Genomic DNA, 41285 nt, shown 5'->3' on the forward strand with positions numbered 1-41285 from the left:
GATTGCTGTGGGTATCATCACCCTCACGTAAACAAACCGGTGGTGCAGCACGCGCAAGCTGCGAAGAAGAAAAAAACCTCTCAGTTGACTGAACCGACCGCGGCATCAAGACCTGTTCAACTCACTGGCTCGGAGCCTGGTATAAAACGCTTTATTACCTGATGTCCTCAAAGGAAATAGCAGTAACGCCGACGCCATTGGCTAAATCAGCCATCACGCCAGTTGCCGCTGCCGCGGTTCCCGTGGCTACGATGTCTGCCGGAAACACGGTAGCAACCCGAGCCGCCGTCACCACGATGACGCAGGTTTGGGGGCAAGTGACATTGACTGAAGGCACACTGGCAGCATCAACTACGGTGCCTTTACTCGGTGTGCTGTTTTCCGCGTTGTACAGCCCTGCCGTTGGCGAAGGTAGCGACAAGGTACCGGGACGTGATGAGCACTGGCTGGAAGACACACTACGGCAGAAAGGCTGGGCAGGAGAAACCGCTACGACCCGCGTGCGTTTTTTCTGGCGTCCCGACATTCACGGTAATATGCAGGTCTACGGCGTGCATACCGGCGAAGGCACGCCGTACGAAGGTGTGCGCGTCGCGAATATGGTGTGGAAACCCGAGCAAAGCCGCTATGAATTTACGCCCGCACCGGGCGTCGACGGCCCCAAAATCACCTGGACGCCCGCCAATCCGGAGGGCTCTGAGCCAATATCGCAGACAGAGACGCCGGTCGCCCCTATCGATCAACCAACCATCCTGGTACACCCGATCCCGGACAGCGCAGAGGAAACAACAACTCCGCCGTTCCCGATGCCGGATGAGCAAGACTTCAATGACTGGATACTGGTATTCCCGGCGGACGCTGGCATAAAACCGATTTATGTTTACCTGAAATCGACAGCAAGAGATGAACCCGGCGTCGTGACTGGACAAGGAGAAGTCCTGGCCGGCGAAGGGAAATGGCTGGACACCGCCAGTTCAGGACTGGGCGCACCAATACCGGCACAAGTTGCCGATAAACTACGTGGAAGAGAATTCAAAACATTTGACGCATTCAGAGAAGCATTTTGGTTTGCAGTTGCCAATGTTCCTGAGTTATTTATCCAGTTTAAACGGGGTAACTTAGGTAATATTAAAAGCGGCAAAGCACCATCGCCAAAAGAAGTTGAACAAGTCGGCGGTAGAATTAAGTATGAGCTTCATCATGTTAAACTTATAAGTGAAGAGGGTGAAGTTTATAATATTGACAACATCAGAGTTGTAACCCCTAAACGACATATTGAAATTCATAGAGGTAAATGACATGAAATCTATCAACGACTATACAGAAAAAGAATTCTTAGAGTTTGTTCATAAAATATTTAATGTCGACGGGACTACAGAGAAAGAGGATGTCGCAAATGTCCTTGAGTTCAAAAGATTGACTGAACATCCAGATGGATCTGACTTAATTTATTATCCACCAGATGACCGTGAGGATAGTCCTGAGGGTGTAGTCCAGGCTGTTAAAGAGTGGCGAAAATCGAAAGGCCTCCCGTTATTTAAAGACTCAAAATGATTATGTAGGGCTGACAAATCACTGTCAGCCCCCATACACCCTAAGACTTTATATGTTGGTCGTCATCCCAGACAAGATATCACAGCAGCAAAAAGTGTATTCACAGGGAGAAGTAATCATGTGTATAAAAAATAACTTAAGTGACTATACCGAACATGAATTTGAGTTATTTATAAACGGTATTTTCCGTGAAAATATCGCAGAAAATGATGAAAAACTTGATGAATTACTTGAACATTTTGAAAAAATAACATCTCACCCTGACGCTTCGGATCTTTTCTTTTACACACTTGAAGATGACCAATGCACCCCTGATGGTGTTACTAAATACATAAAAGAATGGCGAAAATCGCAAGGATTACCACTTTTCAAAGATTCGAAGTAACCATTGGAGAGGATGGTTAATCCTCTCTAAGAAATAAAAACGCCTATTTTTTCTTCATTCAGCAACGGCGATAAATGGCTCAACCTTGCTTTAAGCACGAATGACGATTCAAGCCCCAACAGGGTTAATTTCAGTTTGAAGTCTGCTTAATCTTAGCAAAAGTTGCGATTTGTAAAAAACGGTATTAACTGCAATTACTGGACTGAGATATAATCATGCTTGGCGGAGTTTAAATAACAATAAAATAACTAAGGAATGACAATGTTTGACTATAAATCAGCATCAAAAGAACAACTGAAAGCAGAAATGAAACGACTATGCTCTGTAGTATCAGATGTGCCGTTCGCTACCAAGAAAGAGTTTTTTCATCTCCCTGAAATACTTAGTGAAGGTGAAACACCTTTAGCGGTAGCAAGTGGAGCAATGGATGGCAACACATGGTTGATTACACTGACAAATAAGCGTGTCATCTTTTTAGATAAGGGTATGTTCTATGGGATTAAGCAGATTGATGTCAATCTAGGCAATATCGTTAGTGTGGGTGGAAAGACAGGAATACTTCTAGGTGAAATTCTCATTTCTACTAGCGGCCAGAACTACACTATAAAAAATATAATGAAAGAGTCTGTTATTCCTTTTACAAACTTAGTAAACGAAACCCGAAATAACCAAAAAGAATCATCGAAACAGCCGAATGAACCTTCGATTTCTTTTGATGAAAAAATTGAACAAATTAAGAAATTAGCTGCAATGAAAGAAGACGGAATTCTGACTGAGGAAGAATTTCAAACACAAAAACAGCGTATTTTGAACGATTAAATATGCCTGTTCTTAAACAAGCCGATGGGCAATGGATAGCTGATTTATCTACTGTTGACCGAAGTAACGGCAATGAAGGCAAGCGCTCCCCTAAAAGATTCTTATCAAAAGGCGAAGCGCTTGCCTTTGAAACCTACACCCTGCATAAAATTGAAGATGCTGCCTGGCTTGAGGATGAGAAAGACAAGTGGCGTTTGTCCGATCTTGTGCATCTCTGGTTTGCCCCCCACGGTATAACTCTACGTGACGGTGAAAAACGGAAAAGCGCAGTGCTTTGGGCTGCTGAGTGTATGGGAACGCCGCTGGTTATCGGTAGAACGCTCAGTTGTTTGCTGCATATCGAGCCAAAAGGCTTGAGGGATAATTTTCTCGAACCAAACACGTTAACTACGTATCGCCCCGAACCATGAATCTCGAACACGCCTATTTTTTAGCTGTGTCTAATGAGTTGTGAAGGCTGGGAGAATATGTAGTCCCTCCGGCTTATGGTGCCACCGTCGATGAGGATCTCCGGCCAGTTTCTGCCTCGTATAGATAACAGGTGGCATATCACCCAGTGAGCTATGCGGACATTCTTCGTTATATTCTATGAGCCAGTTTTCTGTCAGCTCGTGGACTTCTGGCTGTGTTCTGAACAGAGACATATCGTGTATTTCTGTTCGTAGCGTTTTGTTTAATCACTCAATAAATCCGTCTGCATCGGCCTGCCTGGCTGAATAAAATCGAGCATCGCGCCGTGCAATTCTGCCCGTTTGGCTAAAACAGCGGCTGTGAGTCCTGACCCATTATCGCTGCGTATAAATGCCGAATTGACTTTACTATGTATTGGGACAATACGTCCCCCCCCATTTTTATTTACTTAGGGTGTCTTTTGACACCTTTCCATCATTAAATAACTGATATTCCGTAATCATCTATGGATTTAATAACGGGAAGACAGGGAGGTTTATCTTATAGTCATCTAGACTTGTGAACTTCATATTATTTAAGCAGAACAATTGATGCCCGAACCTAACTATTTTTATCTCAATACTATAACGAATAGTATTTATTTTATGCGTAGCGGAAAGGCCGCTAGACTGCGTTTTAAAAGAAAAAACCCAAGGGAGTTACAACACTAATCCCACACTAAAATTTAGTCTTTTGAACCAAAAAAGATCAAAAAACCAGCACATAAAATCGATAACACCGCCTTAAACGATACATTAAATTTAATTAACTTCTAAATTTGGCTTAGTACTTAAAGCCCCTATAATTTGAATTAATATATCTCATTAAGATAGGAGAAGCAGGCAAGTTCATTCGACTAATAATGAATTCAGGGTTATTAATACCCTAGCATTTAATTGATTAATGTCTATCGTCGCTTGCCATTTATAATATCAAGCGCTGTATATTTCAATTACCCTACCTATATATGTTTCTTTATTATAAGGATACATATAAAGGAGTGGTCACCTATGACTGAGGAATAATATGAAAACAGTACGTCCTCTCGCTCTTTCACTGCTGAGCACTGCGCTGACGTTATCTTTTGTTGGTGCGGCTCATGCGGCTACGGGGTCATTGACCGGAGAGATCGGCGTTCAACTGACCATCGGTGAAGGCTGTACGGTTTCCAACAATAGTTCGTCCAGCGGCACGAACGAATGGGGAACCTTGAACTTTGGTGAATACGCCGACTTGACCAACGCCGTCAACGGTACCGTTATCGGTAAAGATGGCAGCAGCACCGTGTCCATCACCTGCAGTAATGGTCTGTCCCCTTCTTTGGCTTTAGATGGCGGCCTATACGGTACTTCCTCGGTTCGTAATCTGTCATCCAACGGCGGCAGCACCGTCATTCCTTACCACCTGTACTCCGACAGCGGGCGTAGCTCAGAAATCGCAATTAACGGCTCTTTGTCTCTAAATGCCGACGGCAGCGCGCAGAACATCCCGATTTATGGCCGTATTTCTCCGGCGGATCAGTCTACTACCGCGCCGGCGTCCGGTACTTATACAGATACTGTGACAGCCACACTGTCCTGGTAATACATGCAGCCAAAGAGAGACGCATTGAGATTCATTATTAAAGCAAGTTTGGGGAAGCGTTTATGGCAGTGGATGCCGCTCTTCACCAGCCTGTTTGTATCTCCCTGTACCCCGGCCAGTAGCGTCAGCAAACAGTTTACAGTAGCGGCAGTCATTGACAGCGGTTGTGTCTTTGGCAACAGCGCCAAAAGCTCGGCCACCAGTTTAGGCACTTTGAACTTCGGCGAAAGGGCCTCTTTAGATAGCAATATTGACGTGACCAGCACGACCGGCGGCGGCTCCATTGTCGTGACTTGCACGCCAGGGCTCGCCATCAGTATCGCGATGGACTTCGGGGTAAACGGCGGAAACAGTTCATCACGCTACATGGTAGGGAGCAACAGCAGCGATACCATTGCCTATCAACTCTATCAAGATGCCGGACGCAGCGTCGTCTGGGGAACCGGTGCCCAGGCCTATGGCGTCTCTTCCTTTCCCAGCGGTACACAAAGTTATCCGGTCTATGGCCGCCTGTTTTCATCCACCACCCAACCTTCGGCAGGCACCTATACGGACACGGTTACAGTGACTCTCACTTATTGAAAATAAATAAAATGGAAAAAATACTCACAAAATGGCATTTGGCGCTCTTTGCAGTTTTGCTCGGTTTATTCACTTCTTCCGTACTGGCGGCAAGCTCCGTGCTGGTCTGGCCTATTTATCAGGTCATCGAGTCGGATGAAAAGGGATCCGCCCTCTGGCTGGAGAACCGCGGTTCATCGCCGGTAACGCTTCAGATCCGCGTGCTAGCCTGGCAACAGCAGGACAGCAAGGATCGCTACGCGAATCAGACCGATGCTATCGCCAGCCCACCTTTCGCCACCGTCCAGCCTAATCAGCGCCAGATGATCCGACTCATGAAAACGATCTCCGTGGCGCCGCAAACTGAACGCACCTATCGCATCGTGATCGATGAAATTCCGACGCTCAACACCGCCGATAAAACACAGTCGGGACTAAAGCTGCAGATGCGTTATCTGCTGCCGTTGTTTATGACCGGCGACGGCATCAAGCTCAAGCCGCCCAAAAATAAACATGCGGACGACTCGATGCTAACCCGGCCATTACTCAGTTGGCGCCTCATTCACAAAGGCGATCAGACTGAGCTTGCCATCAAAAATAGCGGCATCGTCCACGCGCGCCTGAGTAATACCTTTTTCGGCGATAAGCCCCGCGCCACTAAGTCATCAATTTCGCTGGCTCAAGGCTTTTTCGCTTATGTCCTTCCGGGCCAGGAGGTCCGATGGCCGCTGCCTGCGAATAAACGCCCCGCAATGCAGAGCCACCTCTATGCCCAACTAGCCGATAACCGCCAGCCAACGCTCATCAGCCCCGCGCCTTAATGAGGGAACAGAATGCTTATTTCATGCCATGGATATTGGCTGCGGCGCCATATCGAGGTCATCCCCCTCCTCGTTTTAGCGTATGGCGCGCCGCCGGCCGCGGCGCAAGAGTATGGCGATTTGCCCAAACCGCCGCAAACTGCGCCCGCCGTCGAGAACACCACGTATTACCTGACGTTGATTGTGAACGGCGTTTCGGATCGTCAGGTGGTTCCGGTGCAGTACAACCGCGGACACTTCTCGGTGGAGTCCGGCGTTTTAGCCAAAAACTACATCCATACCGGAACGCAACACTCTGGATGGGTCGACGTCAACGCGCTCCCCGAGGTGAAGGCTTACTATGATGCCGGCAATCAGTCGTTAAAACTCACCGTTCCACTTGAGTGGCTACCAGAGCAGTCGGCCAACAGCGGAATGATGGTTGAGGCGACGAAAGCGCAGAGCACGCCCGGCCTGGCGTTTAACTACGATGCATATTACTTCAAAGGCTACCAGTCCTCGCAAAGCGTAACCGCCTGGCTGGAACAGCGGCTGTTTAACAATTACGCCCTCATCTCCAACACGGGAACCTATTCACACTACTTCGGCCACACTGAAACCGACAGCGGCAACCAAGGCTACCTGCGCTACGACACCTTTTGGCGCTACAACGATATCGACGATATGTACACCTTCCAGGCGGGGGATTTCATCAGTAATTCGCTAACCTGGAGCAATTCAGTGCGGATGGGCGGCGTGAGATTTAGCCGCGATTTTGCAGTACGCCCGGATATTGTCACCTACCCGTTGATTCAGTACGCCGGGGCGAACCCGTTGCCGAGTACGGTGGATCTATTTATCAACGGCTACAAGGCCAGCAGTACCTCGTTGAATTCCGGTCCTTTTACCCTGACCAACGTGCCCTATATCAATGGCGCTGGCGAAGCGACGGTCATCACGACCGATGCGCTGGGACGACAAGTTTCCACCAGCGTCCCCTTTTACGTATCCAACACTTTGTTACGTCAAGGACTGGATGACTTTGATGTCTCTCTCGGTATTTTGCGCCGCAACTATGGCGTGAAAGATGCGGATTACGGTCAGTCGGCGGCAAGCGGTATTTATCGTCGTGGTCTGACGAACTGGCTAACCCTGTCGAGCCATCTCGAAACCTCGGAAAATCTGCTGCTGGGCGGCGTCGGTGGCGACCTCGCCATCGGCCACTGGGGGACGCTGAGCAGCGCCTACAGCCATAGTCAGGACAACGGTCAAGGCGAGCAATACGTCGTGGGCTACTCCTATTATGCGAATACGATGGGGATTGCGGCGCAGCACGCCGAACGCAGTACCCGCTACCAGGATTTAAGCGTGGCCTCCAGCGGCGGCCACCTCAGTAAACAGTCCGATCAGATAACCTTCAGTACGACGCCTTTCGGGCTCGGCAACGGCACGCTAGGACTGGGCTATTTCGACATTCGCGCGCACGACGATACCCGAACTCGTTTGGCCAACCTCTCCTACAGCTGGTCAATTTGGGATAGGGCCAGCATGTATTTCTCATTGAATAAAAACATCGGGGGTCACGGCTACGGTGCGCTCCTGCAAATGATCGTTCCGCTGGACAACGGCATTTCCGCTAGCGCCAGCGTGCAGAAAAACTCGATGGACGAATATACCGAACGCGTATCTATGACGCGCACCACGCCGACAGAAGGCGGTCTAGGGTGGAACCTCGCCTACTCGGGCGGCGACAGCCACGACCGACAGGCCAGCTTGACCTGGAAAACACAGCGAGCGACTTATCAGGCAGGCATGTACGGCGCAACCTCGGCTTACAACTACTGGGGCGATCTAAGCGGTTCGGTACTGTATATGGACAACACATTTTTCGCGGCCAACAAGATTAACGACGCCTTCATCGTCGTCAGTACCGAAGGCTATCCCGATGTTCCAGTCAAATATGAAAACCAGCATGTAGGCACAACCAGCAACACCGGCCACATCCTTGTACCCTGGGTCAGCGCCTATTATCCGGCCCGCGTTGAAATCGATACCTTGGAACTCCCTCTGGGGATTGATGCTCCCGAGACAGAACGACGCGTGGCAGTCAAAGAAGGCAGCGGCGCGCTGGTAAAATTCAACGTTAGGCAGGTCCATTCGTGCAACCTCAATCTGGTGGACGACAAGAAAGCGCCGCTGCCGGTAGGCTCTTACGTCACGGATACCGTCAGCGGACAAACCGCCCTCGTCGGTTATGACGGTCAGGTGTTCATGGAGCAGGTGACGCCACACATCCAGCTGCGCGTTCAGCGTTCAGACAGCGGTACCTGCGTATTGAATATCGATTTGCCGGATAACAAGCCGGGCATCGCCATTCTGGGAGAGAAAGTGTGTACAGCGTCGGAAAAAAGGGCCGATACCGCGCCCTCGAAGGATAAATAACATGACTATGTTTCGGTTACTTATGATGCTGTTATTGGGGGGGGCGGGTCTGTCCAGCGCCTATGCCGGCTGTAGCTCGTCGTCCAGCAACTCGTCGTTCGGCTCCATTAGTTCATTTTCGCTCGCCAGCACCGCGCAAACGGTGGAATCCGGCAGCGGATTTACTTGCTCTGGCAGCCTGCTCTCACTGATCAGCACCAACACCGTGACGGCCACCATTTCGTCGACCAGCAACGCCTCTGGCTCCACGCCGCAGCTGTATAACGCCAGTACCGGCGAATACATCCCCTACTCCATTTGCAAGGACTCCGGCTGCAGCGCCACTTATCCGATTGGGGATACCATCAAATGGAGCAGCACCACGCTGCTCGGGTTGCTGGGGCTGTTCAACTCCAGCGACGGGTCGCTGCCTATCTATCTGAGGACGTCGACAGGCTCTAATGTGGCCGCAGGCACCTATACCGATAACATTACTCTGTCCTGGTACTACAAAATCTGCTTTGTAGGAGTGCTGGGCGTCTGCGCCTATACCACGGGGACGGACACATCGGTCGTCCCGGTCTCCATGGTCGTCACCAACGACTGCTATATCGACAGCGCGCCGGACGTCAACTTCGGCACCCAAGCGCTTCCCAGTAGTTTTTCCGCCATCAGCAATGCGCTCAGCGTACGGTGTACGCGCAACGCCACTTACACCGTCGGCCTCACCAGCCTTAACGCCGGCAGCGGTAATTGGCGCCAGATGAACGCGCTCATCAATGGCTCGACCTACTCATTACAATATCAGTTCTACCGATCGGACGGCACCGAGTGGACAAGCGAGAATGACTACGGCGCGACGGGATCGGGAAACTCGCAAAACATCAGCTACACCGCGAAAATCAACCCGAATCAGAGCAATGTACCGGCGGGAGCCTACAGCGACACGGTTACCGTGACGGTGACCTATTAGCCCGGCAAAGACAGACGGAACGCACCCGGTCCGTCTGGTCTCATCAACTATTGGCCGGGGTGCTGCTCCAGCCATTTCTGCATCTGTTCGATTTCCGGCTGTTGCGCCTTGATGATGTCTTCCGCCAATTTACGCAGCTCGGGATCTTTGCCGAATCGCAGCTGTGTTTTCGCCATCGCGATCGCGCCCTGATGGTGTGCGATCATGCCTTGTGCAAAGGCGGCGTCCGGGTTCTGGACCGACATGCTTTTCATCATATCGCGATGCATGTCGTCCATATCTTGCTGATAAGCCTGCTCAAAACCCGTTGAATCCTTGGACGTGTGGTTACCGTTGTGCATGCTTTCAGCCGCCAACGCGCTTAACGGAGCCAGAAGAAAACCCACTAACAGCCAGTGACGATGTTTCATAATCTAGGACCTCATCATGGTGGGAGAAAGAAAAACATATCCCCTGTCATCGGGGGAAAGGTCAAGGCGTACCGCGCATCAATGTCGTCAGCAACGCGAAAAAACCGCCATCTGCGGATCAAGCGTGAGACGACAGGCAAAAAAAACCGCCGAGCGACGAAACGTCACTCCGGCGGTTGACGAGCCGATGGTTATTGTTCGGCTTTAGGCGCGTTATCAGGCTTAGGCGCGTGTTCGCCTTTAGCCAGACGTTTTTCAAAGTTCGCGTTGAACTGTTTTTTCTGCTCCGGCGTCAGCACGTTATAGATCTTGTTCTGCGTTTCAAGATGCTTCAGCGTACGCGCTTTGCTGGCCTCTACCATCTTGTCTACCACGCTTTCAGCTTTAGCCGCATCGAAACTATCGGCGGCGATGACGTCATGCATTGCGCTGCGGTCTTCCGGCGCCGGGCGAGGCGCGTCTTTACGGGCGCTCTCCATGATCTCATGAATTTTCTGCTTTTGATCTGCGGTCAGGTTCAGGCCTTTGAACATCATGCCATGTTCCATCCCCTGGCCCGCGCCATGATGCTTCATCATGTGCTCGCCATGCGACATCGCTGGTTTGCTGTCCTGTGCGTTAGCAAAGCCAGCTGCGCCAAAAGCGAGTACAGAAGCAATCGCGATAGCAGTTAATTTAGACATAGACTCCCCTCATATATGGTTTATCAGCATTAACGCTGTTCATCATTCGTTGTCATGGATGAGTATAGGTCACATAACTTAAGGTAATGAGAGCAAGGGTAAAACTTTGAAAGGAGAATCGGCGAGAAAACCGCCGTTTGTGGGCAAAGCGATAAAATTACGTAAGCACAAATGAAGATTAACAGAATGTTGCAGGGATAAAGGAGAGTGTCCGACGCCTCTCCTTTTCCCTGTCAGGGCAAAGACTGGCAGAACGCCTCGGCGTCTTCGGCCAACGCATCGATATGGGTACGAATCACGTTGACCTTCTGTAGCAGAGGATTGCGCTCCGGCGATGCGCTAACCGAATTCATCCGCGCCACCAGCGTTTCTATCTGCTCTCTTAGTTCCGCTTCCTGCTCCCGGGCCAGCGTCAATTGCGCATTGAGCTGCTGAACGTGCTCGCGACAATGCTGCTGCTGTTGCTGCACGCTGGACTCCAACGCTTGCAGCGCGCTGTCCAGTCGCGTTTCCCACTCATCAATACACATAGAGATTCCTTTGCCTGAATATCCCGCGAATTATAATGACAGTCTCACTTGACCACAAATCGCCCATTCAGGCTCAGGACTCCGTTTACCGGGCTAGCGGCGTTTAGAGGCGCTTTTCATGGCGCGCAGCACGACGAATTTCGGATTGCTCGCAATAGTTTCGCAATTCCCAAACAGACGCTTCAGCTTCTGGAAATAGTTCAGATGGCGATTGCCGACAATTCGCAGTTCCCCGCCGACGCTAAGACAACGCTTCGCATCCGTGAACATCTGCCAGGCGATATCGCCAGAGATCGCCTGCTGCTGATGAAACGGCGGATTGCACAGCACAGCCTGAAGACTCCCGTCGGCGATACCGGCCAGCGAATTATTCACCGCAAACCCACAACGATCGAGATCCTGCGGCCGGTTCAGCGCTACATTCTTACGGCTGGTGGCGACCGCCATATAAGATTCATCCAGGAAGCTGATGGTGGCCTGAGGATTCAGATCAAGAGCGGTCAGCCCTACCACGCCGTTGCCGCACCCCAGGTCGACGATCTGGCCTTCCAGCGCCTGCGGTAAATGCTGCATGAAGAGCCGCGCGCCGATATCAAGGCCACCGCGCGCGAAGACGTTGGCGTGATTGGCTATCTGAAAACCGTGTTCAGGTACTGGCCACTCTGTAAGCGGCAAGGGGACGCTGGCTTCCCGCCCGTCGGGCTGGCAATGAATCAAGCGCGCCTTCTTCCAGGCCAGAGAAGTCCGGGTCGGGCCTAGGAACTGTTCGAACAACGTCAGCGTAGAAGTATGAATGTCGCGCGCTTTCGCCCCGGCAATGATGACCGTCTGCGGCGTCACCACCTTGCTGAGCATCCGCAATTGGTGCTCCAGCAGCGCCAGCGTCTTAGGGACTTTAATGACGGCCAGCGCCGGAGCGGCGGGCAGATCCGACAGGCTATCCAGTAAAGTAACCGCCTCGGCGTCAAAACCGTTCTGCGTCAAATTGTGCCGTGTCGCCAGCTGGCTGAGGTGCGAATCGCTGACGCTGTAAGGCGATTGCGCCTGTAACCCGCAGGCCAATGCGCCAAACGCATCGTTAAAAATTAGGCGGGGTCCATCGCTCAACGACATTTCCGCCAGTTCGCGCAACAGATATTCGTCGGCCGCTTCCCAGGCCTGCAGTGCGGTCTCCTGAGCCGAAAGGGGGTAGCGCACCAACGTCAAGGTGCTCGTTTCCAGATCGAGTTGGCTCATAGCCTCTCCTGTAAAAATGCAAATTTGCGCTGTTTATCCCCTAAAAGAACGCGTCAGTAAATGCTTTTCTCGTCGTTGCGTTTCCCTTGTGTGAATACAGCCGGCGGCATCGCTGTCTTGCTCCCGTCGACAGAGGACGAAGTCGGTTTGACCGAGGTCAATATTTCACCTATCTTCAGTCACGCAAAGGGGAGTAACTTCTTCGCCGGTTAGTCGTCATCACAGTGCGTTTGCACTCGGTTACCGGGCAACCTTAATGCGTACGCACATTAAGTTGTAAGTGAGACCTTGCCGGGAGGCGAGGTTCATTTGCGAATAATGCGCGCAAACGGCCCACGCCTAACGACGTGGGCCGTTTTGTTTTTACACTTTAAGGATATGAACTATGGCTTCCATAGGCACACCGTGGTTATGGGGCAGCTTCGCTGCCATTGTTGTGGTCATGCTGGCTATCGACCTTTTCTCTCAGGGAAAAAAGGGGTCGTCGGTCATGACATTTAAGCAGGCGGCCAGTTGGTCTATCGTGTGGATCACGATGGCCGTACTGTTTAACGCTGGTTTCTGGTGGTATCTCAACAGCACGATGGGAAGGGAGATTGCCGACGCTCAGGCGCTGGCCTTCTTTACCGGGTATCTGATTGAAAAAGCGCTGGCGGTCGATAACGTCTTCGTCTGGCTGATGCTATTCAGTTACTTCGCCATCCCAGCGCAGTATCAACGCAGAGTGCTGATTTTCGGTGTGCTGGGCGCCATCGTGCTACGCACTATCATGGTGTTCGCGGGAAGTTGGCTGGTAACGCAGTTCCAGTGGCTGCTGTATATCTTCGGCGCATTCTTGCTGTTTACCGGCGTCAAAATGGCGATGGCGAAAGAAGATGACGCGGCGGTCGGCGACAAGCCGGTGGTCCGCTGGCTTCGCAAACATCTGCGGATGACGGATACCCTGCAAGGCGAACGCTTCTTTACCCGCCAGAACGGCCTGCTTTATGCCACGCCGCTGTTCCTGGTGTTGATCATGGTGGAAATCAGCGACGTGATTTTCGCCGTGGACAGTATTCCCGCCATCTTCGCGGTAACGACCGATCCCTTTATTGTGCTGACTTCCAACCTCTTCGCTATTCTGGGTCTCCGTGCCATGTACTTCCTGCTGTCCGGCGTGGCCGAAAAGTTTTCACTACTGAAATATGGTCTGGCGGTGATCCTGATCTTCATTGGCGTCAAAATGATGCTGATCGATCTTTTCCATATTCCTGTTTCGCTGTCGCTCGGTATCGTAGCGGCAATACTGTTGGTGACCATACTGATCAATATCTGGGTCAATCGACGCGCGGCACGCTAATCTCATTGACGTCATTTTCATGGTCCTGAATCACGCGCCCGGTAAACACCTTACCGGGCGTTATCTTTTTTTATTATCACCAGGCTTGTCTATACTGAGCCTGTTTATCGCCTTTTTGCCGGGCGGAAATAATCGAAACAATAGGAAAAAAGGTCATAAAACGTCGATTTCTGTCAACAAGTGTAAAATATGACTGTATCCACGATTATCGCAGCTAAAACCGCGAATTATCTGACTTTTACCGCTGATATTTCCCTATCTCAGCCCTACCTATTTTGTTACAGTTATGGCGTTTTTTTATATGTTTATCGGTAGCAGTTTGGGCAAAACCCCTGAAACGGGTTGTCAGTCATTTTAACGAGGCATGACTCCGCGTTTTCATGGCTATCCGCTGTATTGCCGTCGTCGATTCAGGTATGCCAACTCAGGATCGTTCGAATAATAAAATCAATAAATAACGCGCCATCGAGCAACGTTTCATTGCCGATGCATCAGCCTAAGCCTGCTTCTCGCCGAAAGAAGCCCCTTTGGCGCAAAATGACGCTATGGCAGCAGGATTTGAAACTTACCGTGACCTATTGCCGTTCATGGGGGGCAGAGAATTTATCCCCATGCCGCAGTACAGGAATACCAGATGGAAATGATTAAAGAACTTCTTAATGCACTCTGGCACCAAAACTTCGACATTCTCGCTAACCCCAAGCTGGTTTGGACGATTTACGGGCTGTTGTTCCTGATCCTCATACTGGAAAACGGTTTGCTGCCCGCCGCCTTTCTGCCGGGCGACAGCCTGTTAATTCTTGTCGGCGTGCTCATCGCCAAAGGCACGATGAACTATCCATTTACCATCGCTCTGCTGACCACGGCGGCCAGCCTGGGCTGCTGGATGAGCTATCTGCAAGGCAAATGGCTCGGCAATACGAGGCTGGTGCAGAGTTGGCTCTCGCACCTGCCTGTTCATTACCATCAAAGAGCGCACCAGCTGTTCCACCGTCACGGTCTGTCGGCGTTGTTGATCGCGCGTTTCCTCGCGTTTATCCGGACACTGCTGCCTACGATCGCGGGGCTATCCGGGCTTAATAACGCCCGCTTCCAGTTCTTCAACTGGATGAGCGCCTTCCTGTGGGTCATCATTTTGGTCTCGCTCGGCTATGCGCTGGGCAATACGCCGGTCTTTCGTAAATACGAAGGCCAGCTGATGTTTTTCCTCATGATGCTGCCCTTGGTATTGCTCTGCATCGGATTGGTGGGATCATTGGTCGTACTTTGGCGCAAGAAACGCGCCGTTAATAGTGGAAAAGGACATTAAGACATGGTGAGCCGCTGGCTGAAAAACAAGCCCGTCTGGCGTCTACTGCTACTGCTGCTGCCCGTTATTGTCATGGTGACGTCATCCCACCACACGCCAGATGAAGTCACCCTACATATCAGCCCACAGCATCAGGGCGCCCCCCTTCCGGATGGGTTTTACATTTATCAGCGTCTCAATGAACGCGGCATCGGTATTGAAAGCATCATCCCGGCGCAGGACAGCATCGTGGTAAGGCTATCTTGCCCGGAACAGAGCAGAGACGCGCGCGACGTGCTGCGCATGGTGCTCCCACAGGTCAATGTCGTGGCTCAGATTGCGAAAAGCGGCCAACCCGCGCAGAAGTATTCACCGCCGCCATCATCTCATTTGGGATAAATCCTCGGGGTTATCTCACCGCGCTTTTGTCACTGCCGTTGCGGCGTACTTACCGCCATCAACGCAAGGGGTGACCGCGCGCAAATTGAAATATCGTCTATAGTTGAATATCAGCTTTCATCACATTAGGGAGTTTTGCTATGTCTCGTGAATCCAGTTCAGAACAGCAGCTGCGTGAAGAATTACGATCTCTTGGCGATACGCTGGAAGAAGTACTGCGTAGCTCCAGCGAAAAGTCCAAGGGCGACCTGGAAAAACTGCGCGAAAAAGCGGAGGGCGTCCTGCAAGAGTCCCGCTCCCGTCTGAATGAAACCGGTGAACGTATCAAAGCTCACACACGTGAAGCGACCGGACAGGCTGAAGATTATATTCGTGAAAAACCTTGGGCTGGCGTTGGAATTGGCGCGGCCGTAGGCCTCGTTGTCGGCATTCTGCTCGCACGTCGTTAATCGCTATGAGTGATCAAGAACGACAGGGCCCCGCCATTGCCTGCGTAGCGACGGTGAAACGCATCATCACCTTGCTCGCCGGGATGGCTGAAACGCGGGTCAAGCTCGCCGTCGTCGAGCTCGAACAAGAAAAGAGCAATCTGGTTCAGTTGCTGCTGTTGGTTGGGCTAACCCTGATATTCACCACGTTTGGTCTGATGTGCCTGATTGCGCTGGTGATTTGGAGCCTGGAACCTGAGTATCGCCTTCTGGGACTCTGCTGGATAACCGGTATTCTGCTGGGACTGGCGATTATCGGCGGCCTCTGGGCGCTGCTGCGCGCGCGCAGTGCAACGCTGCTGAAAGAGACCCGGAAAGAGTTGGCTAACGATCGGGCGTTGCTGGAGGAAAAGCTGAAGTGAGCCGTAAACGGTATCTGACACAGGAAAAAGCGCGGTTGGTGAGTCTCATCCATCAGCAACGCATTGAACTGGTCTCGGAAAAAAGGCAGTGGCTTGAAGCTACTGAACCGTGCGATCGCTATTGGCAAAAACTCGTCGGCATGCGTAATTATCTGATTGCTGGCGCAGGGCTTGTGGCCGTCGTCGGCCTGCGACGTCCCGGCCGTCTGCTCAAGGTTGCTCGCAAAGCCGCGGGCGTTTGGGGTGCGGTCAAATTAGTGCGCAACATCCTCCCACGCGCCTAGCCCACGAAGACATAGCCATGCCCTTCGAGGCATGGCTTTTTTTATGCCCCCACCGTCGAATCAATTTAATTGAACAAAAAAGACAATATTACTTGCTGTCTTACCTCTCACTTCCCTTCTAACATCCTCATTAACCGTCATTTACGGCTAAGAATAGACTGATTATCGAGAGATAATCACCCTCAGCGTACTGAATCGCACTATGCCGACCGGAGAGAGAATTGATGAAAATATTAGACAATGCCCTGATATTGGTTGCCCGTATCCTCATGCCGATACTGTTCATTTACGCCGGTTACGGCAAACTGGGCGACGCCTATGCCGGCACCCAGCAATACATGCAGGCGATGGGCGTACCCGGCGCGTTGCTGCCCCTGACGATTCTTCTGGAGCTGGGCGGCGGACTGGCGATCCTCTTTGGTTTTCTCACTCGCACCGCCGCCATCTCGACGGCAATATTCGCTCTTCTTACCGCGCTTATTTTCCACCACGATTTTACACAGGCGGGTAATGAGCTGATGTTTATGAAAAACCTGTCCATAACCGGCGGTTATCTCCTGCTATTCGTCACCGGGCCCGGCGCTTACAGTCTCGACCGCCTACTGAATAAGAAGTGGTAATACCCGGAACAGTCGTGCTGTACTTGTTTCAACCGGCCGTGTGAAACGCCATGCCACAGCTTTCAAGGCGTTTCACGCAGTCGGGTTGTGACTCAAGAGATAGCCGATATAACCTGGCGTTCTGAGCGACATCATTTTGGGGAGGAGAGCACGATGGGACAATTAGTTGAAGGGCAATGGCACGACATCTGGTATGACACCTCGTCGACGGGCGGACAATTCCAACGCCCGCCAACCTCATTCCGCCATTGGGTGACGCCGGATGGCCGTCCCGGCCCCAGCGGCGTAGGCGGATTTCGCGCAGAGTCTGGCCGCTATCACCTGTATGTTTCGCTCGCCTGCCCGTGGGCGCACCGGGCGCTGTTGCTCCGGAAGCTGAAGGGATTAGAAGCGCACATCGGCGTCTCCGTGATGCACCCTCTGATGTTAGAACACGGCTGGACGTTCGCGACTGATTTTCCCGCGGCAACCGGCGACAGACTCTATCAACACAGCTACCTTTATCAGCTTTACCTGCACGCCAAGCCCGACTATAGCGGCCGAGTGACCGTACCCGTGTTGTGGGATACGCAACAACAAACTATCGTCAGCAACGAGTCGGCGGATATTATTCGCATGATGAATACGGCGTTCGACGAGGTGGGCGCGACGCCGGGCGATTACTATCCGCTGGCGCTGCGCGCGGATATTGATGAATTAAACGAATGGATTTACCCCCAGGTTAACAACGGTGTCTACAAGGCGGGCTTCGCCACGCAGCAAAGCGCTTACGACGAGGCAGTCGCGCAGCTGTTTGAAGCGCTGGGACGGTTGGAACAACGGCTGAGCCAACAGCGTTATCTGACCGGCTCACGTCTGACGGAGGCCGACCTGCGGCTATGGACCACGCTCATTCGCTTCGACCCGGTCTATCACACCCATTTCAAGTGCGATCGCTGGCGTTTGACGGATTATGAAAATTTGTACGGTTTTACGCGGGATATCTATCAATTGCCGGGTATCGCTGACACGGTCAATATGGATCACATTCGCCACCACTATTACCGCAGCCATGCCACGATTAACCCCTGCGGCATTATCTCCATCGGCCCTGAGTTATCGTTGACAAAGCCACACGACCGAGAAAGCCGGTTCCGCCACTAACGCCCAGTCGGGGCAGCGTGACGGCAGAACCGTGGGATACTCCCGCGTTGCCGTCCGGCGGTCATCAGGAGTCACGCAATACTTTGGGGATCTCTCGCAGCAGCCAGGATTTGGCTTCGCCCATATTGTCGCGGCGCCAGGCCATGATGACCTGGCTTTCGAAGGTGCTTTCCGGGCTGACTACCCGCAGCCGCCCCTCGGCGATATCCTGCGCCACCAGTTTGTATGGGATCGTCGCGACGCCTAGCCCGGCGAGCAACGCCCGGCGTTTATCGTCCATCGTACTCACCGTCAGGCGAGGCTGTTTATCTAACAGCTGTACCGTGAGCACAGGGCGGTCTCGGGCGGTATCAGCAATGGCGATACCTCGATACTTGACACGAGTCACTTCTGACAGCGGTTCGGGTTCATCGTGAATGGGATGATCGGGGCTGGCGACGTAGACGCTTTTTACCGAATAAAGCTTGCGCGTATTAACCTCCGACGTCGCACGGAAGTGCATATCCGGTGAGATCACGATATCGGCGCGATCCTGTTCCAGCCGTTCCCAGGCGCCCGCCAATACCTCGGTCAGAATAGAAACCTGCGTGTTGGCTTTCAGCGCCAACTTGTCCAGCAGCGGAAAGAGGCGCTCCGTCGGCACCAATGCTTCCGCGACGATGGTGACATGGGTTTCCCAGCCGCGGGCGAGCGCTTCGGCGTCCGTTGTCAGCTTATCTGCGGCTTCCAGCAGCACTCGCCCACGCTCCAGCAGCATCCTCCCCACATTAGTAAATTTAGTGCGATGACCCGAGCGGTCGAATAACACCACATCCAGTTCATCCTCTAATTTTTGCATCGTGTAGCTCAGCGCCGAGGGCACTCTGCCTAGCTCATCCGCCGCGGCCGCGAAGCTGCCCCGACGATCGATAGCATCCATTACCCGCAACGCTTCCAATGTTAACGCCCGATCTTTCGACATAGATATTCTCATTCAGGATTTTTGAACGTCCCCACCAGATTAACTAGCTAACAATCTACCGTCCAGCCTATTACCCTTGTAAAGTCGAATAATTAAGGGGGCCTGACACCATGATGATTAGCAGAGCAGCAGAGCACTGCGGCAAGGCTGACTACGGGTGGCTGCAAGCACGATATACGTTCTCCTTCGGCCATTATTTTGACCCCGACTTGCTGGGATTCGGCTCGTTACGCGTGTTGAATCAGGAAGTCCTGGCGCCCAAGGCCGCCTTCCAGGCGCGGATCTATCCGCGCGTTGATATCCTTAATCTTCTTCTACAAGGCGAAGCCGAATATCGGGATAGTAACGGTAATCACACGCAGGCCAAAGCTGGCGACGTCATGTTGCTGTCGACTCAGCCCAACCTCAGCTATAGCGAACAAAATATTTCCGTCGACACGCCGCTGACCCGCATTCAGCTGTGGCTGGATGCGTGTCCTACGCGCGAAAACAGCGCGCTACAACGTATGTCTCTGAACGACGATCGCTGTCAGTTGCTGGCTTCCCCTGACGACGAAAATAGCAGCCTGCATCTAAGACAACAGGTCTGGGTTTACCATCTCAATCTGGCTGCGGGAGAATCACTGACGCATACCTTCAAGGGTAATCGGGCCTACGTTCAGTCTATTCACGGTGAAGTTGGCATCCGCTGCCAATCCGATGAGGGCAAAACATTGCGTTGCGGCGATGGTGCCTTTATTCAGCAGGAAACGGCCATCGCCCTACAGGCGATAACGCCGACGCGAGCCCTGCTGATCGATTTGGTGGTGTAACGCTTTCCCTGCCTGACTCGGCGTTTTTGCGGAGTCATGGTAAGATAAATCACTATCTTCACCACTTTTCTTCAGGGTTACAGCGATGGATTCGACCGATCCGGCCAAACTTCTTGCCCAGGCTGAGCGACTATGCCAGCAACGCAACGTGCGACTTACGCCGCAGCGTCAGGAAGTGCTGCGTCTGATGGCCCAACAGCCTGGCGCCATCAGCGCCTACGACCTGTTGGACCTGCTGCGTGTCGCTGAACCTCAGGCTAAACCCCCCACCGTTTACCGTGCGCTGGATTTCCTGCTGGAGCAAGGATTCATCCACCGAGTGGAATCCACCAACAGCTACGTGCTGTGCCACCATTTCGAAGAACATAGCCACACCTCAGCGCTCTTTATCTGCGACCGTTGTCGCCAGGTAACGGAAAGCCCCACGGAAGGCATCGAAGAGATACTGCAGCTAATTGCCGCCCAGACGGGATTCTCCCTACGCCACAGTGTAGTTGAAGCGCATGGCATGTGCGTTGAGTGCAGGAAAGTCGAAGCCTGTGAGCATCGCGACAGCTGCAACCACGACCACAGTATCGTCATCAAAAAACGCTGAGCCGCATGTAGTTTCCAATCTCGGCCTTATCGACGTTGAACGGTGATTCTGAGATTGGCAGCTTAGGAAGAGAAAATCAGAGAAGGGATGAAGTATTAAGCCGGTGGATAATGTCTGACTTTATTTTGGTTTCGTCCGCTACGTTCAGCAAGAAAGACCGAACGTAACGGAAGATGCATAAACGGGGCGTTCAGCAAGCAGGTCTATCAACTCCAGTCGCTGTTGCGAATGACGCCGACGGCCAACCCTTCAATGGAAAAGTTTTCCTTACTTAGATCTACCACGATAGGTGAAAACTCTTTGTTTTCGGCCAACAGCTGCACTTTGTTGCCCTGCTGTTTCAGTCGTTTGACCGTGACTTCATCTTCAATGCGCGCCACAACAACCTGACCGTTGTGAACATCCTGCGTTTTATGCACAGCCAGTAAATCGCCATCAAGAATACCGATGTCTTTCATCGACATACCGCTAACTCGCAGCAGAAAATCGGCATTTGGCTTAAACATGGCCGGATCGACCTGATAATGACATTCGATATGCTGTTCAGCCAGCAGCGGTTCCCCTGCGGCGACGCGACCAATCAAAGGCAGACCGAGCGACTCTTCTTCCATCAACAGACGAATACCGCGGGATGCGCCGGTGACAATCTCAATGACGCCTTTACGGGAGAGGGCTTTCAAGTGTTCTTCAGCGGCATTAGGAGAGCGGAAACCCAGCTGCTTAGCGATTTCTGCTCGGGTGGGTGGCATACCGGTTTGTGAAATATGATCGCGAATAAGATCATAAACCTCTTGTTGTCTGGTCGTTAAAGCTTTCATTCCGCCCCCTGGTTGTTTATACAGTTTCGCTGTGAGTATATACAGGGAACCTGCCTATGGGAACTGAGAAATCGCGTTATGCCTTGTTTTTTGGCGTCATTCATGAGAGCCATCACGCAAAATGGCCCCACAGCAAGACACCCCAGACCACGGCCGCCAATAGGCAAGCCACCAGCACCGCAGCCGATCCCAAATCTTTTGCTCTCCCTGCAAGCTCATGATACTCCGGGCCAATTCTGTCCACCACGGCTTCGATAGCGCTGTTCACCAACTCGACGATCACAATCAGCACTACCGCGCCAATCAACAATAACCGTTCTAATATTGAAACTGGCAACCAACAGGCAATAATAATGCCTGCCAGAGTAAGAATGGTTTCCTGACGAAAGGCCGCTTCATGCCTCCATGCTTGTTTAAGTCCCTGCAACGAATAGCCCGTTGCTTTGACAAGGCGGGTAATCCCGGTCGCCTTATTCATGATCCTTGCTTACTCCCTTTTTATTTAGTTTCGAACGCAATTTTCGCGTCACCCCATTGTCTCATGACCACAGATATCCGATAAGGTTTCTGTTATCCTTGCGGCGCATTGCTAATAAGAGGTTCTCAGTTGTTATGTCAGGTTGGCGTAAAATCTACTATAAATTATTGAATTTCCCTCTGAAACTTTTGGTAAAGAGCAAAATCATTCCTCTGGATCCGATTGCTGAGCTGGATATCGATCCTACACGTCCTATTTTCTACGTTCTGCCCTACAACTCCAAAGCGGACTTACTGACACTGCGCGAAAAGTGTCTGGCGCTTGGTCTGCAGGATCCGCTCGAACCATTAATTGTCGACGGTCAAGCGTTGCCGAGCTACGTCTTCGTCAATAATGGCCCGCGCGTATTTCGCTATTACGTACCCAAAGAGAAATCCATCAAGCTTTTTCACGACTATTTGGATCTGCATCGCGACAATCCGTCGCTGGATGTCCAGATGGTGCCGGTTTCAGTCATGTTTGGTCGCTCGCCGGGCCGTGAAGGGCACCAGCAGGAAGCGCCTCAGTTGCGCCTGCTGAACGGCATCGAAAAATTCTTCGCGGTTCTGTGGCTGGGACGCGATAGCTTCGTCCGTTTCTCGACGCCAGTATCGCTGCGCTATATGGCGACAGAGCACGGCACGGATAACGCCATTGCCCACAAACTGGCCCGCGTGGCGCGTATGCATTTCGCTCGTCTGCGATTGGCCGCCGTCGGCCCGCGCCTGCCGGTTAGACAGGAGCTGTTCAAGAAACTGCTGTCATCGAAAGCCATCGCCAAGGCGGTGGATGACGAGGCGCGAGCGAAGAAAATCTCCCGAGAAAAAGCCCAGCAGAACGCCATTGCGATGCTGGAAGAGATTGCCGCCGACTTCTCTTATGAAGCGGTACGTCTGACAGACCGCGTGCTGGGCTGGACCTGGAACCGGCTGTATCAAGGGATCAACGTCCATAACGCTGAGCGCGTTCGCCAGTTGGCTCAAGACGGCCATGAAATCGTTTATGTTCCTTGTCACCGCAGCCACATGGACTACCTGCTGCTGTCTTATGTGCTGTATCACCAAGGGCTGGTGCCGCCGCACATTGCCGCGGGCATTAACCTGAACTTCTGGCCTGCGGGGCCTATTTTCCGCCGCCTGGGCGCATTCTTCATCCGCCGAACCTTCAAAGGCAGCAAGCTTTATTCCACCCTGTTCCGCGAGTATCTCGGCGAACTGTTCACCCGGGGTTATTCGGTAGAGTACTTCGTGGAAGGCGGACGCTCGCGCACCGGTCGCCTGCTGGATCCGAAAACCGGTACGCTGGCGATGACGCTTCAAGCCATGCTGCGCGGCGGCACGCGCCCCATTACATTGGTGCCGATTTACATCGGCTACGAGCATGTCATGGAAGTCGGCACGTACTCCAAAGAGCTACGCGGCGCCACGAAGGAGAAAGAAGGTTTTCTCCAGATGGTGCGTGGGCTACGCAAGCTGCGAAATCTGGGACAGGGTTACGTCAACTTTGGCGAACCGCTGCCGCTGATGACCTATCTCAACAACAAGGTGCCGCAGTGGCGTGACGCCATTGACCCGATTGAAGCGCAGCGACCCGCCTGGCTGACGCCTACCGTGCAGGATATCGCCTCCAACATCATGGTACGCATCAACAACGCCGCGGCGGCCAACGCCATGAACCTGTGCTCCACCGCCCTGCTGGTATCGCCGCAGCGGGCGATGACCCGTACGCAGTTAGAAGAACAGCTCGAGTGCTATCTGCATCTGATGCGCAATGTGCCGTATACCGAAAATGCGACGACTCCAGATAAAACGCCTGCCGAACTGATCGATCATGCGTTGAAGATGGACAAGTTCACGGTTGAAAACGACAAGCTGGGAACCATCATCAGCCTCCCAAGCGATCAGGCCGTGCTGATGACCTATTACCGCAACAATATTCAGCACTTGCTGATCCTGCCGTCTCTGATCGCCAGCATCATTGTGCATCATCGACACATTACGCAGGCTGAGCTGTTGCGCCAGGTCACCTTAATTTATCCCTTGTTGAAGGCGGAACTGTTCCTGCATTACGACACCGGGCAGCTGGCTGATGTGCTGCAGGCGTTAACGTCCGAGCTGGCGAATCAGCAGCTCATCGTGATCGAGGGCGAAAACCTGACGCCTAATAGCGAACGTAGCCGCCCATTGCAGTTGCTGGCAGCCGGCGTTATCGAAACGCTGCAGCGGTACGCCATCACCTTCTTGCTGCTCAAAGGCAATCCGACCATCAATCGCGGCACGCTGGAGAAAGAGAGCCGTGCGATGGCGCAGCGCCTGTCTCTACTGCATGGCATCAACGCGCCGGAGTTCTTCGATAAGGCCGTCTTCTCGACGCTGGTTAATACGCTGCGTAGCGAAGGCTACATCAGCGATAGCGGAGATGCGGTGCTGGAAAAGGTACAAGCAATCTATGCGATTTTGGGCGATGTGATTACGCCCGAGGTCAGATTGACCATTGAAAGCCCCGCCGTCGCCGAAACGACACCGACGGTGCGGCAGAGTAAAGAAGTGAAGTAACACGACATAGGCCTGCGGCAAGTCTGCCGCAGGCCATCTTGCTAGAGACTCAACGCAATCCCGATGAACAGCGCCATCCCTACGTAGTTGTTATTGCGAAAAGCCTTGAAGCAATTATCTCGCTCCCGTCCCGCAATCAGCGTTTGCTGATAAACAAACAGTCCCGCAGCGACCAGCAACGACCAATAGAACACCGCGCCAAGATCGGCAATACGCCCTAAAATCACCATCGCTCCCAGCATCAATAACTGCAGTATGCCGATGATGACGGTGTCGTAACGACCAAACAGGATAGCCGTCGACTTCACGCCGATATTGAGATCGTCATCCCGGTCCACCATTGCATACTCGGTGTCGTAGGCCACGGTCCAGCATAGATAGGCAAAAACATCAGCCAGCAGCTTATTGGCAACGACTCGCTAACGGCGGAATAAGCCATCGGAATCGCCCAGCCGAAAGCCGCGCCCAGCACGACCTGAGGCAGGTAGCTGACCCGCTTCATAAAGGGGTAAATCCAGGCCAGAGCCAGCCCGCCGACCGATAACCAAATCGTCATGGTATTCAGTGTCAGCACCAGCGCAAACGACACCAGCGCTAAAATCACGAACAGCGCTTTCGCAGACTGTTCACTGACCATGCCACTGGGTAGAGGTCGCGATGCGGTGCGTTTCACATGACCGTCAAAATGACGATCGGCATAGTCATTGATGACGCAGCCTGCGGCTCGCATTAAGAATACACCTAACACGAACACCCAGAGCGTCCAGCTCTCCGGCGCGCCCCGCCCCGCCAGCCATAACGCCCATAGTGTCGGCCACAGCAGCAACAGAGAGCCGATCGGCTTATCGATCCGCATCAGGCGACAATACGCCATCCACCGTCCCGTCGTTAAAATTCGTTCCAACGCATCGTCTCCTCTCTACCGTTCAGCATCAGAACTGAGCGGAGAATAAATAGGGGCATCAGGCAAAAAAACTTCCGTCAGTAATAAAGGATGGCCTGCCAACCGCAGTCGTGAGCGGCGAGCCCACAGATCGCCACGACGGCCCGGGTTGATAAAGTCGCGCTCTGGTGTGCCCGCTTGGAACAAATATCGCCCAAGTGGAGCACTTCCTATACGTGCCAACGCGAGGTTGGACATCTGCAACGTGCGCTCAGGGACCACCGTTCGGCCAAACAACCAAGGCCTACCGTCGCCATACAGCGTCACTTCCCGCAGCCAGAAGCGGTCGCTGACCGGCAACAAAGGCAACGCCTCACCTAAGTCCGACGGCGAGATAAAACCTTCACGGATGACTTCTACATCAAGACGCTGGCAATGCATCTCCAAGCGAGTGGTCATTGAGTCTCGATGACCAAGCCAATCGGCGGCGGCGGCGGGGACATCGGCGAACTCACACCATGTCACCGGACGCAGGAGGTCTACAGTCTCATCTGTCATTGTTCCCCCTTCGCCTCGGGTTTAGTAAATAAAGTAAACGATTTCCATTGTAGCGTAGAATAGCGCACTGATAACTTGTTCTGCCCTTTCGATGCATGATCTGCATGATTTTCATACTTTCGTTACACCCAAAACTCGCCCGAAGCTAATAACCGGTTTTCGCGTTACATAAGCTCAGGATAACGATTTCCCGCCGGCCACCTAACTGAATTTCATCATATTTCAATACAATGACACCAGAATGTATTTACGGGTCAGCGCTCGTTAGATGCGCTATTAATACAATAAAAATTCAGCTATTAATAGGGCGGCTTATTTTCACTTTTCGCGATTAGAACAGCTTGCGACGAAAAAGGCTAATTATCTGATTGTAAAGATAAAAAACCACACAATTGCAATGGATAATCTTTCTCCCTAACAAATAAAATTCAGCGCGTCGGAAGTCAGAAAAAACAGGGTCCGTCTCTCCACAAATTTTTCTGCATTATTCATCCCCCCGTCCTTGGCTTATTTATCACCGAGGATAGATCTCAGAATTCAATTAACTTTGTTATTGATGAGCCAGCGTTTTTTTCGCGACACCCACCATTTTCCCTTTATTTCCCTTTTTTATACGAAGGTATTTAATCATTTGTTTCTTTGCTCAAATATCAATTTCGCCAATACCAGGCAGTAGCAATATACAGCGCATTCCATCGATTTAAGGAGAAGGACAACACAAGCAAAATGCATCGCCGAAAGGCATAAAAAAACGACCGGTCAATGTTGACCCGGTCGTTTTTGATTGGCTATTAGGGCTGGGGGAAACCTGCGGCGTGATGAACGCAGTCAGTCTGTCCCAGCGCTGATGCTACGATGCTTAACGCATCTTACATCATGCCGCCCATACCGCCCATGCCGCCCATACCTGCGGCGCCTAAATCCGCTTTGTCTTCTTTCGGCAGGTCAGTCACCATACATTCGGTGGTGATCATCAGGCCAGCGACGGAAGAAGCGTACTGCAGAGCAGAGCGCGTGACTTTGGTCGGATCCAGGATACCCATGTCGATCATGTTGCCGTACTGTTCGCTAGCAGCGTTGTAACCGTAGTTACCTTCGCCCGCTTTCACGTTGTTGGCAACAACAGACGGCTCTTCACCGGCATTGGCGACGATCTGACGCAGCGGGGATTCCATCGCGCGCAGCGCAACACGGATACCCACGTTCTGATCTTCGTTTTCGCCAGTCAGAGAACGAATGGCGTTAGCAACGCGCACCAGCGCAACACCACCACCGGCAACCACGCCTTCTTCAACCGCAGCACGAGTGGCGTGCAGGGCATCTTCAACGCGTGCTTTCTTCTCTTTCATTTCAACTTCAGTAGCCGCACCAACTTTGATGACGGCAACGCCGCCAGCCAGTTTCGCTACGCGTTCCTGCAGTTTTTCACGATCGTAGTCAGAGGTCGCTTCTTCAATTTGCTGACGAATCTGAGCAACACGGCCCTGAATGGTCGCTTCTTCACCCACACCGTCAATCACAGTGGTGGTGTCTTTGTTAATGACAACGCGTTTAGCCTGACCCAGGTCTTCCAACGTCGCTTTTTCCAGTTCCAGACCAATCTCTTCAGAGATAACGGTACCAGAGGTCAGCGTCGCGATGTCTTGCAGCATGGCTTTACGACGGTCGCCGAAGCCCGGAGCTTTCACTGCAGCGACTTTCACGATACCGCGCATGGTGTTCACTACCAGAGTCGCCAGGGCTTCGCCTTCAACGTCTTCAGCAATGATCAGCAGCGGTTTGCCTGCTTTGGCAACCGCTTCCAGTAACGGCAGCAGTTCGCGGATGTTGGAGATCTTTTTGTCAGCCAGCAGGATGTACGGGCTTTCCAGCTCAACAGAACCGGTTTCCGGCTTGTTGATGAAGTAAGGAGACAGGTAACCACGGTCGAACTGCATACCTTCAACCACGTCCAGTTCGTCCTGCAGGCCAGTGCCTTCTTCAACGGTGATCACGCCTTCTTTGCCCACTTTTTCCATGGCTTCAGCAATCAGCTTGCCCACGGTGTCGTCGGAGTTGGCGGAGATGGTACCTACCTGAGCGATGGCTTTAGAGTCAGAGCAAGGCACAGACAGTTTTTTCAATTCTTCGACCGCGGCGATAACGGCTTTGTCGATTCCGCGTTTCAGGTCCATCGGGTTCATACCCGCGGCAACGGCTTTCAGGCCTTCGTTGACGATGGACTGCGCCAGTACGGTAGCGGTAGTGGTACCGTCACCCGCAGCGTCGTTCGCTTTGGAAGCCACTTCTTTGACCATCTGTGCGCCCATGTTTTCGAACTTGTCTTCCAGTTCGATTTCGCGGGCCACGGATACGCCGTCTTTCGTGATGGTCGGAGCGCCGAAGGATTTATCCAGCACTACGTTACGACCTTTCGGCCCCAGGGTGACTTTTACTGCATCAGCCAGTACATTCACGCCGCGAAGCATTTTGACTCGAGCGTCGTTACCGAAAATTACGTCTTTAGCTGCCATTGGTTGTTTCCCTTAAATTCGTTCAGTTCAGAGGATTACGCGCGATTAGGCTTCAACGATGGCCAGAATGTCGCCTTCGGACATGATCAGGACTTCGTCGTTGTCGATTTTTTCTGTCTTCACGCCATAACCATCATTGAAAATAACGATATCGCCAACTTTCACATCCAGCGGTTTAACTTCACCGTTTTCCAGGATACGCCCATGACCCACAGCCAGGACTTCGCCACGGGTGGATTTACCCGCTGCAGAACCAGTCAGAACGATGCCGCCAGCAGATTTTGATTCAACTTCTTTGCGCTTGACGATAACGCGGTCATGCAATGGACGAATTTTCATTGATAGCTCTCCTTTGAGAAAGTCCATGTCAGTTTAGGTAACATGCCGAATACGCATTTATATCCGACCTTGTGGAAAAGTAAGTGGGGACGTTTCGACGGGCTTCAAGGGAGAAAGGAAAAATTTTTTCGCTTTGTTCGCGCTTTTTTACGACCCTCGAAAAAAAACGCAGCAGATCAGAGAGCTAATAAAAAAGACCGCCTGAATCAGCGGTCGTCATTTTCATCATGTTTCTCTAGTCGATCAGGGCGTTGATCCTTACGTTGGTATTCACCCTCGAAGACATCGCCCTGCGATCCTGCCGGACCCGAGCGCGAACGCCAGAGATGCAAATGCGGCATCAGTTTCAGCGTCAGATGTTTTTGCAGCGCTGGCAGTAGCAACAGTAGACCGAGGAAGTCGGTGAAGAACCCCGGCACCAGCAGCAGAAATCCCGACATCACCAGCGAAACGCTTTTCACCATCTCTGCGGCCGGGCTTTCTCCCGCTTCTATTTTTCGCTGCATCTGAATAAAGGTTCTGATCCCCTGATTGCGGACCAGCGAAACACCCAGGCAGGAGGTAAACACCACCAGCAGCAGCGTGATAGCGATACCCAGCACGTGGGCGACCTGGATGAAAATGAAGATTTCAATGTAGGCCAACAGGAAAATCAGTATTAAAGGTATCCAGCGCACCCGGTGCTCCTGTAATTGATATTTAACGTATTGATAAAAAGTATATTCCTAAAACTTGCGCTCGTAATATGCTATTGACGCAGTCATAAACGGCTCTCTGTAAGAGCACTCAACGCGCCCGTCAACTCGTTACAATACTGTTGAGATGGTAGTTCATACGCTACTTTTCAACCTATGTACGCGGTTTTTTTTGGCTGCTATCGTTTTTCGGCTATAGTCACGCCGAGTGACTATTCGTTAAGATTCACTCAGGAGACAGACCATGGAATGCCCAGATGTGATCAAGGCGACTATTTCACGCACAGGTTAAGAATATAATAATGGAATAGTCGGTAATATCGGTCAAATACACCACCCCTCTTGGGAAAAGGCATTACGATAAGCTGTATAAACGCTAACTTATAGAAGAGTAAAAGAAGGCTCTTTATGTCAGACGATATCCGTATTGAAGAAGATCTGTTGGGCAGCCGAGAAGTACCCGCCGATGCTTATTACGGCATCCATACCCTTCGCGCTATTGAAAACTTTTACATCAGCAATCAGAAAATCAGCGACGTCCCCGACTTCGTCCGCGGCATGGTCATGGTGAAAAAGGCCGCAGCAATGGCCAACCGAGAACTGCAGACCATCCCACGAAAAATCGCCGACGTAATCATTCGCGCCTGCGACGAAGTGCTCGACAACGGCAAATGCCTGGATCAATTCCCGGTGGATGTCTTCCAGGGCGGCGCAGGCACCTCGTTGAACATGAACACCAACGAAGTGCTGGCCAATATCGGCCTCGAACTGATGGGACATCAAAAGGGCGAGTACCAATACCTCAACCCCAACGATCACGTGAATAAATGTCAGTCGACCAACGATGCCTATCCGACCGGTTTCCGTATCGCGGTATACAATGCGATCCTAAAACTGGTTGATGCCAATACGCATTTGGGCGAAGGATTCGAGCGCAAGGCCAGAGAGTTTGAAAACATCCTGAAAATGGGAAGGACCCAACTCCAAGACGCCGTGCCGATGAGCCTGGGTCAGGAGTTCCACGCCTTCAACATCCTGCTGCTGGAAGAGAACAAAAACCTACTGCGCACGGCTGAACTGCTGCTGGAGGTGAACCTGGGCGCAACGGCGATCGGCACGCGGCTGAATACGCCAGACGGCTACCAACAATTGGCGGTACAGAAGTTGTCCGAAGTGAGCCATCTGCCCTGCGTTTCTGCAGAAGATCTGATTGAAGCCACGTCCGACTGCGGCGCATATGTGATGGTGCACAGCGCGCTCAAACGTCTGGCGGTCAAGCTGTCGAAAATCTGTAACGACCTGCGTTTGCTCTCTTCAGGCCCGCGCGCGGGTCTCAATGAGATCAACCTGCCGCAGCTACAGGCTGGGTCATCCATCATGCCCGCGAAGGTCAATCCGGTCGTTCCCGAGGTAGTCAATCAGGTGTGCTTCAAGGTTATCGGCAATGACACCTGCGTCACGATGGCGGCCGAAGCAGGCCAGCTACAGTTGAACGTGATGGAGCCGGTGATCGGACAGGCTATGTTTGAGTCCACCCACATGTTGACCAACGCGTGCTACAACCTGTTGGAGAAATGCGTGAACGGCATCACCGCCAACCAGTCGGTCTGTGAGTCTTACGTGTTCAACTCGATCGGTATCGTGACTTACCTGAACCCATTTATCGGTCATCATAACGGCGATATCGTCGGTAAAATCTGCGCCGAAACCGGGAAAAGCGTACGCGAAGTCGTGTTAGAACGCGGCCTGCTGACAGAAGCGGAACTGGACGATATTTTCTCCGTACAGAACCTGATGCATCCGGCTTACAAAGCGAAACGTTATACCGACGAAAACGAACCGCAGTAACCTTCTCAGCTCCCTTCGGCGACAACCCAGACGTCGAAGGGAGATTCAGTGACTCCTCTCATTTCCTGAAGCGTCTATTTTCGACGCGATCCGCGCTTACGCTCACGCGGGCCTCAAGGTATAGTGTGGCGATAATTTCACGTTTCCGCTGCCGAGGTCATTATGTCTGAACTCATCGCCTGCGACGCCGTGGTGGTGCTGTGCACCGCCCCCGACGACGCCAGCGCCAGATCGTTAGCCGCCGCCGCGCTGGAAGCCGAACTGGCGGCCTGCGTCACACTCCTGCCGGGCGCCGTCTCGCTTTATCGTTGGGAAGGGAAATTGGAGCAACAGCAGGAGATCCAGCTGATTCTGAAAAGCGACCAGGCGCATTTGCAAGACCTGTTCACGTTGCTGAAACAGCAACATCCTTACCAAACGCCGGAATTGTTGGCGCTTCCGGTTCACGACGGCGATAACGATTATCTCTCATGGCTCAACGCGTCCTTACGCTGATTATCCTCTTCGGCACATTGCTCTTTACCGCGGTCGCCCCTGCCGAAAATCTCTTCGGACGTGCGCAAACATCCCGTTTTTTGCCCGCCACGCAGGCGTTTGTCTTCGACTTTCAGCAACAAGGGAAGCAGCTCAAGCTTCAGTGGATTGTCCACCCGGGCTATTACCTGTATCGCCAGAAAATAGCGATTCGCTCCGGCAACACCACGCTGACAAAGATTGAGTTTCCGGCGGCCGAACGGCATCAGGACGCGTTCTTTGGCGTGGTCGATATTTTCCGGGATCAGTTGCAACTGAATGTTCCGCTGGACGGACTCCCACAGGGCAGTACGTTAACGGTTAGCTATCAGGGCTGCGCCGATGCCGGGTTCTGCTATCCGCCGGAGCAACAAAACATCCCGCTCAGTAAATGGGACACAGACGGAGAAACGACGTCCACCGCGCCACCGCTGCCGTTTTCCCCGTGGTGGGCCATAGTGATCGGCATCGGGGTCGCCTTTACGCCCTGCGTGCTGCCGATGTACCCACTGATCTCCAGCTTGATTCTGGGGCGGCGGGAACGTCTTTCCACTCGACGCACTCTGCTGCTGGCCTTCGCGTATGTGCAAGGGATGGCGCTGACCTATACGCTACTGGGATTGGTCGTGGCGGCAGCCGGCCTGCGCTTTCAGGCGGCGCTACAGCATCCTTATGTATTGATTGGATTGGCGTCGCTGTTCACCCTGTTGGCGCTGTCCATGTTCGGGCTCTTTAGCCTGCAATTACCTTCAGCCGTGCAAACGCGCCTCGTTGACTGGAGCAACCGGCAGGAAAGCGGTTCATTATCCGGCGTCTTTTTGATGGGCGCGCTCGCCGGTCTGATTTGCTCCCCCTGCACCACTGCGCCGCTCAGCGCGCTGCTGCTGTATATCGCTCAGAGCGGCCATATGCTAGCGGGCGGAGGTGCGCTATATCTCTATGCGCTGGGGATGGGGCTACCGCTGATTGGCGTCACCCTGTTTGGCAACCGTATCCTCCCGAAAAGCGGTCCGTGGATGAACCATATTAAAGAGGCCTGCGGTTTCGCGATGCTGGCGTTGCCGATATTCCTGCTAACGCGACTGTTCGGCGACCTCTGGGCCTGGCGGCTATGGGGCCTGCTCGGCGTTGCGTTTTTCGGTTGGGCGTTGGCCCTCAGCCTACGCGGACGAGGTAGATGGATACGCGGACTGCAAGTATTGCTGCTGCTAGGAGCTCTTGTCTCCGTAAGGCCGATACAGGACTGGCTGTTTACCCCAGCTGCGTCGAAAGATGAATCGGCTTCCGCCATCGCTTTTTCGCCTATCAACAATCTGGACGATCTGAACACCGCACTGCGCGGCAGTCACGGCATTACCATGCTGGATCTCTACGCCGACTGGTGCGCCGCCTGTAAGTCGTTTGAGAAGGTCACGTTCAGTAACGGCGAAGTACAGCATCAGATGGCTCGCCTACGGCTCCTACAAGCCGACGTCACGGCCAATACGCCTGAACAGAATGCCCTATTGACGCAATTGCAGGTACTCGGCCTGCCAAGCATTCTCTTTTTCGACGCTTCCGGCAAAGAAATTCCGGGGTCACGCGTCACCGGTTTTATGGATGCGGCGCAGTTCCGGTCGCATTTGCAGAAACTACCCCCGTCAACGACACTTGTTGATTAACGGCCACGTAATGAGAGGAGAACACATGCAACGGGAAAAAGTACTGGAGCATGCGCTGACCTTGCTGGAACAACATGGTTTCACCGCCATGACACGGGAAAAACTGGCCGACAGTCTGCATATTTCCCTGGATGCACTGGCGCCGTTCTGGCCCGACGATGAGGCGGTGCTGTACGACAGCCTGCGCTATCACAGTCAGCAGATCGATGGCTGGCGCAGACGATTGCTGCTGGACGACGCGCGGGATGTAGAGCAAAAGCTGTTGGCGCGTTATCACGTGTTGAACGAAGCAGTGAAACAAGGGCGCTATCCGGGCTGTTTGTTCATTGCAGCCTGCAGTTTCTACCCTGACATTCACCACCCCATTCACCAACTGGCCGAACAGCAAAAGCAGGCGTCATACCGCTATACCAAGGCGCTGCTGAGCGAATTGGACATTGATGACCCCGCGATGGTCGCACAGCAGATGGAGCTGATTTTGGAGGGTTGTCTGAGCAAACTGCTGGTGAAGCGCCAAATCGCCGATATTGCCGTCGCCAAACGGTTGGCGGAGGACGTTTTGCGCATCGCCTGCTGCCGCCTAAACGGCGCGCTGAGTTGAGCCAGGTCTATGATATCTATCAGATAGCATGCCTTTGACTGAAAAGTCAGCAGTCAGCGCTAATTTCCCATAAAGCCGTTGACGGCGCGAAACCAATACGGTTTAATGCGCCCCGTTGCCCGGATAGCTCAGTCGGTAGAGCAGGGGATTGAAAATCCCCGTGTCCTTGGTTCGATTCCGAGTCCGGGCACCACTTATTAAAGAAACCAGCCTAATGGCTGGTTTCTTGCTTTCCGGAGTATGGACTCTCCATCGAACTCCGTTCGATTATTCGCCGCAAGCGGCTCACCCCTTCGGGGCCAGCGCGGAACGCGCTGTTCAACGCCTGCGGCGTAGTCCGAGTCCGGGCACCACTTATTAAAGAAACCAGCCTAATGGCTGGTTTTTTGCTTTCCGGAGTATGGACTCTCCATCGAACTCCGTTCGATTATTCGCCGCAAGCGGCTCACCCCTTCGGGGCCAGCGCGGAACGCGCTGTTCAACGCCTGCGGCGTAGTCCGTGCCCATGCTCCCCCTTCTTTTTTATGCTTCCTTATTAATCACTATATTGTTTTTATTCAATAAATTGGCGCGGGAATCTTTTCCGATGCATTTTGATTTATCCCTTCGTATCCGGAAAATTGGGGGTCAGATTACGGGTCGTTCAGTTCGATGAATGAAGGCGCCCCACACCTTTCAGGGTAATCCCCCTGAACAAGCCGATGAGCGAAAACACCATCAACAAGGCGCTGCGCGTGATTGGTTACGACACTAAAACCGAGGTGGATGACCACGGTTTCAGAGCAATGGCCTGTAGCGCCCTAAAAGAGTCCGGGTTGTGGTCAAGGGATGCCATCGAACATCAGATGAGCCATAAAGAGCATAACGGCGTGCAGGCGACCTATGCACACAAAGCGGAGCATCTGGAAGCACGGATGGAAATGATGCAATGGTGGTCGGATTATCTGGACATAAACCGTGAAAGTTATGTTGCACCGTATATTCACGCACGGCACGACAAGTTCCAGCTGAATAACTAACTGATAAAAAGCAGGCCCCACCGGAAGGGGACTTATTTTTATAATCTTATAAAAAACAGAGAACTAACAAGTGTAAACAGTTAGGAAAATCAAGGACTGCCCCACAAGCCGCTCACCGATTTCACGGGCAGACAGCTGTCCATAGTGTTGTTCCACAAACGTAATTTTAGCGACCGTCGACCGTGTCTGGTGATTCCGGTGATGCTGCGTTTTATCCACCATTTCAGACCTCCCTGGTATCAGTCACGTTGTTTTTCCTGCGCCAGCGTAGAGATTTGAGCGTGGAGGCGTTGCTCAGCCTGCCGGACCTGCTGCTGACGCAGCTGCGAGTCTTCAGGGAGCAGCTTCAACTGCCGAAGCTGTTCTTCCACGGGGACGGTCTGCCGGAAGCTTGTCAGTATGCTAAAGACCTGCGATTTAAGTTCACTGACGGTAATGTATTTTCCTCTCTGACCATCAAGCGCATTCAGTTTATCGGCAAGAGCCTGAAGCTGCATCATACCTTCATGCCAGCCGTTCATTGTATCGACAGGAAGTACTGAGACATTAATCTGTTGCTGCAACTGTTGTACCAGGGGCTTAGCCTGTTCCGGCCATAGCACCAGAGCCTGTTCTGTAAGTTTTCGGCTGTAAGTAATATTCCAGTCAGGAGGCAATTTATCCATCCGGGCAAGCTGCTGCTGTGTTTGGGCAATAAGTTCTTTCGACAATGGGGTCTGCTGACGCAACATATCCAGCTGTTCAGGCGCGAGAGGTGCAGGGAACGGAGCCAGTGAGGCAGCAAGCTGAGTCTGTAGCGGGTCAGGCCGGTGAAGATACCGCCAACTCCACACTGCGACGGCGCTTATTACCAGCATGGTACACAACCCGGCAGCGAAGGATTTCCACTTTATTACCGGAGTGGGCATTACCGCCAGTACTTCAACGTTCGCCTGGTGCTCGGGCTGCGCAACGTACACCCACTTCACTGCCCTGTCAGGCGTATCTTCAGCCGGACTACCAGCAAGATCCATCGTGGATGCTGTCGCAGCATTCACCACGGTGGCAGGCAACACAACACCAGGCTGAATGTTCGACCCGGTGCTGGTTATGCCATCGCTGTTTTCCAGCCGAACAGCACTATTATGCATCAGGGTACGCAACGTATCGAGCTGGCTCAGATGCTTAAGCTCCAGACGCTGCAACACCGCCCCCAGACCGGTAAGCAGTTGCTCCGCCCGATACAACTGGCTGAGGTCACTGTAATTCAGCGGGAGCGAGCGCATCCGTTGCTGAAGGCGCTGACTCAGACTGCTGAGGATTTCCATGCGGGCATGGACTGGCTGAGGCCACAGTGTCCCCCACTGATGGCTTATCAGTGCCTCGAGTATCGTCAGCCCTTCATTGAGCCCGAATAAGCCGGCCAGTTGCGTGCGGGCTAAGGTGTACCAAGCCGCCGTCTGTAACTCCACACCGTTCTGTTCAAACAGTGAGAGACAGAGGTTTTCGGCATGACGCCAGTTCACATCCGGGCGAGCCGGATGTGTCAGCTTACTCAGTTCATCACGCAGAGCTGCATAGTCCGGCAGCGCTCTAGGGTCGCCACCGGTTTTGATTTTTCGTGGATTGATGTCATTCATGGCTAAATATCTATATGAAGGGTGTGGTGTGGTGTGGTGCTGTACTTCCTGTTTATGAAACTTCGCGCGGGTCGGCTGGTACTGCCAGGTTAACCGCTATGGAAGAAGCGCTAAAATTAGACCAAAAAAAGTACTTTCATTAAGAGGTTGCCCTGTGCGCGGTAACATCCCTGGGGGAGTAAAGGTCCATTCACTGAAATGACCTGCCCGCATGAAAAGGCGGCCCGGGGAAGTGATACATCCTTTTGCATGGAGCGTTATCTCCACACACCCGGTCACACCCTGGCCGTACAGGAATACCGGCACAAATTTTACAGACCGGTCGTCGATACGCAGAATAATACCGGTAATATCAAAAGCCCCGTTCTCCACCAGCAGGTCCGTAACGGATGTACTGAGCGTCTCCGCATTCAGCCCGGTATCCTCCAGCCAAGCGTCCATCTGCTCCTGAAGTTGCGTCATTCGCAGGCGAAACTCAGCGATATCGGCCTGACTCTTACTGACAGATGAAGCCGGAGCAGGCTGCCTGGTCTGCAATTTTTCGAGAAACTGTGATTTTGCTGACATGGTGTTATCTGGCCTTACATTCGGGTTGCTGCATCGAGATACTGCTGTTGCTTCAGATGTCGCAGGAGAACCCGCCCTTCGGGCATAAACTCTGTGCCATAGCGCACGAGGCCAATACCCTTAAGTTCAGCATCAATGGCATAGCGCAGCTCGCCGGGAATGTTCTGCTCCAGCAAGACAACGGTTATTTTCTTCAGCCGTGGCTCATATTTGAGCAGAACGGCCGACAGGGTGCCCATAAGCTCATGGGCGGTACCCGGCATGCCCTGCAGTATTTTTGCCATATCGGGCAGACCATAGTCCGGCAGATGCGCCAGCACTCCTGAACGGCAGTTAAGGATACGTTGCATGTTATCGAGCACGGACAAAATCACCTGATTTTGTTCACTGACCTGATGGAGATCGAGGCCGCCGGTGAAGTTGCCGTAGAGTGTTTCATACAGTGACGGACGGGGTGACTCACTCATCTTTCAGCGCCTTCAGAGTCAGGCGGTTGTTCCCCGCTTCGATGACGCGGGCCTTATCCGGATCAAGGTCATCGCGACTGAGTACCACTCGCCAGGTGTTATTATCCTGGTCCGGTGACATAAACATCCCGGCCACCGCCACGTACTGCGCATTTTCCTCCATCGGCATATCGACTGTGACCGCCCCACCCGGCTGCAGGCGGATATCTTTCTCAGCTACCAGGTCTGCTTTAATGGCCTGACTGTCAGCCTTAAACAGTGACGGGTAGTCCGTCGTATCGAATGTTTTCCGGTCTTTGAGCTGGTAAACACGCACCACCGTCGACAGTGCCACGCCGCCTGCATTGCTGTTGACGGCCTCGCGAGCGCGAATATCCAGATTCAGGGTCTTTATTTGCTTATAAAAAATCGATTTGGTCACGGCAACGGTGCGTCTGTCACTTTTTGAGTCAGCCCACAGCCAGCCAGTATCAGTGTGATACTGGCGGCCAGCGCAGCTAGAGGAAATTTACCAGCGGTAATCGCCATCTTCATCAGTCTCCCTGCGGTGAATATTTTCCTGTACCCGCTCATAGCGGCCAAGATTGATGGTTATGGTTTGGGGGTACGTGACGGTGTTCGCCGCATTCAGCGGCCGCATCACGGCGGTGCGGCCCAACTGCACTGCTCCGGCGTTGGGTTTAGTGCTCATTGTCGCGTCCGGCAGTAGGCTACGGTCGACAGACAACTGCAGGCGCACATCCAGGCGAGCCCCAAGATAAACGTGCAGCAGCGCCATCAGGTCCGTGTGAAGCTCCCCACCCGGTAACCAGCCCTGTACTTCAGCCGGGTCAGAGGTAGTCAGACGCATCAGTACCTGGCTGTTTACATCGGTGGCATAGCTGCCCATCACCGGACGGTTTGTCAGGGTGACGGGCTGGCTGACGCTTATGGTCAGGGGCTTCTTCAGGGGTAACCGGCGTTTGTCGTGGTGCCAGATTTTCGCCTGCGTATTGGGTGCCAGCAGACGCACCAGTGAAGCCATCCCCTCTGAAGTCCGACCTGGCAGCAACATGACCGGCAGAAGCGCCAGAAAGCGTGAGGCCGGCGTGGCAATGCTTTGTGCGCAGCCGTTAATCCCGAGCCCGGCCAGTCCCAGCAGGTACTGCGAGGTATTGTCCTTACCGCCTTCTTCGAAAGTCGCCGGGTAGGAATATTTACGCCAGATACGGTAGTACTGGGCAATCAGCCGGTGGTTGAAGATATCGAGGAAATCCGCGGTGGCCTCATACCCTTCCCGTCGCTGGGTAATGTCATCGATATAGTGCGTCGGCAGCGGGGACTCCACGCCGTAGAGCCCCATAAAGGTGATGCGCACCGTCGGCGGCAGATACGAATACTCAGACTGCTCAATCCCTTTGATTTCAGATGCCGGAAAGCCCATCCCCGGATGGGGCCGGAAGCGCACCGGCTCATGCCGTACCTGCCAGGTGCTGCCAGTGACCGGTTTATCCGGCTGGCTCTGTTCCAGCAACTGGCAGAAGCGGTAAAAGTTGATATATGGCAGCCGGTCCCCCAGTTGCGCTATCAGCCGGGCAGACGCGGACTGTGATTCTCTTTCCACCGGATGCATTTTCCTTCTGGCTGAACAATTAGGGTGAGCTGGTTAAACTGGTTCATATCGGCATACAGCGCAAAGAACCGGTTGAGCATTTCACCGAACAGGTGAATATCGCCCTCACCGGTGAAGCCGTTGCTGTCGAGTGTCACTTCGATATCCAGCCCCCGCAGCAGGTAGCCCTGCTCAAACCGTTGCAGGCGGTGGTGCTCCACATGCTGAATCGCCTCCAGACGCCGGGTATTCAGTTCATCTTCCTGCCAGTTATAGAGTGCCAGCGTCCCGCGCAACACTTCGGCAGTACTCATCATATTCAGAAACCCGGATCCCAGGTGGCTCAGTACCCGCCAGTGGAAACGGTCTTCAGCAGGCGGGTAAACCGGCAGCGTGGGTTTGCAGAGATTGCGCACTGAAAGCGGTGTACTGACCACCTGCTCACAGCGGTCGAGCAGCGTGCTCTGCAGCGCCCGGCGCGGCAGCTGGCCGTTGGTGCCGGTGATTTGCAGCGACACGGCTTCACGCTCAAACAGTCGGTCATCTTCCCACTGGTGACCACCGAGGATAAGCCAGGTGTCATACAGCCCGGTGACACCGCGCTTAACGCGGGTGTGGTAATAGCGGGGTGGCGCATGACGGCGCATCATCCCGCCCTTGTGGCGGAAGCTGCTGAACGGCACGTATTCGGCATCACTGGTGCGGTTTGAACCGGTAACCGAATCCACCGAATAAATCTCAGTATGCCCGTCCTGGAGCCGCTTAGGACGCAGCAGGTACTCACTTTCTAGCCCCGTAATGGTGAGCGGGTCCGCTTCCAGGGTGAAGAGGTTAATCACTGGCACGCAGTGTAGACGAACGGCATCATCGGTGACCGGCAGGTCTGATGGCCACGGCGTGCTGAGCACCACTTCGATATCGAAGTACTCAGCTCCGGCAGGCGGCGTGATCCCGTCCAGACCGTTGAGGTGGACAAACATAAATTTGTCGCGAAAGGTGAAGTACTCCAGCAGCAGCTGGTAACCACTAAACGCGGTATCACCTTTTGGCCACAGCCCGTCCTCCTCCGCAAATCCCCCCGGCGAGAAGTATCCATCGAGGCGAATACGGTCGGTCTGCCCGGCAGACGCATATACAAAGCAGCCTGCCGTTTGGTCAGCATCAGGTGCAGCTGGCTGCTGACGGGCGCATCAGCGCCAAGGTACAGACTCAGGTGACTGAAGTCAGAATGGGACCAGTCCGCCTGCGTGCTACAGGCAAAGCGCATCCGCAGCAGCGAACGACCATCAGGCTCGGTGGTCATGGTCACCCCTGAGATGTTCAGCGGGTTGAGCATCACATCGCGGGTGGTGCGGTAACGGCAGACCGTGTTTTTCGGCCCCACTGGGCGGGAATACACTTCCAGTCCCGCGGGCATCACTTCTGCCATTTTCACCGCCTGAAGTGCAGGCGTAAACGCCACCACCGAGAGCGACGGAATGGTGCGCAGATAGTGTGGCCAGAGCATGCTGACCAGCCCTTCGGTCAGTTCCGGCAGGTCATCGTCAATCTTCTCGCGCAGCCGCCCCATCGAGAAAGCGAAGCCTTCGAACAGACGCTCGACATACGGATCGGGTGTACCGGCCTTATCCAGATCCAGCATCGCGGCCCGGTCCGGGTGGGTTTGAGCAAATTCTTTGGCGGCTTCACGGAGGTAGCGCATTTCCGCGTCGTAATAACTCAGGGTTAGATCTTTCATGTGTATTTCCGTAGAAACCGGCTTCAGTGAGGTCCCATCATTAAACGCAGAAACTGAAGAGAGATTGGGAAGAAAACAATATCAGC

General features: G+C 53.0%; 39 protein-coding genes, 1 tRNA gene and 7 pseudogenes (1 of these 47 only partly in view). 28 read left to right on the plus strand and 19 right to left on the minus strand.

Annotation, left to right across the window (positions count from 1 at the left end; translation table 11 throughout):
• The 6 genes and pseudogenes from AU511_RS17920 to AU511_RS07185 all read left to right on the plus strand — a co-directional run.
• Positions 1-15, plus strand: a pseudogene (locus AU511_RS17920) (PAAR domain-containing protein); its annotated part reaches 507 nt to the left of the window's first position; the annotation flags it as partial.
• Between the two features lie 236 nt (positions 16-251).
• Positions 252-1298 carry an S-type pyocin domain-containing protein gene (locus AU511_RS17925; RefSeq protein WP_338037534.1) on the plus strand — a complete coding sequence of 349 codons (1047 nt, stop codon included), beginning with the start codon at positions 252-254 and terminating at the stop codon, positions 1296-1298.
• 1 nt (position 1299) lies between these two features.
• On the plus strand, positions 1300-1554 hold the full coding sequence (locus AU511_RS07170) for a bacteriocin immunity protein (RefSeq protein WP_094109233.1): 255 nt from the start codon (positions 1300-1302) through the stop codon (positions 1552-1554).
• A 52-nt stretch (positions 1555-1606) separates the two neighbouring features.
• Positions 1607-1939, plus strand: a complete 333-nt coding sequence (locus tag AU511_RS07175) for a bacteriocin immunity protein (protein WP_338037535.1) — start codon at positions 1607-1609, stop codon at positions 1937-1939.
• A gap of 261 nt (positions 1940-2200) precedes the next feature.
• The gene (locus tag AU511_RS07180) at positions 2201-2758 is read left to right on the plus strand and encodes a PH domain-containing protein (RefSeq protein ID WP_094109234.1); all 558 of its coding nucleotides are present in this window, start codon (positions 2201-2203) and stop codon (positions 2756-2758) included.
• Between the two features lie 2 nt (positions 2759-2760).
• Positions 2761-3209: pseudogene (locus AU511_RS07185) on the plus strand (phage integrase); the annotation flags it as partial.
• On the opposite strand, the pseudogene AU511_RS07190 reads toward AU511_RS07185, so the two are convergent.
• A pseudogene (locus AU511_RS07190) lies at positions 3199-3563 on the minus strand (integrase core domain-containing protein); the annotation flags it as partial. The pseudogenes AU511_RS07185 and AU511_RS07190 overlap by 11 nt on opposite strands.
• Before the next feature lie 671 nt (positions 3564-4234).
• On the opposite strand from AU511_RS07190, the gene AU511_RS07195 reads away from it, so the two are divergent.
• The 5 genes from AU511_RS07195 (at position 4235) to AU511_RS07215 (ending at position 9547) form a co-directional block, all read left to right on the plus strand.
• Positions 4235-4792 (plus strand): Csu type fimbrial protein, encoded by a 558-nt coding sequence (locus AU511_RS07195; RefSeq protein ID WP_094101738.1) that lies wholly within the window; start codon positions 4235-4237, stop codon positions 4790-4792.
• A 72-nt stretch (positions 4793-4864) separates the two neighbouring features.
• On the plus strand, positions 4865-5374 hold the full coding sequence (locus AU511_RS07200; protein ID WP_094109235.1) for a Csu type fimbrial protein: 510 nt from the start codon (positions 4865-4867) through the stop codon (positions 5372-5374).
• Between the two features lie 11 nt (positions 5375-5385).
• The gene (locus AU511_RS07205; RefSeq protein ID WP_094109236.1) at positions 5386-6174 is read left to right on the plus strand and encodes a fimbrial biogenesis chaperone; all 789 of its coding nucleotides are present in this window, start codon (positions 5386-5388) and stop codon (positions 6172-6174) included.
• A 12-nt stretch (positions 6175-6186) separates the two neighbouring features.
• Positions 6187-8595, plus strand: coding sequence for a fimbria/pilus outer membrane usher protein (locus AU511_RS07210; protein WP_094109237.1), 2409 nt, complete (start codon positions 6187-6189; stop codon positions 8593-8595).
• Position 8596: 1 nt separating this feature from the next.
• Positions 8597-9547, plus strand: coding sequence for a Csu type fimbrial protein (locus AU511_RS07215; protein WP_100059652.1), 951 nt, complete (start codon positions 8597-8599; stop codon positions 9545-9547).
• Between the two features lie 47 nt (positions 9548-9594).
• Here the strand turns inward: AU511_RS07215 and copM are convergent, their stop codons facing one another.
• The 4 genes from copM to rlmG all read right to left on the minus strand — a co-directional run bounded on the left by copM (position 9595) and on the right by rlmG (position 12406).
• On the minus strand, positions 9595-9957 hold the full coding sequence (gene copM, locus AU511_RS07220) for a CopM family metallochaperone (RefSeq protein ID WP_094109238.1): 363 nt from the start codon (positions 9955-9957) through the stop codon (positions 9595-9597).
• Positions 9958-10148: 191 nt separating this feature from the next.
• Positions 10149-10640: an ATP-independent periplasmic protein-refolding chaperone Spy gene (spy, locus tag AU511_RS07225; protein WP_094109239.1), complete on the minus strand. Its 492-nt coding sequence runs from the start codon at positions 10638-10640 to the stop codon at positions 10149-10151.
• 233 nt (positions 10641-10873) lie between these two features.
• On the minus strand, positions 10874-11170 hold the full coding sequence (locus tag AU511_RS07230) for a hypothetical protein (RefSeq protein WP_094101732.1): 297 nt from the start codon (positions 11168-11170) through the stop codon (positions 10874-10876).
• 93 nt (positions 11171-11263) lie between these two features.
• Positions 11264-12406, minus strand: a complete 1143-nt coding sequence (gene rlmG / locus AU511_RS07235) for a 23S rRNA (guanine(1835)-N(2))-methyltransferase RlmG (RefSeq protein ID WP_094109240.1) — start codon at positions 12404-12406, stop codon at positions 11264-11266.
• A gap of 385 nt (positions 12407-12791) precedes the next feature.
• Between rlmG and AU511_RS07240 the strand changes: the two genes are divergently transcribed.
• From AU511_RS07240 to AU511_RS07275, 8 genes are all read left to right on the plus strand, one after another.
• Positions 12792-13745, plus strand: coding sequence for a TerC family protein (locus AU511_RS07240; protein WP_094109241.1), 954 nt, complete (start codon positions 12792-12794; stop codon positions 13743-13745).
• Positions 13746-14379: 634 nt separating this feature from the next.
• Positions 14380-15054: a DedA family protein gene (locus AU511_RS07245; protein WP_094101729.1), complete on the plus strand. Its 675-nt coding sequence runs from the start codon at positions 14380-14382 to the stop codon at positions 15052-15054.
• A gap of 3 nt (positions 15055-15057) precedes the next feature.
• Positions 15058-15432 carry an EnvZ/OmpR regulon moderator MzrA gene (gene mzrA, locus AU511_RS07250; protein WP_094101728.1) on the plus strand — a complete coding sequence of 125 codons (375 nt, stop codon included), beginning with the start codon at positions 15058-15060 and terminating at the stop codon, positions 15430-15432.
• 140 nt (positions 15433-15572) lie between these two features.
• Positions 15573-15881: an ElaB/YgaM/YqjD family protein gene (locus AU511_RS07255; RefSeq protein ID WP_026739603.1), complete on the plus strand. Its 309-nt coding sequence runs from the start codon at positions 15573-15575 to the stop codon at positions 15879-15881.
• 5 nt (positions 15882-15886) lie between these two features.
• Positions 15887-16282, plus strand: a complete 396-nt coding sequence (locus tag AU511_RS07260; RefSeq protein WP_094101727.1) for a phage holin family protein — start codon at positions 15887-15889, stop codon at positions 16280-16282.
• On the plus strand, positions 16279-16566 hold the full coding sequence (locus AU511_RS07265) for a YqjK-like family protein (protein WP_094109242.1): 288 nt from the start codon (positions 16279-16281) through the stop codon (positions 16564-16566). The genes AU511_RS07260 and AU511_RS07265 overlap by 4 nt, the downstream gene beginning before the upstream one ends.
• A gap of 224 nt (positions 16567-16790) precedes the next feature.
• A complete protein-coding gene (locus AU511_RS07270) occupies positions 16791-17186 on the plus strand; it encodes a DoxX family protein (RefSeq protein ID WP_094109243.1) in 396 nt (131 codons plus the stop codon).
• 153 nt (positions 17187-17339) lie between these two features.
• Positions 17340-18329, plus strand: a complete 990-nt coding sequence (locus AU511_RS07275; protein ID WP_094109244.1) for a glutathione S-transferase family protein — start codon at positions 17340-17342, stop codon at positions 18327-18329.
• A 64-nt stretch (positions 18330-18393) separates the two neighbouring features.
• Here AU511_RS07275 and AU511_RS07280 read toward each other — a convergent pair whose 3' ends face one another.
• Positions 18394-19290, minus strand: a complete 897-nt coding sequence (locus AU511_RS07280) for a LysR family transcriptional regulator (RefSeq protein ID WP_094109245.1) — start codon at positions 19288-19290, stop codon at positions 18394-18396.
• Positions 19291-19400: 110 nt separating this feature from the next.
• On the opposite strand from AU511_RS07280, the gene AU511_RS07285 reads away from it, so the two are divergent.
• Positions 19401-20102 (plus strand): pirin family protein, encoded by a 702-nt coding sequence (locus tag AU511_RS07285; protein ID WP_094109246.1) that lies wholly within the window; start codon positions 19401-19403, stop codon positions 20100-20102.
• Positions 20103-20187: 85 nt separating this feature from the next.
• Positions 20188-20697 carry a zinc uptake transcriptional repressor Zur gene (gene zur / locus AU511_RS07290; RefSeq protein ID WP_094101721.1) on the plus strand — a complete coding sequence of 170 codons (510 nt, stop codon included), beginning with the start codon at positions 20188-20190 and terminating at the stop codon, positions 20695-20697.
• A 206-nt stretch (positions 20698-20903) separates the two neighbouring features.
• On the opposite strand, the gene lexA is transcribed toward zur, so the two are convergent.
• Together lexA and AU511_RS07300 are read right to left on the minus strand one after the other, a co-directional pair.
• Positions 20904-21515: a transcriptional repressor LexA gene (gene lexA, locus AU511_RS07295; RefSeq protein ID WP_026739595.1), complete on the minus strand. Its 612-nt coding sequence runs from the start codon at positions 21513-21515 to the stop codon at positions 20904-20906.
• A gap of 112 nt (positions 21516-21627) precedes the next feature.
• Positions 21628-21996, minus strand: a complete 369-nt coding sequence (locus AU511_RS07300; protein WP_240503788.1) for a diacylglycerol kinase — start codon at positions 21994-21996, stop codon at positions 21628-21630.
• Between the two features lie 131 nt (positions 21997-22127).
• Between AU511_RS07300 and plsB the strand changes: the two genes are divergently transcribed.
• On the plus strand, positions 22128-24587 hold the full coding sequence (plsB, locus tag AU511_RS07305; RefSeq protein ID WP_094109247.1) for a glycerol-3-phosphate 1-O-acyltransferase PlsB: 2460 nt from the start codon (positions 22128-22130) through the stop codon (positions 24585-24587).
• Positions 24588-24628: 41 nt separating this feature from the next.
• Here plsB and ubiA read toward each other — a convergent pair.
• From ubiA to AU511_RS07330, 5 genes and pseudogenes are all read right to left on the minus strand, one after another.
• Positions 24629-25443: pseudogene (gene ubiA / locus AU511_RS07310) on the minus strand (4-hydroxybenzoate octaprenyltransferase).
• A 63-nt stretch (positions 25444-25506) separates the two neighbouring features.
• Positions 25507-26028 carry a chorismate lyase gene (ubiC, locus tag AU511_RS07315; protein WP_094109248.1) on the minus strand — a complete coding sequence of 174 codons (522 nt, stop codon included), beginning with the start codon at positions 26026-26028 and terminating at the stop codon, positions 25507-25509.
• An 869-nt stretch (positions 26029-26897) separates the two neighbouring features.
• Entirely contained in the window at positions 26898-28541 is a 1644-nt protein-coding gene (groL, locus tag AU511_RS07320) for a chaperonin GroEL (protein ID WP_094101716.1), read from the minus strand.
• A gap of 45 nt (positions 28542-28586) precedes the next feature.
• Positions 28587-28880 carry a co-chaperone GroES gene (locus AU511_RS07325; protein ID WP_026739589.1) on the minus strand — a complete coding sequence of 98 codons (294 nt, stop codon included), beginning with the start codon at positions 28878-28880 and terminating at the stop codon, positions 28587-28589.
• Positions 28881-29086: 206 nt separating this feature from the next.
• Positions 29087-29557 carry an FxsA family protein gene (locus tag AU511_RS07330; protein WP_094101715.1) on the minus strand — a complete coding sequence of 157 codons (471 nt, stop codon included), beginning with the start codon at positions 29555-29557 and terminating at the stop codon, positions 29087-29089.
• A 426-nt stretch (positions 29558-29983) separates the two neighbouring features.
• Between AU511_RS07330 and aspA the strand changes: the two genes are divergently transcribed.
• The 6 genes and pseudogenes from aspA to AU511_RS07360 all read left to right on the plus strand — a co-directional run.
• Positions 29984-31423: an aspartate ammonia-lyase gene (gene aspA, locus AU511_RS07335; protein ID WP_094109249.1), complete on the plus strand. Its 1440-nt coding sequence runs from the start codon at positions 29984-29986 to the stop codon at positions 31421-31423.
• Positions 31424-31585: 162 nt separating this feature from the next.
• Positions 31586-31918 carry a divalent cation tolerance protein CutA gene (cutA, locus tag AU511_RS07340; protein ID WP_094109250.1) on the plus strand — a complete coding sequence of 111 codons (333 nt, stop codon included), beginning with the start codon at positions 31586-31588 and terminating at the stop codon, positions 31916-31918.
• Positions 31894-33597, plus strand: coding sequence for a protein-disulfide reductase DsbD (locus AU511_RS07345; RefSeq protein ID WP_094109251.1), 1704 nt, complete (start codon positions 31894-31896; stop codon positions 33595-33597). Before cutA ends, AU511_RS07345 begins: the two co-directional genes overlap by 25 nt.
• Positions 33598-33622: 25 nt before the next feature.
• A complete protein-coding gene (gene dicD, locus AU511_RS07350; RefSeq protein ID WP_094109252.1) occupies positions 33623-34198 on the plus strand; it encodes a division control transcriptional repressor DicD in 576 nt (191 codons plus the stop codon).
• 117 nt (positions 34199-34315) lie between these two features.
• Positions 34316-34391: transfer RNA gene (locus AU511_RS07355), tRNA-Phe, on the plus strand.
• Between the two features lie 496 nt (positions 34392-34887).
• A pseudogene (locus AU511_RS07360) lies at positions 34888-35217 on the plus strand (tyrosine-type recombinase/integrase); the annotation flags it as partial.
• Between the two features lie 239 nt (positions 35218-35456).
• Here the strand turns inward: AU511_RS07360 and AU511_RS07365 are convergent.
• The 6 genes and pseudogenes from AU511_RS07365 to tssF all read right to left on the minus strand — a co-directional run bounded on the left by AU511_RS07365 (position 35457) and on the right by tssF (position 41199).
• Positions 35457-36836, minus strand: a complete 1380-nt coding sequence (locus tag AU511_RS07365; RefSeq protein ID WP_094109253.1) for a VasL domain-containing protein — start codon at positions 36834-36836, stop codon at positions 35457-35459.
• Between the two features lie 96 nt (positions 36837-36932).
• Positions 36933-37403 (minus strand): hypothetical protein, encoded by a 471-nt coding sequence (locus tag AU511_RS07370; protein ID WP_094109254.1) that lies wholly within the window; start codon positions 37401-37403, stop codon positions 36933-36935.
• A gap of 14 nt (positions 37404-37417) precedes the next feature.
• On the minus strand, positions 37418-37870 hold the full coding sequence (gene tssE / locus AU511_RS07375) for a type VI secretion system baseplate subunit TssE (RefSeq protein WP_094109255.1): 453 nt from the start codon (positions 37868-37870) through the stop codon (positions 37418-37420).
• Positions 37863-38398, minus strand: a pseudogene (gene tssJ / locus AU511_RS07380) (type VI secretion system lipoprotein TssJ). Before tssJ ends, tssE begins: the two are co-directional and overlap by 8 nt.
• Positions 38379-39482 (minus strand): type VI secretion system baseplate subunit TssG, encoded by a 1104-nt coding sequence (gene tssG, locus AU511_RS07385; RefSeq protein ID WP_094109256.1) that lies wholly within the window; start codon positions 39480-39482, stop codon positions 38379-38381. Before tssG ends, tssJ begins: the two are co-directional and overlap by 20 nt.
• Positions 39437-41199: pseudogene (gene tssF, locus AU511_RS07390) on the minus strand (type VI secretion system baseplate subunit TssF). The gene tssG and the pseudogene tssF overlap by 46 nt, the downstream one beginning before the upstream one ends.
• Between the last annotated feature and the right edge of the window lie 86 nt (positions 41200-41285).

The organism is Lonsdalea iberica, from assembly GCF_002111585.1.
GTDB classification, from domain to species: domain Bacteria; phylum Pseudomonadota; class Gammaproteobacteria; order Enterobacterales; family Enterobacteriaceae; genus Lonsdalea; species Lonsdalea iberica.

Coding starts and splice junctions, on each gene's coding strand:
- AU511_RS07260 (WP_094101727.1), top strand. CDS start 15,887: ATGAGTGATCAAGAACGACAGGGCCCCGCCATTGCCTGCGTAGCGACG.
- AU511_RS07345 (WP_094109251.1), top strand. CDS start 31,894: ATGGCTCAACGCGTCCTTACGCTGATTATCCTCTTCGGCACATTGCTC.
- AU511_RS07180 (WP_094109234.1), top strand. CDS start 2,201: ATGTTTGACTATAAATCAGCATCAAAAGAACAACTGAAAGCAGAAATG.
- AU511_RS07255 (WP_026739603.1), top strand. CDS start 15,573: ATGTCTCGTGAATCCAGTTCAGAACAGCAGCTGCGTGAAGAATTACGA.
- spy (WP_094109239.1), bottom strand. CDS start 10,640: ATGTCTAAATTAACTGCTATCGCGATTGCTTCTGTACTCGCTTTTGGC.
- AU511_RS07215 (WP_100059652.1), top strand. CDS start 8,597: ATGACTATGTTTCGGTTACTTATGATGCTGTTATTGGGGGGGGCGGGT.
- tssE (WP_094109255.1), bottom strand. CDS start 37,870: ATGAGTGAGTCACCCCGTCCGTCACTGTATGAAACACTCTACGGCAAC.
- aspA (WP_094109249.1), top strand. CDS start 29,984: ATGTCAGACGATATCCGTATTGAAGAAGATCTGTTGGGCAGCCGAGAA.
- plsB (WP_094109247.1), top strand. CDS start 22,128: ATGTCAGGTTGGCGTAAAATCTACTATAAATTATTGAATTTCCCTCTG.
- AU511_RS07200 (WP_094109235.1), top strand. CDS start 4,865: ATGCCGCTCTTCACCAGCCTGTTTGTATCTCCCTGTACCCCGGCCAGT.
- AU511_RS07245 (WP_094101729.1), top strand. CDS start 14,380: ATGGAAATGATTAAAGAACTTCTTAATGCACTCTGGCACCAAAACTTC.
- AU511_RS07280 (WP_094109245.1), bottom strand. CDS start 19,290: ATGTCGAAAGATCGGGCGTTAACATTGGAAGCGTTGCGGGTAATGGAT.
- AU511_RS07230 (WP_094101732.1), bottom strand. CDS start 11,170: ATGTGTATTGATGAGTGGGAAACGCGACTGGACAGCGCGCTGCAAGCG.
- mzrA (WP_094101728.1), top strand. CDS start 15,058: ATGGTGAGCCGCTGGCTGAAAAACAAGCCCGTCTGGCGTCTACTGCTA.
- AU511_RS07270 (WP_094109243.1), top strand. CDS start 16,791: ATGAAAATATTAGACAATGCCCTGATATTGGTTGCCCGTATCCTCATG.
- lexA (WP_026739595.1), bottom strand. CDS start 21,515: ATGAAAGCTTTAACGACCAGACAACAAGAGGTTTATGATCTTATTCGC.
- zur (WP_094101721.1), top strand. CDS start 20,188: ATGGATTCGACCGATCCGGCCAAACTTCTTGCCCAGGCTGAGCGACTA.
- AU511_RS07210 (WP_094109237.1), top strand. CDS start 6,187: ATGCTTATTTCATGCCATGGATATTGGCTGCGGCGCCATATCGAGGTC.
- AU511_RS07240 (WP_094109241.1), top strand. CDS start 12,792: ATGGCTTCCATAGGCACACCGTGGTTATGGGGCAGCTTCGCTGCCATT.
- AU511_RS07275 (WP_094109244.1), top strand. CDS start 17,340: ATGGGACAATTAGTTGAAGGGCAATGGCACGACATCTGGTATGACACC.
- groL (WP_094101716.1), bottom strand. CDS start 28,541: ATGGCAGCTAAAGACGTAATTTTCGGTAACGACGCTCGAGTCAAAATG.
- rlmG (WP_094109240.1), bottom strand. CDS start 12,406: ATGAGCCAACTCGATCTGGAAACGAGCACCTTGACGTTGGTGCGCTAC.
- copM (WP_094109238.1), bottom strand. CDS start 9,957: ATGAAACATCGTCACTGGCTGTTAGTGGGTTTTCTTCTGGCTCCGTTA.
- AU511_RS07325 (WP_026739589.1), bottom strand. CDS start 28,880: ATGAAAATTCGTCCATTGCATGACCGCGTTATCGTCAAGCGCAAAGAA.
- AU511_RS07365 (WP_094109253.1), bottom strand. CDS start 36,836: ATGAATGACATCAATCCACGAAAAATCAAAACCGGTGGCGACCCTAGA.
- AU511_RS07370 (WP_094109254.1), bottom strand. CDS start 37,403: ATGTCAGCAAAATCACAGTTTCTCGAAAAATTGCAGACCAGGCAGCCT.
- tssG (WP_094109256.1), bottom strand. CDS start 39,482: ATGCATCCGGTGGAAAGAGAATCACAGTCCGCGTCTGCCCGGCTGATA.
- ubiC (WP_094109248.1), bottom strand. CDS start 26,028: ATGACAGATGAGACTGTAGACCTCCTGCGTCCGGTGACATGGTGTGAG.
- AU511_RS07170 (WP_094109233.1), top strand. CDS start 1,300: ATGAAATCTATCAACGACTATACAGAAAAAGAATTCTTAGAGTTTGTT.
- AU511_RS07175 (WP_338037535.1), top strand. CDS start 1,607: ATGTTGGTCGTCATCCCAGACAAGATATCACAGCAGCAAAAAGTGTAT.
- AU511_RS07205 (WP_094109236.1), top strand. CDS start 5,386: ATGGAAAAAATACTCACAAAATGGCATTTGGCGCTCTTTGCAGTTTTG.
- AU511_RS17925 (WP_338037534.1), top strand. CDS start 252: ATGTCTGCCGGAAACACGGTAGCAACCCGAGCCGCCGTCACCACGATG.
- dicD (WP_094109252.1), top strand. CDS start 33,623: ATGCAACGGGAAAAAGTACTGGAGCATGCGCTGACCTTGCTGGAACAA.
- cutA (WP_094109250.1), top strand. CDS start 31,586: ATGTCTGAACTCATCGCCTGCGACGCCGTGGTGGTGCTGTGCACCGCC.
- AU511_RS07195 (WP_094101738.1), top strand. CDS start 4,235: ATGAAAACAGTACGTCCTCTCGCTCTTTCACTGCTGAGCACTGCGCTG.
- AU511_RS07285 (WP_094109246.1), top strand. CDS start 19,401: ATGATGATTAGCAGAGCAGCAGAGCACTGCGGCAAGGCTGACTACGGG.